This is a genomic window from Marinobacter sp. C2H3 (genome assembly GCF_037080155.1).
Lineage (GTDB): Bacteria > Pseudomonadota > Gammaproteobacteria > Pseudomonadales > Oleiphilaceae > Marinobacter.
In genome coordinates, this window is record NZ_JBBBNZ010000002.1 from 861,010 (window position 1) to 915,698 (window position 54,689).

57 protein-coding genes and 3 tRNA genes (1 of these 60 running past the window's edge) are annotated in these 54,689 nt (G+C 64.0%); 26 read left to right on the forward strand and 34 right to left on the reverse strand.

Annotated features, from left to right (window positions below; all coding sequences use genetic code 11):
• From V3388_RS08940 to V3388_RS08980, 9 genes are all read left to right on the forward strand, one after another.
• On the forward strand, positions 1–198 hold the 3' end of the coding sequence (locus V3388_RS08940) for a tetratricopeptide repeat protein (protein ID WP_336367180.1). 1,551 nt of this gene lie to the left of the window's left edge; the window shows 198 of its 1,749 coding nt (coding positions 1,552–1,749); its start codon lies beyond the left edge, outside the window; the stop codon is at positions 196–198.
• Complete coding sequence (gene lolB / locus V3388_RS08945) at positions 195–848, forward strand: lipoprotein insertase outer membrane protein LolB (RefSeq protein WP_336367181.1); 654 nt, start codon at positions 195–197, stop codon at positions 846–848. The genes V3388_RS08940 and lolB overlap by 4 nt, the downstream gene beginning before the upstream one ends.
• A complete protein-coding gene (ispE, locus tag V3388_RS08950; RefSeq protein ID WP_336367182.1) occupies positions 845–1,705 on the forward strand; it encodes a 4-(cytidine 5'-diphospho)-2-C-methyl-D-erythritol kinase in 861 nt (286 codons plus the stop codon). Before lolB ends, ispE begins: the two co-directional genes overlap by 4 nt.
• 19 nt (positions 1,706–1,724) lie before the next feature.
• Positions 1,725–1,799: transfer RNA gene (locus V3388_RS08955), tRNA-Gln, on the forward strand.
• A gap of 52 nt (positions 1,800–1,851) precedes the next feature.
• On the forward strand, positions 1,852–2,808 hold the full coding sequence (locus tag V3388_RS08960; RefSeq protein WP_336367183.1) for a ribose-phosphate diphosphokinase: 957 nt from the start codon (positions 1,852–1,854) through the stop codon (positions 2,806–2,808).
• Between the two features lie 148 nt (positions 2,809–2,956).
• Positions 2,957–3,586 carry a 50S ribosomal protein L25/general stress protein Ctc gene (locus V3388_RS08965; protein ID WP_336367184.1) on the forward strand — a complete coding sequence of 210 codons (630 nt, stop codon included), beginning with the start codon at positions 2,957–2,959 and terminating at the stop codon, positions 3,584–3,586.
• A 21-nt stretch (positions 3,587–3,607) separates the two neighbouring features.
• A complete protein-coding gene (gene pth / locus V3388_RS08970; protein WP_336367185.1) occupies positions 3,608–4,198 on the forward strand; it encodes an aminoacyl-tRNA hydrolase in 591 nt (196 codons plus the stop codon).
• 142 nt (positions 4,199–4,340) lie between these two features.
• Positions 4,341–5,432, forward strand: coding sequence for a redox-regulated ATPase YchF (gene ychF, locus V3388_RS08975; RefSeq protein WP_336367186.1), 1,092 nt, complete (start codon positions 4,341–4,343; stop codon positions 5,430–5,432).
• Positions 5,433–5,524: 92 nt separating this feature from the next.
• A tRNA-Met gene (locus V3388_RS08980) sits at positions 5,525–5,601 on the forward strand.
• 62 nt (positions 5,602–5,663) lie between these two features.
• Here V3388_RS08980 and V3388_RS08985 read toward each other — a convergent pair.
• From V3388_RS08985 to V3388_RS08995, 3 genes are all read right to left on the reverse strand, one after another.
• Positions 5,664–5,978, reverse strand: coding sequence for a CsbD family protein (locus V3388_RS08985; RefSeq protein WP_336367187.1), 315 nt, complete (start codon positions 5,976–5,978; stop codon positions 5,664–5,666).
• Between the two features lie 96 nt (positions 5,979–6,074).
• Complete coding sequence (locus V3388_RS08990) at positions 6,075–6,413, reverse strand: BON domain-containing protein (RefSeq protein ID WP_336367188.1); 339 nt, start codon at positions 6,411–6,413, stop codon at positions 6,075–6,077.
• A gap of 41 nt (positions 6,414–6,454) precedes the next feature.
• Positions 6,455–6,709, reverse strand: coding sequence for a GlsB/YeaQ/YmgE family stress response membrane protein (locus tag V3388_RS08995; protein ID WP_336367189.1), 255 nt, complete (start codon positions 6,707–6,709; stop codon positions 6,455–6,457).
• A gap of 247 nt (positions 6,710–6,956) precedes the next feature.
• Between V3388_RS08995 and V3388_RS09000 the strand changes: the two genes are divergently transcribed.
• From V3388_RS09000 to lipA, 3 genes are all read left to right on the forward strand, one after another.
• Positions 6,957–8,168, forward strand: coding sequence for a serine hydrolase domain-containing protein (locus tag V3388_RS09000; protein ID WP_336367190.1), 1,212 nt, complete (start codon positions 6,957–6,959; stop codon positions 8,166–8,168).
• 51 nt (positions 8,169–8,219) lie between these two features.
• Positions 8,220–9,497 (forward strand): O-acetylhomoserine aminocarboxypropyltransferase/cysteine synthase family protein, encoded by a 1,278-nt coding sequence (locus tag V3388_RS09005; protein ID WP_336367191.1) that lies wholly within the window; start codon positions 8,220–8,222, stop codon positions 9,495–9,497.
• 164 nt (positions 9,498–9,661) lie between these two features.
• Complete coding sequence (lipA, locus tag V3388_RS09010; protein WP_336367192.1) at positions 9,662–10,711, forward strand: lipoyl synthase; 1,050 nt, start codon at positions 9,662–9,664, stop codon at positions 10,709–10,711.
• 24 nt (positions 10,712–10,735) lie between these two features.
• On the opposite strand, the gene V3388_RS09015 is transcribed toward lipA, so the two are convergent.
• Positions 10,736–11,224 carry a Spy/CpxP family protein refolding chaperone gene (locus V3388_RS09015; protein WP_336367193.1) on the reverse strand — a complete coding sequence of 163 codons (489 nt, stop codon included), beginning with the start codon at positions 11,222–11,224 and terminating at the stop codon, positions 10,736–10,738.
• 243 nt (positions 11,225–11,467) lie between these two features.
• Here V3388_RS09015 and ylqF point away from each other — a divergent pair, with 243 nt between their 5' ends.
• Positions 11,468–12,367, forward strand: a complete 900-nt coding sequence (gene ylqF, locus V3388_RS09020) for a ribosome biogenesis GTPase YlqF (protein ID WP_336367194.1) — start codon at positions 11,468–11,470, stop codon at positions 12,365–12,367.
• An 18-nt stretch (positions 12,368–12,385) separates the two neighbouring features.
• Here the strand turns inward: ylqF and V3388_RS09025 are convergent, their stop codons facing one another.
• A complete protein-coding gene (locus tag V3388_RS09025; protein WP_336367195.1) occupies positions 12,386–12,844 on the reverse strand; it encodes an Mpo1 family 2-hydroxy fatty acid dioxygenase in 459 nt (152 codons plus the stop codon).
• A 188-nt stretch (positions 12,845–13,032) separates the two neighbouring features.
• Here V3388_RS09025 and fabB point away from each other — a divergent pair, with 188 nt between their 5' ends.
• Both fabB and V3388_RS09035 read left to right on the forward strand, forming a co-directional pair.
• On the forward strand, positions 13,033–14,241 hold the full coding sequence (gene fabB, locus V3388_RS09030) for a beta-ketoacyl-ACP synthase I (RefSeq protein WP_336367196.1): 1,209 nt from the start codon (positions 13,033–13,035) through the stop codon (positions 14,239–14,241).
• 120 nt (positions 14,242–14,361) lie between these two features.
• The gene (locus tag V3388_RS09035) at positions 14,362–15,138 is read left to right on the forward strand and encodes a helix-turn-helix domain-containing protein (RefSeq protein WP_336367197.1); all 777 of its coding nucleotides are present in this window, start codon (positions 14,362–14,364) and stop codon (positions 15,136–15,138) included.
• Positions 15,139–15,150: 12 nt separating this feature from the next.
• Here V3388_RS09035 and V3388_RS09040 read toward each other — a convergent pair whose 3' ends face one another.
• Positions 15,151–16,056: a sugar nucleotide-binding protein gene (locus V3388_RS09040; protein ID WP_336367198.1), complete on the reverse strand. Its 906-nt coding sequence runs from the start codon at positions 16,054–16,056 to the stop codon at positions 15,151–15,153.
• 152 nt (positions 16,057–16,208) lie between these two features.
• Between V3388_RS09040 and V3388_RS09045 the strand changes: the two genes are divergently transcribed.
• A complete protein-coding gene (locus tag V3388_RS09045) occupies positions 16,209–16,568 on the forward strand; it encodes a hypothetical protein (protein WP_336367199.1) in 360 nt (119 codons plus the stop codon).
• Between the two features lie 4 nt (positions 16,569–16,572).
• On the opposite strand, the gene alr is transcribed toward V3388_RS09045, so the two are convergent.
• The 8 genes from alr to rnr form a co-directional block, all read right to left on the reverse strand.
• Positions 16,573–17,655, reverse strand: a complete 1,083-nt coding sequence (alr, locus tag V3388_RS09050) for an alanine racemase (RefSeq protein WP_336367200.1) — start codon at positions 17,653–17,655, stop codon at positions 16,573–16,575.
• Positions 17,655–19,061, reverse strand: a complete 1,407-nt coding sequence (gene dnaB / locus V3388_RS09055; protein ID WP_336367201.1) for a replicative DNA helicase — start codon at positions 19,059–19,061, stop codon at positions 17,655–17,657. The genes alr and dnaB overlap by 1 nt, the downstream gene beginning before the upstream one ends.
• A gap of 164 nt (positions 19,062–19,225) precedes the next feature.
• Positions 19,226–19,672 (reverse strand): 50S ribosomal protein L9, encoded by a 447-nt coding sequence (rplI, locus tag V3388_RS09060; protein WP_336367202.1) that lies wholly within the window; start codon positions 19,670–19,672, stop codon positions 19,226–19,228.
• 20 nt (positions 19,673–19,692) lie between these two features.
• On the reverse strand, positions 19,693–20,559 hold the full coding sequence (locus V3388_RS09065) for a hypothetical protein (RefSeq protein WP_336367203.1): 867 nt from the start codon (positions 20,557–20,559) through the stop codon (positions 19,693–19,695).
• Positions 20,560–20,583: 24 nt separating this feature from the next.
• Positions 20,584–20,814, reverse strand: a complete 231-nt coding sequence (rpsR, locus tag V3388_RS09070; RefSeq protein ID WP_008937282.1) for a 30S ribosomal protein S18 — start codon at positions 20,812–20,814, stop codon at positions 20,584–20,586.
• A 25-nt stretch (positions 20,815–20,839) separates the two neighbouring features.
• Positions 20,840–21,253 (reverse strand): 30S ribosomal protein S6, encoded by a 414-nt coding sequence (rpsF, locus tag V3388_RS09075; protein ID WP_336367204.1) that lies wholly within the window; start codon positions 21,251–21,253, stop codon positions 20,840–20,842.
• A gap of 213 nt (positions 21,254–21,466) precedes the next feature.
• Positions 21,467–22,201 (reverse strand): 23S rRNA (guanosine(2251)-2'-O)-methyltransferase RlmB, encoded by a 735-nt coding sequence (gene rlmB, locus V3388_RS09080; RefSeq protein WP_336367205.1) that lies wholly within the window; start codon positions 22,199–22,201, stop codon positions 21,467–21,469.
• Positions 22,202–22,216: 15 nt separating this feature from the next.
• Positions 22,217–24,835, reverse strand: coding sequence for a ribonuclease R (gene rnr, locus V3388_RS09085; protein ID WP_336367206.1), 2,619 nt, complete (start codon positions 24,833–24,835; stop codon positions 22,217–22,219).
• 283 nt (positions 24,836–25,118) lie between these two features.
• Between rnr and V3388_RS09090 the strand changes: the two genes are divergently transcribed.
• Positions 25,119–25,205, forward strand: a tRNA-Leu gene (locus V3388_RS09090).
• Between the two features lie 150 nt (positions 25,206–25,355).
• Here the strand turns inward: V3388_RS09090 and V3388_RS09095 are convergent.
• From V3388_RS09095 to mpl, 4 genes are all read right to left on the reverse strand, one after another.
• Positions 25,356–27,269 (reverse strand): hypothetical protein, encoded by a 1,914-nt coding sequence (locus V3388_RS09095; protein WP_336367207.1) that lies wholly within the window; start codon positions 27,267–27,269, stop codon positions 25,356–25,358.
• A 144-nt stretch (positions 27,270–27,413) separates the two neighbouring features.
• Positions 27,414–28,553: an acyl-CoA dehydrogenase family protein gene (locus V3388_RS09100; RefSeq protein ID WP_336367208.1), complete on the reverse strand. Its 1,140-nt coding sequence runs from the start codon at positions 28,551–28,553 to the stop codon at positions 27,414–27,416.
• Between the two features lie 107 nt (positions 28,554–28,660).
• Entirely contained in the window at positions 28,661–29,299 is a 639-nt protein-coding gene (locus V3388_RS09105) for a flavin prenyltransferase UbiX (RefSeq protein WP_336367209.1), read from the reverse strand.
• Positions 29,296–30,699, reverse strand: coding sequence for a UDP-N-acetylmuramate:L-alanyl-gamma-D-glutamyl-meso-diaminopimelate ligase (mpl, locus tag V3388_RS09110; protein ID WP_336367210.1), 1,404 nt, complete (start codon positions 30,697–30,699; stop codon positions 29,296–29,298). The genes V3388_RS09105 and mpl overlap by 4 nt, the downstream gene beginning before the upstream one ends.
• Positions 30,700–30,854: 155 nt before the next feature.
• Between mpl and V3388_RS09115 the strand changes: the two genes are divergently transcribed.
• Positions 30,855–32,117, forward strand: a complete 1,263-nt coding sequence (locus V3388_RS09115; protein ID WP_336367308.1) for a 6-phosphofructokinase — start codon at positions 30,855–30,857, stop codon at positions 32,115–32,117.
• A 74-nt stretch (positions 32,118–32,191) separates the two neighbouring features.
• Here V3388_RS09115 and V3388_RS09120 read toward each other — a convergent pair whose 3' ends face one another.
• On the reverse strand, positions 32,192–32,446 hold the full coding sequence (locus V3388_RS09120; protein WP_336367211.1) for a GrxA family glutaredoxin: 255 nt from the start codon (positions 32,444–32,446) through the stop codon (positions 32,192–32,194).
• A gap of 129 nt (positions 32,447–32,575) precedes the next feature.
• Here V3388_RS09120 and V3388_RS09125 point away from each other — a divergent pair, with 129 nt between their 5' ends.
• Positions 32,576–33,010: a YqaA family protein gene (locus V3388_RS09125; RefSeq protein WP_336367212.1), complete on the forward strand. Its 435-nt coding sequence runs from the start codon at positions 32,576–32,578 to the stop codon at positions 33,008–33,010.
• On the opposite strand, the gene V3388_RS09130 is transcribed toward V3388_RS09125, so the two are convergent.
• Positions 32,959–34,395 (reverse strand): ABC1 kinase family protein, encoded by a 1,437-nt coding sequence (locus V3388_RS09130; RefSeq protein ID WP_336367213.1) that lies wholly within the window; start codon positions 34,393–34,395, stop codon positions 32,959–32,961. The two genes, V3388_RS09125 and V3388_RS09130, sit on opposite strands and share 52 nt — an antisense overlap.
• 183 nt (positions 34,396–34,578) lie before the next feature.
• Here V3388_RS09130 and V3388_RS09135 point away from each other — a divergent pair, with 183 nt between their 5' ends.
• Positions 34,579–35,658: a GGDEF domain-containing protein gene (locus tag V3388_RS09135; protein ID WP_336367214.1), complete on the forward strand. Its 1,080-nt coding sequence runs from the start codon at positions 34,579–34,581 to the stop codon at positions 35,656–35,658.
• 7 nt (positions 35,659–35,665) lie between these two features.
• On the opposite strand, the gene lipB is transcribed toward V3388_RS09135, so the two are convergent.
• The 10 genes from lipB to V3388_RS09185 form a co-directional block, all read right to left on the reverse strand.
• Complete coding sequence (gene lipB / locus V3388_RS09140) at positions 35,666–36,307, reverse strand: lipoyl(octanoyl) transferase LipB (protein ID WP_336367215.1); 642 nt, start codon at positions 36,305–36,307, stop codon at positions 35,666–35,668.
• A 4-nt stretch (positions 36,308–36,311) separates the two neighbouring features.
• The gene (locus V3388_RS09145) at positions 36,312–36,581 is read right to left on the reverse strand and encodes an HP0495 family protein (RefSeq protein ID WP_336367216.1); all 270 of its coding nucleotides are present in this window, start codon (positions 36,579–36,581) and stop codon (positions 36,312–36,314) included.
• 32 nt (positions 36,582–36,613) lie between these two features.
• Positions 36,614–37,798, reverse strand: coding sequence for a D-alanyl-D-alanine carboxypeptidase family protein (locus tag V3388_RS09150; protein WP_336367217.1), 1,185 nt, complete (start codon positions 37,796–37,798; stop codon positions 36,614–36,616).
• Positions 37,799–37,839: 41 nt separating this feature from the next.
• The gene (locus tag V3388_RS09155) at positions 37,840–38,706 is read right to left on the reverse strand and encodes a septal ring lytic transglycosylase RlpA family protein (RefSeq protein WP_336367309.1); all 867 of its coding nucleotides are present in this window, start codon (positions 38,704–38,706) and stop codon (positions 37,840–37,842) included.
• Between the two features lie 128 nt (positions 38,707–38,834).
• Entirely contained in the window at positions 38,835–39,977 is a 1,143-nt protein-coding gene (rodA, locus tag V3388_RS09160) for a rod shape-determining protein RodA (protein ID WP_336367218.1), read from the reverse strand.
• Positions 39,977–41,875 (reverse strand): penicillin-binding protein 2, encoded by a 1,899-nt coding sequence (gene mrdA, locus V3388_RS09165; protein ID WP_336367219.1) that lies wholly within the window; start codon positions 41,873–41,875, stop codon positions 39,977–39,979. Before mrdA ends, rodA begins: the two co-directional genes overlap by 1 nt.
• Positions 41,876–41,884: 9 nt before the next feature.
• The gene (gene rlmH, locus V3388_RS09170) at positions 41,885–42,355 is read right to left on the reverse strand and encodes a 23S rRNA (pseudouridine(1915)-N(3))-methyltransferase RlmH (RefSeq protein WP_336367220.1); all 471 of its coding nucleotides are present in this window, start codon (positions 42,353–42,355) and stop codon (positions 41,885–41,887) included.
• Between the two features lie 3 nt (positions 42,356–42,358).
• Entirely contained in the window at positions 42,359–42,709 is a 351-nt protein-coding gene (gene rsfS / locus V3388_RS09175; RefSeq protein ID WP_336367221.1) for a ribosome silencing factor, read from the reverse strand.
• A 70-nt stretch (positions 42,710–42,779) separates the two neighbouring features.
• Entirely contained in the window at positions 42,780–43,430 is a 651-nt protein-coding gene (gene nadD, locus V3388_RS09180) for a nicotinate-nucleotide adenylyltransferase (protein ID WP_336367222.1), read from the reverse strand.
• A gap of 5 nt (positions 43,431–43,435) precedes the next feature.
• Positions 43,436–44,692, reverse strand: coding sequence for a glutamate-5-semialdehyde dehydrogenase (locus V3388_RS09185; RefSeq protein ID WP_336367223.1), 1,257 nt, complete (start codon positions 44,690–44,692; stop codon positions 43,436–43,438).
• 144 nt (positions 44,693–44,836) lie between these two features.
• Here V3388_RS09185 and V3388_RS09190 point away from each other — a divergent pair, with 144 nt between their 5' ends.
• Genes V3388_RS09190 through V3388_RS09200 form a run of 3 tightly spaced genes read left to right on the forward strand, consistent with a single transcriptional unit; the run spans position 44,837 to position 48,329 of the window.
• Complete coding sequence (locus tag V3388_RS09190; protein ID WP_336367224.1) at positions 44,837–45,856, forward strand: GGDEF domain-containing protein; 1,020 nt, start codon at positions 44,837–44,839, stop codon at positions 45,854–45,856.
• Positions 45,853–46,851 (forward strand): GGDEF domain-containing protein, encoded by a 999-nt coding sequence (locus V3388_RS09195; protein ID WP_336367225.1) that lies wholly within the window; start codon positions 45,853–45,855, stop codon positions 46,849–46,851. Before V3388_RS09190 ends, V3388_RS09195 begins: the two co-directional genes overlap by 4 nt.
• Complete coding sequence (locus V3388_RS09200) at positions 46,848–48,329, forward strand: bifunctional DedA family/phosphatase PAP2 family protein (RefSeq protein ID WP_336367226.1); 1,482 nt, start codon at positions 46,848–46,850, stop codon at positions 48,327–48,329. Before V3388_RS09195 ends, V3388_RS09200 begins: the two co-directional genes overlap by 4 nt.
• On the opposite strand, the gene V3388_RS09205 is transcribed toward V3388_RS09200, so the two are convergent.
• Together V3388_RS09205 and V3388_RS09210 are read right to left on the reverse strand one after the other, a co-directional pair.
• On the reverse strand, positions 48,286–48,864 hold the full coding sequence (locus V3388_RS09205; protein WP_336367227.1) for an LON peptidase substrate-binding domain-containing protein: 579 nt from the start codon (positions 48,862–48,864) through the stop codon (positions 48,286–48,288). The two genes, V3388_RS09200 and V3388_RS09205, sit on opposite strands and share 44 nt — an antisense overlap.
• Positions 48,865–48,872: 8 nt before the next feature.
• The gene (locus V3388_RS09210) at positions 48,873–50,120 is read right to left on the reverse strand and encodes an HDOD domain-containing protein (protein WP_336367228.1); all 1,248 of its coding nucleotides are present in this window, start codon (positions 50,118–50,120) and stop codon (positions 48,873–48,875) included.
• Between the two features lie 159 nt (positions 50,121–50,279).
• On the opposite strand from V3388_RS09210, the gene ilvD reads away from it, so the two are divergent.
• Positions 50,280–52,115, forward strand: coding sequence for a dihydroxy-acid dehydratase (gene ilvD, locus V3388_RS09215; RefSeq protein WP_336367229.1), 1,836 nt, complete (start codon positions 50,280–50,282; stop codon positions 52,113–52,115).
• Between the two features lie 92 nt (positions 52,116–52,207).
• Here the strand turns inward: ilvD and V3388_RS09220 are convergent, their stop codons facing one another.
• Positions 52,208–52,651 (reverse strand): peptidoglycan-binding domain-containing protein, encoded by a 444-nt coding sequence (locus V3388_RS09220; RefSeq protein ID WP_336367230.1) that lies wholly within the window; start codon positions 52,649–52,651, stop codon positions 52,208–52,210.
• A 63-nt stretch (positions 52,652–52,714) separates the two neighbouring features.
• Complete coding sequence (locus V3388_RS09225) at positions 52,715–53,836, reverse strand: AI-2E family transporter (protein ID WP_336367231.1); 1,122 nt, start codon at positions 53,834–53,836, stop codon at positions 52,715–52,717.
• A 132-nt stretch (positions 53,837–53,968) separates the two neighbouring features.
• Between V3388_RS09225 and V3388_RS09230 the strand changes: the two genes are divergently transcribed.
• Positions 53,969–54,328 (forward strand): hypothetical protein, encoded by a 360-nt coding sequence (locus tag V3388_RS09230; RefSeq protein WP_336367232.1) that lies wholly within the window; start codon positions 53,969–53,971, stop codon positions 54,326–54,328.
• An 89-nt stretch (positions 54,329–54,417) separates the two neighbouring features.
• On the forward strand, positions 54,418–54,666 hold the full coding sequence (locus tag V3388_RS09235; RefSeq protein WP_336367233.1) for a hypothetical protein: 249 nt from the start codon (positions 54,418–54,420) through the stop codon (positions 54,664–54,666).
• Positions 54,667–54,689 lie beyond the last annotated feature (23 nt).

The following is a 54,689-nucleotide window of genomic DNA, read 5'->3' on the forward strand; positions in this document are numbered from 1 at the left end:
GCAGCGCTGCCCTACCTAAAGAGCGCCTGGAAAGCCTATCCGGACCCGGAAGTGGCCGCTCACTATGGGGAAGTCCTCTGGATGGCCGGCGATGAAGAACAGGCGCGAATCGTCTGGAAACAGGGCCTGAAAACCGACCCGAACCATCCGGTGCTGCGGGAAACCCTGGAGCGCCTGACCGGCAGCACCAGACCATGACGCTCCCCGCCCTGTCCTGGTGCCGGCGAGCCATCCTCCTTGCCCTGGTCGGGCTGGTCTCTGCCTGCACCACCATTCAACTGGAGCCGCTGCCCGAGGGCATGACCGACCAGCCGCCCGCCGGCTGGAAAGCCACGCGACAGCAGCTCGCCGCGTTTGACCGGTGGGACCTGAGCGGCAAGCTGGCCGTTCGCCAGCCCTCAGACAGCGGCACCGCACTGATCAACCACTGGCGCCAGGATGGCAGCCGGTACGAACTGGCGCTGTCCTCCGCCTTTCTCGGCATGGGCAGCACTCGCCTCCAAGGCAGCCCCGGCTCGCTGGAGCTGACCCTGGCCAACGGCGACCAGTACCGATCCACCAACCCGGAACAACTGGTCGCCGACGCCACCGGCTGGCAGCTACCTCTGGAAAGCCTGTCCTGGTGGATTCGCGGCCTGCCCGCCCCCGGTGGCGGCGCGCGGCTGCTGTTTGATCAGTCCGGGCAACTCGCCATGATCCAACAGGCCGGCTGGGACATTCGCTACGACCGTTGGCAGCGCTTCATGGACCGCCTTCCCGCCCTGCCCCAGCGCATCACAGCGGTCAGCGGTGACCGCCGGGTCCGGCTGGCAATCAGCCAGTGGCAGCCGCTGGGGCCGGCGGAATGACGACGCTGACGCTGCCGTCCCCGGCCAAGCTCAACCTGTTCCTGCATATTGTCGGCCGCCGTCCCGACGGCTACCACGAGCTCCAGACCCTGTTCCAGTTTCTCGATTACGGCGACGACCTCACCTTTACCCTGACGCCGGAACAACCGGGCGTGCGCCTCGCTGAATCCCTGCCGGATGTGCCGGACGACGACAACCTGATCCTTCGGGCCGCCCGGCTGCTGGCCGCCCAGGCGAAGCACCCTCTGCTCGGGGTAACCATCGCCGTCACCAAACGCCTGCCCATGGGCGGCGGGCTCGGCGGCGGCAGCTCCAACGCCGCCACGGTGCTGGTGGGGCTGAACCATCTCTGGGCACTGGGGCTGTCCGAAGACCGGCTGGCCGAACTCGGGCTGAGCCTCGGTGCGGACGTCCCCGTGTTCGTGCGGGGCCGCGCGGCCTTCGCCGAGGGCGTCGGCGAGCGGCTGACACCGGCCAACCCACCGGAAGACTGGTTCGTGGTTTTGAAGCCGCCTTGCAACATCAACACGGGCAAGATTTTTTCCGAGCAAGGGTTGACAAGAGACACCCCGAAAATCAAAATACGCCCCGCTTTTGAGGGAGACGCCTCGAGGTACCGAAACGACTGTGAGGATGTAGTTCGCGGACTGTATCCAGAGGTTAACCAAAGCCTGGAGTGGCTTTCACAATTCGGACCTGCAAGATTAACCGGAACCGGGGCTTGCATTTTTGGACGTTTCCCGACAGAATCCGCAGCCCGGATTATCTGGGAAAGCAAACCCTCCGGCATCACGGGGTTCGTAGCTCAAGGGGTGAATCAGTCACCTCTGCACACAAAGCTGACAGAGCCGAAATGATGCCAAAAAAGCACGATACTGGGGTGTCGCCAAGTGGTAAGGCAACGGGTTTTGATCCCGTCATGCGCAGGTTCGAATCCTGCCACCCCAGCCACCTTTCTCCCGCTTCTTCTGAATCCAACGCCGATACTGAGAAGGATGCTGTCGTGTCCAAACTGATGATTTTCGCCGGCAACGCCAATCCCGCGCTGGCGCAGGCCATTGCCAGAAAACTGCACATTCCCATGGGGCAGGCTACCGTAGGCCGCTTCAGCGATGGCGAAACCACCGTCGAGATCAACGAGAATGTCCGGGGCCACGATGTCTTCATCATTCAGCCCACCTGCAACCCGACCAACGATAACCTGATGGAACTGATCCTGATGGCCGACGCCCTCCGCCGGGCCTCCGCCACCCGAATCACGGCCGTTATCCCCTACTACGGATACGCCCGCCAGGATCGCCGGGTGCGCTCCACCCGGGTTGCCATCAGCGCGAAAGTGGTTGCCGACATGATCTCCAGCATCGGCGTGGACCGGGTGCTGACCGTTGACCTGCACGCCGACCAGATTCAGGGCTTCTTCGACATTCCCGTGGACAACATCTACGCCACCCCGGTGATGCTCGAGGACATTGAGAAGCAGCGTTTCGACAACTTTATTGTGGTGTCTCCGGACGTCGGCGGCGTGGTTCGCGCCCGGGCCGTGGCCAAGCGCCTGGACGACGCCGACCTGGCGATCATCGACAAACGCCGCCCCAAGGCCAACGTGTCCCAGGTGATGCACATCATCGGTGACGTGCGGGACAAGACCTGCATCCTGGTGGACGACATCGTTGATACCGCCGGCACCCTGTGCAAGGCCGCCAACGCTCTGAAAGAACACGGTGCCTCCCGGGTCATCGCCTACATCACGCACCCCGTGCTGTCCGGCCCGGCCATCGACAACATCAATGCCTCCGAGCTCGACGAGCTGGTGGTGTGCGACACCATCCCCATTGATGACAAAACGCGCGAATGTGCTAAAATCCGCCCCCTCAGCATGGCCGGCCTGCTTGCCGAATCCATCCGGCGGGTCAGCAACGAGGAATCCATCAGCGCCATGTTCGGAGCTGACGAGGTCTGATTCCAGGCTGTGCAACAAAGCATTCGAATCGGGAGTCCATACGGGCTCCCGATTCTTTTCGTCAGCCGGCATCACGCCGGCTTTTTAGAAACCTCATCCGTTCTGCGCCTGGTCGCGGGCCGCTCGGATGACGATTGAGGTAAATGTCATGTCTCAGGACTTTGTAATTGAAGCATTTCCTCGCGATGACCAGGGGAAAGGTGCGAGCCGCCGCCTGCGTCGCGAAGAGCGTAAGATTCCGGCGATCATCTACGGTGGCGAAAAAGAAGCCACCCCGATCTCGATCTGGCACAACGAGCTGAAAAAGGCCCTCGAGAACGAAGCCTTCTTCTCTCACATCCTGACCATCGAACTCGGCGGTAAGAAAGAGAGCGTGATTCTGAAAGACCTTCAGCGTCACCCGTACAAGCCTCTTCTGACCCACGCCGATTTCCTGCGGGTCGACAAGGATCACGAGATTCACGTAAACGTGCCGCTGCACTTCATCAATGAAGATTCTGCGCCGGCCGTGAAGCTCCAGGGCGGCCTCGTCTCCCACCAGATCAACGAAGTGGAAGTGATCTGTCTGCCGAAGGATCTGCCGGAGTACATCGAGGTTGATCTGACCGACGTGGCCATGGACCAGGTTGTTCACCTGAGCGATCTCAAGCTGCCGAAGGGCGTTCGCATTGCAGCCCTGCTGCAAGGTGAAGACCATGACCAGCCGGTTCTGGCGATCCACAAGCCGAAAGGCGCCAAGTCTGACGAAGACGAAGGCGAGGAAGGCGGCGAGGAGTAATCCCGCCAGGGGCAACGGCGTATGGCACAGGACATTCTTATGGTGGTCGGCCTGGGGAACCCCGGCGCAGACTACGATCAGACCCGCCATAACGCCGGCGCCCTGTTTGTCGAGGCGCTGGCCCGCGATGCGGGCCAGTCGCTGAGACCGGACAAGAAGTACCACGGGCTTTACGCCCGCATCCATTGGCAGGGCCTGGACCTGCATCTGCTCAACCCTACCACCTTCATGAATCGCAGCGGCCTGGCCGTGAAAGCGCTGGCGGACTTTTTCCGCATCGCACCCGACCAGATCCTGGTAGCCCACGACGAACTCGACCTGCCCCCCGGCACCGCAAAACTCAAGCGCGGCGGCGGCCACGGTGGCCACAACGGTCTGCGTGACATTATCGCCCACCTGGGCACCAACGACTTCCAGCGCCTGCGGCTGGGCATCGGCCACCCGGGTGACAGCCGCAAGGTCACGGGCTATGTCCTGGGCCGTCTCGGCAAGCGGGAAACCGAGGATCTCGACGCCGTCATCGGTGAAATCCTGCGGGTGCTGCCCGATGCCGCCACCGGCAAACTGGCCGCCGCCATGAATCGGCTGCACAGCTTCAAGCCGGCCCCCTGAGCGCGTCTAAAAGCCCGCCCAGGAACTGCCAGAAGAATCACGCGCCCTGCCCCATCCTCCGGTGCCGGTCGCCGTCACTCGCTTACCCCACCATAGCCCGGTATAATCCGCGCAAAATTTTCCGTTCCAGCAGAGGCACTCCATGGGATTTAACTGCGGCATCGTCGGCCTTCCCAACGTCGGCAAATCCACCCTGTTCAACGCCCTGACCAAGTCGGGCATTGGCGCCGAGAACTTCCCGTTCTGCACCATTGAGCCGAACGCTGGAGTGGTGGCCATGCCGGACCCGCGGCTGAACAAGCTTGCCGAGATCGTCAAACCCGAGCGTACCATCCCCACCACCATGGAATTTGTGGACATCGCCGGTCTGGTGGCAGGCGCCTCCAAAGGCGAAGGCCTGGGCAACCAGTTCCTGGCCAACATCCGCCAGACCGACGCCATCGCCCACGTGGTGCGCTGCTTCGACGACAGCAACGTGATCCACGTGGCCAACAAGGTCGACCCGGCGTCGGACATCGAGGTGATCAACACCGAGCTGGCCCTGGCGGATCTGGACACCGTGGAGAAGGCCATCAAGCGGGTGCAGCGCGTGGCCAAGAGCGGCGACAAGGACGCCAAGGCCCAGCTGGAGATGTTCGAGAAGCTGCTGCCCGTGCTGAACGAAGGCAAGCCCGTGCGCAGCATGGGCCTGGACAAGGACCAGATGGTCCTCGTGCGCGAGCTTTGCCTGCTCACCGTCAAGCCCACCATGTACATCGCCAACGTGGCCGAGGACGGCTTCGAGAACAACCCGCACCTGGACACGGTCCGCGCCATTGCCGAGGCGGAAAACGCCGTGGTGGTGCCTATCTGCAACAAGATGGAAGCGGAAATCTCCGAACTGGAAGACGACGAAAAGGCCATGTTCCTGGATGAGATGGGCATGGAAGAACCGGGCCTGGACCGGGTGATCCGCGCCGGCTACAAGCTGCTGGGCCTGCAGACCTACTTCACCGCCGGCCCGAAGGAAGTGCGCGCCTGGACCGTGCGCATTGGCGCCACCGCGCCCCAGGCCGCCGGCGTGATCCACACCGATTTTGAGCGGGGCTTCATCCGCGCCGAGATCGTCGGCTACGACGATTTCGTGCAGTACAAGGGCGAAGCCGGCGCCAAAGATGCCGGCAAATGGCGGCTGGAAGGCAAGGACTACATTGTCCAGGACGGCGACGTGATTCACTTCCGCTTCAACGTGTAATTTCCGGGGGAAATTTGGGGTCCGGGCCTTGACAGCCCGAACCCAAATACCGAAAATACGCGCCTCGTTTGGGGCGACGCCCGAAGCGAAATGGCAAGGTAGCTCAGCTGGTTAGAGCACAGCACTCATAATGCTGGGGTCGGCGGTTCGATTCCGCCCCTTGCTACCAGATTAGACACAACAAAGCCGCTCAATGAGCGGCTTTGTTGTTTTTCAGGCCGGCGGTTGGCATCAGGAACGATGCTTGTCCATAAACGCCTTGACCTGCTTCTTCGCTTCATCCCGGGTAATGGCGTACCGCTGCTGGATCAGCCCAGCCAGCTTCTCTTCACGCCCTTCTGACGCCAGGATTTCATCCTCGGTCAGCTTTCCCCAAGCGACCTTGACCGCGCCAACCCTCTCCTTCCACTTGCCTTTCAGTTCATCAACACTGGGTGTGTGCATCTTGCTATCTCCCTGCGCAGTGCTCATCAGGTCATCGTCGCCCTTGGCCGCCTGAGGCGGGAGGGGCTCGGGCTTGCCCGCTGTCGTCGTTACGTTTTTCATGGTGACCTCTTCGTGTGTTCGGTTGGTGGCGTGATCGCCAGTTACCGCTCCATCACACTACTCCCCGCACAGTGACCCGTCCGTTCGATGCCGCACCTATGGCTTCTTCAACTGGAGGTCGTTCCTCACTGCTTTGACATCGGAAACCCCCTCAGCCACCACAGAGGCCCGGTTGATGGCGGCCTGAGAGTCGACAAACCCACTCAGTTGAACGACGGCGTTGTAGGTTTTCACGTTGATCTGAAACACCTTCAGCATCGGATCGCTGAAAATGGCCTGCTTCACCTTGGTGGTGATCACGCTGTCATCAATATACTCACCCGCGCTTTGGCGGGTTTCCGTGGATGCGCAGGCCGCCGTCAACATCAGCACAAGTCCAAGCATCCATCCGGCCGTCATGGAAATGCCGCCGGCTGTTCTATTTTTGCTTCTCATTTCACTCTCCCTATGATCGGTTGGGGCGTCGTGACGCCCCCTCAATGGGGGGCCCGTGTGACGGCGTGGTAGATCAACAGCAGAATAACGGCACCAACAGTGGCCACCAGCAGACTGTAAAGGCTAAATGCGCCTACTCCCGACATCCCGAACACGCTGAATAGCCAGCCACCCAGGACCGCGCCAACAATGCCGATCACAATATCAACCACAATCCCCTTTCCAGACCCGCTGACCAGTTTGCTGGCGATAAATCCAGCAATCAGACCTAATAAAATCCAGGCTAGTATGGACATATCGACCTCCGTTCATGCTCAAGGCCGGCGTCAAATCCGCGTCGACCGCTCCATTGGAAAACAGACCACATTCCCTGACGTTTTATCCTTACGCAAGCGCCGACCCCTCGTCGGTGCGCTGGCGAACATACCGTGACGACATCGAACCGAAGGCGGCGCCCGGTTAGACCTCCTGTACCGCTCACAGTATGCTTGGAAAAAATGTCGGCGCGCCCGACCTGATGTATCCACTGCCGGAAGTATCGCCATGCCTGACAGACCTACCTCGCGCTTTTCCCTGAAGCGGCTCGACCGTATTACCCAGCACCTGGACCGCAACTACATCCAGCCCGGCAAACTGCCCGGCGCCGTCACTCTTATTGCCCACCGGGGCGAGGTGGTCTGGTGCCAGGCCCAGGGCCTTCGGGACGTGGAGCGTGGCGCGCCGATGACCCGGGACACGGTGTTCCGGATCTACTCCATGACCAAACCGATCACCTCCATTGCGCTTATGCAGCTGTACGAGCAGGGCAAGTTCCTGCTCGACGATCCCGTGCACAAGTACATTCCCGCGTGGCGCGATCTGCGGGTCTACCAGGGCGGGTGTTATCCGGATTTCGAGACGGTGCCGGCCACCACCACCATGACCATTCGGGACCTGCTCACCCACACCTCCGGCCTCACCTACGGCTTTACCGAGCGCACCGAGCTGGACGCCGCTTACCGGGAATTGAAGCTGGACGGCAGCGCCACCCTGACCCTGGACAAGCTGGTGGCGCACCTCGCCGAGCTACCCCTGGAGTTCTCCCCGGGCACCGCCTGGAACTACTCGGTGTCCACCGACGTGGTCGGCTACCTGGTGCAATTGCTCTCTGGCAAGCCATTGGACGAGTACTTCCAGGACCACATCTTCGGGCCATTGGGCATGCAGGAGACCGGCTTCTACGTGCGCCCGGAACTGCAGCCGCGCCTGTCCGCCTGCTACGCCTACCGGCCCGGCGATGCCATGGTGCTGCAGGACGACCCGGAACGCTCCCGCTACCTCAAGAAGCCTTCGTTCCTCTCTGGCGGCGGCGGGCTGGCCTCCACCGTGGATGACTACCTGCGGTTTGCCCGAGCCCTGAGCCAGGGCGGTGAGCTGGACGGTGCCCGTATTATTGGCCGCAAGACCCTGGAATTCATGCGCCGCAACCACCTCCCCGGCAATCAGGACCTGCCTTCCCTGACCATTGGCGGCTTCAGCGAGACGCCCTACGCCGGCAGCGGCTTTGGCCTGGGCTTCTCGGTCAAGACCGACGTGCCCAAGTCCCACATCATCGGCTCCGAGGGGGAATACGGTTGGGGCGGCCTGGCCAGCACCAACTTCTGGGTGGACCCGGTGGAAGACGTGGTGGGGATCTTCATGACCCAGCTGATACCGTCGTCGTCCTATCCGCTGCGCCAGGAACTTCGTGCGCTGGTCTACGGCGCGCTCGACTGACCCGTGCCATACTCGGCACCACACTAACCTCAAACACTCAAGGACGGACCCATGAAAGCCGAAACCCTTGCGCTGCACGCCGGATTCAAGAGCGACCCCACCACCCGGGCCGCCACCACGCCGATCTACCAGACGACGTCCTACACCTTCGACGACACCCAGCACGGCGCGGACCTGTTTGATCTGAAGGTCCAGGGCAACATCTACACCCGCATCATGAACCCGACCAACGCGGTGCTCGAAGAACGCATGACCGCCCTCGAAGGCGGCGTGGGCGCCCTGGCAGTGGCATCCGGGATGGCCGCCATTACCTACGCCCTGCAGACCATCTGCCGGGTGGGCAACAACATCGTCAGCACCAGCCAGCTCTACGGCGGCACGTACAACCTCTTTGCCCACTCCCTGCCGAACCAGGGCATCGACTGCCGCATGGTGCCCCACGACGATTTCGACGCCGTCGAGAAGGCCATCGACGACCAGACCCGAGCCCTGTTCTGCGAATCCATCGGCAACCCGGCCGGCAACGTGGTGGACCTGCAGCGCTGGGCCGAGATTGCCCACAAACACGGCGTTCCGCTGATTGTTGATAACACCGTCGCCACGCCGTTCCTGTGCCGCCCGTTCGAGCACGGGGCGGACATCGTCATCCACTCGCTGACCAAGTACATCGGCGGCCACGGCACTACGGTGGCCGGCGTTGTGGTGGATTCCGGCAAGTTTGATTGGAAGGCCAGCGCCGACAAGTTCCCGATGCTCAATGAGCCGGACCCGTCGTACCACGGCGTGGTCTACACCGACGCCCTCGGACCCGCCGCGTTCATCGGCCGGTGCCGGGTGGTGCCCCTGCGCAACACCGGCGCCGCCCTGGCACCGTTCAACGCCTTCCTGATCATGCAGGGTCTGGAAACCCTCGCCCTGCGGATGGAGCGACACTGCCAGAATGCCGAAGCCGTGGCTCAATTCCTCCACGAGCACCCGGCGGTCGAGTGGGTCAACTACGCCGCCCTGCCCTCCAGCCCCTACAAAGCCACCTGCGACAAGATCTGCGGTGGAAAGGCCTCGGGCATTCTCAGCTTCGGCATCAAAGGCGGCCGCGAGGCCGGGGCCCGGTTTATTGACGCCCTGAACCTGATCCTGCGACTGGTGAACATCGGCGATGCCAAGTCGCTGGCGTGCCACCCGGCGACCACCACCCACCGCCAGCTCAGCGAGGCAGAGCTCAAGTCTGCCGGCGTCAGCTCAAACCTCCTGCGGCTGTCGATCGGCATTGAACACGTCGACGACATCCTGGCGGACATTACCCAGGCCCTGGACGCATCCCAGCGCTGATCCAGCCCCCGGACAGCAGGGGCGGGACCGGCACCGGCACCCGCCGGATACGACAAAGGTCTCGTCCCTGCGCCCCCGTGATTGCCCGTACCCGCCTTGTAACTGCCCCGGCCCGGGATTACCCTTTAAGGTTCTCCATTCTGCTATCTGAGAGTCCCCGGTCGATGAGTGACAGCGCCAAGCCCCGCGTTACCAGTGGTTCCAAATTCCGCAGCGAGCATGGAATTACCGCCATCAAGGACGGCCAGAAGCGACGGGCCGGCCAAGCCCCGGACACCGCGCGCCCCGAGCCCAAGCCCAAATGGCTGAGAGCCCGCATGCCCGGCGGCGAGCGTTACGAAGCGGTCCGCCGGAACGTGACCGAACACCGTCTGAGCACCGTCTGTCAGGAGTCCCACTGCCCGAACATTGGCGAATGCTGGACCAATGGCACCGCCACCATCATGGTGATGGGCTCGGTGTGCACCCGGGCCTGCAAGTTCTGCGCGGTGGACACCGGCAACCCGAAAGGGTGGCTGGACCCGGAAGAACCGGAGAACACCGCCAAGTCGGTGGAACTGATGGGCCTGCGCTACATCGTGCTCACCTCCGTGGACCGGGACGACCTGGACGACGGCGGCGCCGCCCACTACGCCGCCTGCGTGGCCGCCATCAAGCAGCGCACCCCGGAGGTGGCGGTGGAAGCCCTGACCCCGGATTTTGACGCGGTCATGGCGGACGTGGAAAAAGTGGTGGACTCCGGGCTGGACGTGTTCGCCCAGAACGTGGAGACGGTGCGGCGGCTGACCCACCGGGTTCGGGACCCCCGCGCCGGTTACGAGAAGACCCTGAACGTGCTGGCCCACGCCAAGCAACACCGGCCGGACGTGCTGACCAAGACCAGTCTCATGCTGGGGTTGGGCGAAACCGAGGAAGAAATCCTGGAGACCATGGATGACCTGCGCGCCATCGGCGTGGACATCCTCACCCTGGGCCAGTACCTGCGGCCGACCCCGAACCATCTGCCGGTGGAGCGCTACGTCACGCCGGAGGAATTCAACCGGTATCGGGACATCGGTTTGGAAAAAGGCTTTATGGAAGTGCCGTCCGGCCCGATGGTGCGTTCCAGCTACCGGGCGGACAAAGTGTTCGACAAGAACAATCTGGGACTGGCCGTGCCGGCAGTGCCCAAGCCCGACCCGTCCATGCAGATTCCGGTGAAGGCGATCGACTGACCGCCTTCCGCCGGTGGAGCGCGCTTACTCGGCGCTCTTGCCCTGCTTCTGCTGTTGTTGCATCTGCTGCATCTGTTGCTGCTGCATCATCTGGCGCTGCTGCTGCATTTGTGCCTGCATCTGCTTCATGCGCTTGTCCAGCTCGTCCCGCTGCTCCTGGGTGAACACGCCGTCCACCTGGGCCTGCATGATGGTGGACAGGGCCGCGATCTCGCCGGTCAGGTCGCCCAGCTTTTCGGCGTCCTTGCGGATCTTGGCTTCGTCATAATCCGCCTTGATTTCGGACTCCATGTCTTTCTGAAGCTCAGACGCCTGCTGGCGCAGGTCGCCGATCTTGCCCTGCATTTCCTTCAGGATGTCACGGATCTGGGTCTGCTGATCGTCCGACAGGTTCACCATTTTGGCCAGTTGATCCACCTGGTCCGGTTGACCGCCGTTGGCGGCCTGGGCCAGAACGGGAGCGGACAGTGACAGCGCCAGAACAGCGGCACCGAGGGCTTTTTTCAAATTCATACGGGTCTCCATGATCGGTCCGGGGATCGGATGTCACCCGGTGGGTCTTTAGTACGTGTTAACGGCTCGGGCTATACCGTAAAGCATTGCCGGGGACCTTTTCACCCCGGTCTACCCGGTTTTTGTACACACGTCCCATTCAGCACCCCGCAAGCCCCCGCCATGGGCGCGTTCGGTGCAATGTGAAAGTTTGTCCATTCCCCGGCATAATGGCCCCCGATTCCCACTCACGGAGCAGCCACCATGGCGATCAACTGGTTTCCCGGGCACATGCACAAGGCCCGAAAGGAGATCAAGAAGGTAATGCCGCAGATGGACCTGATCATCGAGGTCGTCGATGCCCGCATTCCGTTCAGCAGCGAGAACCCCCTGGTGCCGAACCTGCGTGGCGACACGCCGCTGATCAAGGTGCTGAACAAGCGTGACCTGGCCGACCCGGACATCACCGCCCGCTGGCAAGCCTGGCTGGAGCAGGAACGGGGTGTGCGCGCCGTCACCCTCACACACAACCAGCGCGCCGAGGCGCTCGATATCCTGCGCCTGGCCCAGGACATGACGCCCGGGCACGACCGTCAGAAAAGTGCGCTCCGGGTAATGATCCTCGGCATTCCAAACGTGGGCAAGTCCACCCTGATCAACACCCTGGCCGGCCGCCCGGTGGCCAAGACCGGCAACGAGCCGGCGGTCACCCGGGCCCAGCAGGCGATCAAGCTGCCGGACAACATTCTGCTGTACGACACGCCAGGTTTCCTGTGGCCCAAGCTGTCCCCGGAAGCCTGCGGTTACCGGCTGGCGATCACGGGCGCCATCCGCAGTGCGGTGCTGGATTTTGAGGACGTGGCGCTGTTTGAGGCGGATTACCTGCTGCTGGCCTACCCCGAGCAGGTCATGGCCCGTTACGGCCTCGAGGAGCGGCCCCGGGACGGTCTGGCGCTGATGGACGCCATCGCCGTGCGACGTCGGTTCCTGGGCCGGGGTGGCGTACCGGATTTGCACAAGGTGTCGGAAGTGCTGCTCAACGAGTTCCGCGCCGGCACCCTCGGCCGGCTCTCGCTGGAAACCCCGGAGATGGTGGAGCAGGAAGCCCGCGAGGCGGCGGCGGAAGCCGCCCGCAAGGCCGAGGAAAAAGCCGGAAGGAACTGATGCCGGCCGGGCCCGGGCTCAGCGCCGGTGCTGGGCGTGGGGAACCGGCAAGCCGAGTTTAGCCGCAAACTCGATGCTGACGAAGATCGGGCCAATCAGCAGGAACACCAGATCCTCCACGAACGAGGGTTTCTTGCCCTCAACCTTGTGCCCGTAGACCTGAAAGACCCAGGCCACCACAAACACCGCCAAGCTGGTCCAGCCGAGCGGCCACCCGGCCGCCAGCACCGCCTGGATGGCCAGGGCGGACACCGCAAACCAGCCCGCCATCAGCAGCAGAACCGCCAGTATCGTGGCGCCGTTGACCCATTCGGCAACGGCCCCGCCGAGGCCCAGCCAGTGGCCCACCGGCACCAGCCAGAGCAGCCCCAGCGTCGACATCAGAATCGCGGGCACGCACACAATGTGCACCCACTGGTTCAGCGGATTGCGGTGGCTTTCGCCATAGTCTCGAAGAAACTGGTCCAGGCTGCGCATGGCGCCTCCTCCCTGTGACGATGATTGTTGTTCGGTTAACCGTTATTTCACCACGGCCGGTCCTGGAACGGAACTCCCCCGGCGCCCCTTACCAAGGTCACATACCGTCTGGCCCATAAAGCGCCTACACTGCCGCCCATGAATTGAACAGAACGGACGGGCCAACCGGCCCGGCATTGGAGGTCATTATGAGACGCGTGGTCGTCACCGGCATGGGCATTGTGTCCTGCCTCGGCAATTCCCTGGACGAGGTCGCCGACAGCCTCAAACACGGCAAATCCGGCATCCGCTTTAATGAGAGCTATAAAGAACACGGGTTTCGCAGCCAGGTGTCCGGCTCGCCCCAAGTGGACACCGACGTCATCGACCGGAAAATCCGCCGTTTCATGGGCCCGGCGGCCATGTACGCCTACCTGTCCATGGAGCAGGCCATCGCCCAGGCAGGCCTGACCGAGGCGGACATCTCCAACGACCGCACCGGCCTGATCGCCGGCTCCGGTGGCGCTTCCTGCTCAAGCCAGGTGGAAGCGACCGACACCATGCGCGCCAAGGGCGTCAAGCGGATCGGGCCCTACATGGTGCCCCGCATCATGACCAGCACCGTCTCCGCCTGCCTGGCCACCGCCTACAAGATCCGGGGCGTTAACTATTCCATGTCGTCCGCATGTGCCACCAGCGCCCACTGCATTGGCCACGCCATGGAGCAGATCCAGTCCGGCAAGCAGGACATCGTGTTTGCCGGTGGCGGTGAAGAGGAAGACTGGAGCCTGACCATGATGTTCGATGCCATGGGCGCGCTCTCCACCAAGTACAACGACGCGCCCGAGGCTGCCTCACGGCCGTTCGACAGCGGCCGGGACGGCTTTGTGATTGCCGGCGGCGGCGGCATGGTGGTGCTGGAAGAACTCGAGCACGCCCGCAAGCGCGGCGCCACCATTCTGGCTGAGCTGACCGGCTACGGCGCCACCTCGGACGGCTACGACATGGTCGCCCCCTCCGGGGAAGGCGCCAAGCGGTGCATGGAGCAGGCCATGGCCACCATCCGCGGCAAGGTGCAATACATCAACGCCCACGGCACCAGCACACCCGTGGGCGACGTGGCGGAAATGGGCGCCGTGCGCAACACCTTCGGTGATAACGTGCCCGCGATTTCCTCCACCAAGTCCCTGTCCGGCCACTCATTGGGCGCCGCCGGCGTGCACGAGGCCATCTACTCCCTGCTAATGCTGCAACACGGCTTCATGGCCGGCACCGCCAATCTCACCCAGCGGGACGAGGCGCTCGAGGGGCTGCCGATCGTGGGGCCGAAGGCGGAGCACAAGACGCTGGACTGCGTGATGTCCAACAGCTTTGGCTTTGGCGGCACCAACGCCTCGTTGGTGTTCGAGACGATCTAAGGCCGTCAGGGACAGGCGTTGAAAAAGCGGGGATGGCACGGAAAGTGCGCATTGGCAATGCGGTATCAGAGCCAGTAAAGTATGGTTTTGATATGAATCAATTTGGACGGTTCATCCACCATGGCGCAGCCCATCCCCCTTCGTCACGCCCAGGACCTGCTCAAGGCGTCCTGCCACCAATGCAGCCTTAGCAATCTATGTTTACCACTTGCCGTTGGCGAGGGTGATCTGGCGCGCCTGGAAGACATCGTGTACCAGGGCCGGGTCTACAATCGCGGCGACCACATTTTCGAGCAGAGCGACCGGGCCCGGTCCTGCTTTGCGGTAAAAAGCGGCGCGGTGCGCACGTCGATTGTGAACGAAAACGGGGATGAGCAGGTCACCGGCTTCTTTCTGCCCGGTGAGCTGGTGGGTCTGGAGAGCCTCAGCGGCGGGGATTACGCCTGCACCGCGCGGGCCCTGGAACGGACCAGCCTGTGCGAATTCCCGGTGGACAAGCTTGAACAACTGTCCGGTGCCCTGCCGGACCTGCAGCACCACATGTTCCACCTAATGGGGCAAGAGATACAGACCGGTCACCAGATGGCCATGCTGCTGAGCCGCAACACGGCCGAGCAGCGCATTGCCGCCCTGCTGCTGTCTCTCTCCAGCCGGTTCCAGCGCCGGCGCCTGTCTCCGACTCGCCTGACCCTGCCCATGCCCCGCAGCGACATCGCCAGCTTTCTTGGCCTGGCGGTGGAAACCGTCAGCCGGGTGTTCACCCGCTTCCAGAAACAGGGGCTGATTCACGCCCAGGGGCGGCAGGTGGAGCTGCTGGATCTGCCTGCCCTGCAGGCGGTATACCGGGACAACGGCGAGGACGCGCCCCGCTGCCAGCAGCATCACAGCCAGGGCTGAACGTCGCACAAATCAGGGGCGGGCCGGCTCGGCCGTGCGCCCCTGTGAATCTTCCCGTCCCTGCCGCCCCTCTTCCAGATCCCGCACCATGACCAGTTCGTCCAGCAGGCCGTTGCGCCAGGGTAGCTGTTTGACGCCGAAGGTGTTGCGGATCTTGGTGCAATTCATGGTGGTGTTAGCCGGTTCAAGCGCCCCCCATTCCGGCATGGCATCAACCACCTGAAGCCATTCCGGAACCCCCGGCAAGCCGGCAATGGCCAGGCCGAGCTCGTACAGCGTAATTTCCTCTGCGCCGGCGTACTGATAGGTGCCCCAGACTTCCGCGCCGCAATCCAGCTGCAGGATCATCGCCGTCATCACCCGCGCCAGGTCCTGCACGGTTACGGGCTGCCCCCGGCAACGCCCCGGCATCATCAACGCCCCATCCGGACGAACACCGGCGCGCACCTTGCGAATAAAGCGAGCCAGGCTCCAGCCAGTGCGAAGCAGAATATGACGGGGCAACAGCGACCGGATGGCCTGCTCACATTCCCACTGCCAGTTACCCAGCTCGTTCACCGGCTGCCCGGGATTGGAGGAGAGGTAGCTGCTTTGCTTGCGGCCATCGAACACATAGCAGGACGAGAGCTGGAACAGCGCCATGCCCCGCTCACGGGCATGTTCGGCCATGGCCACCGGTAGCGAGAACGCCGCTTTGTGAGTGCCGTCCGGATTGCGCTCGGCGGACTCCGGGTCCACCCGCCACAGGGCATCCACGATCAAATCGGTGTCCTCCGGCACCCAGTGCTCCAGGCCGCCCAGATCGGCGCTGGACGGGTCACTGACCAGCAGCGGCGTCACCCTCAGATGGGTCTGGCGCAGCCGCTCCAGCAACACTTTGCCCAGGGGGCCGTAATCATGGACAACAAGCACGTGCACGGTATTTCAATGCCTCCGGGTGTTCACTTCGATGACGTGTGGTGGGTTCCGCTCAGGCCAATGGCGTCGCGTTCAACCCCACTAGAATACGGCTATTCCCAAGGCATCATTTAACCAGCCTTGATCGCGAGCATACAACAACAGGACACCTCATGCTGAAACAACACAGCCACATTGTCGCCCCGATTCCCGACGAACTTCGCACCCGCGCACTCTACACCGTGGGCGAGCTCCGGACCCGGGGCAAGGCGGACAAAGACACCATCGATACCCTGTACGATCTGATCGTTGAGCTCACCGAGCAGGGCCTGGACTTCTTCTTTCTCGAACCCCTGCGGCGCCTGAAGGCGGGCAGCATGATGATGGGCATGGCCAAAATGGGCATTGGCAGCATGCTCAAGGGCAGCAAGATGGTGATTCACAAGGTGCTCAAGAAACTGGACGACCGCAGCCTGTCGGCGATCCTGGACTTCATTGAGGAAATCATTCACGAGCCGGAAGCCGCCCGCTGACGGCTTAATTCCCCGAATACAACCTCGGCACCCGGGCGGTGACGCCGGTCATCAGCTCGTAACTGATGGTACCGGCGTGGCCGGCGACCTCGTCTATCGGTACGGTGTCGCCCCACAGTTCGACGGCGTCGCCGGTCCGAGCGTCCGGCGCAGCGCTCAGGTCCACCGCCAGCATGTCCATGCTCACCCGACCGATCAGCGAAATGCGCTGGCCTCCCACCGCCGCCGGCGTGCCGGTGCCTGCGTGTCGCGGGTAGCCGTCGCCGTAGCCCACCGCCACCATCCCCATCCGGGTCTCAACCGTCGCCGTCCAGACTGCGCCGTATCCCACCGAATCGCCAGGCTTCAGCCAGCGTGTGGCCATCAGGGGCGCTTCCAGGCGCATCACCGGGCGCAGCCCCAGTTCCGGACCGGTCTTGCCGAGCACAGGAGAACCGCCATACAGCATGATGCCGGGCCGGCTCCAGTCAAACAGCGGCTGGCCCGGGCGAAAATGGGCCGCGGAGTTGCCGACGCTGCGCATCAACTCGGGCCAGGGCATGGTGGCGGAGACAAAGGCGGCGGTCTGGGCATCGGTCATCGGGCTGTCCGGGTCGTCCGCGCAGGCGAAGTGAGTGACAAAGCCCTGCAGCGCCGGCCGGCTGCTGGCCACCCCAAGGCCGGACACCACCGCCAGCAGATCTCCGGGGCCAAACCCGAGCCGGTTCATGCCCGAATTCACCTTCAGCCAGAACGCCGGCGGCGTGCCGGCGCCCGCCAGCCACTCAAGCTGCTCGGCACTGTGCAGCACCGGTTCAAACGCCCGCTCCCGGCACTCCGCCAGATCGCCGGGCTGGTGAACCCCCTGAAGCAGAACCACCGGTTGCGCCAGCCCCGCCGCCCGGATTGCCCGGGCTTCTTCAAGGCAGGCCACGGCATATTTCGGGGCCAGATTTGCCAGGGCGCCCGCTACCGCTGCAATGCCGTGGCCATAACCGTCAGCCTTGACCACGGCCATGGCCCGGGCCGTGCCGGCCTTCTCACAGGCCAGCGTGTAGTTGTGCCTCAGCGCGTCGAGATCAACGCGGGCAACCGTAGGCCGCGGCATCAGTAATCGTCACCGTAATTGCCGTAGTCGCCGTGGGCGAGATCTTCAAACTTGGTGAAGTGGCCAAAGAACGCCAGCCGTACCGTACCGATGGGGCCGTTCCGCTGCTTGCCAATGATGATTTCGGCGATGCCCTTGTCCTGAGTGTCCTCGTTGTAGACCTCATCCCGGTACACGAACATGATGACGTCCGCGTCCTGCTCGATAGCCCCGGATTCCCGAAGGTCCGAATTCACCGGGCGTTTGTTGGGGCGCTGCTCCAGGCTCCGGTTGAGCTGGGACAGGGCAACCACAGGGCAGTTGAGCTCCTTGGCAATACCCTTGAGCGAGCGGGAGATTTCCGAGATTTCCGCGGTCCGGCCCTCGGTGTTGCCCGGCACCCGCATCAGCTGCAGGTAGTCCACCATGATCAGGCCCAGCTTGCCGTCGTTCTCCCGGGCCACCCGACGGGCGCGGGAACGCAGCTCCGTAGGGCTGAGCGCCGGGGTGTCATCAATGTACAGAGGCTTGTCCTTGAGCAGGCTGACCGCCGAGGTGAGACGGGGCCAGTCGTCCTCCTCCAGCTTGCCGCTACGCACCCGGGTCTGGTCGATCCGTCCCAGGGAGGACAGCATCCGCATGGCCAGGGCGTCCGCCGGCATCTCCATACTGAACACCAGGGCCGGGGCGCCGGTGCTGATCAGGGCGTTTTCCACGATGTTCATGGCGAAGGTGGTTTTACCCATGGACGGGCGGCCCGCCACGATGATCAGATCCGCCGGCTGCATGCCGGAGGTTTTCTCGTCCAGGTCCCGGAAGCCGGTGGTCAGGCCGGTGGTCTGCTCGCCGCTCTCAAACAGCTCCTCAATGCGGCTCAGCGCCTTGGTGAGGATCGGGTTGATGGGCTTGGGGCCGGAGCCTTCCTTGTTGCGCGACTCGGCAATCTGGAACACCTGGCGCTCCGCCTCGTCCAACACCTCGTTGCTGGTGCGCCCGAGGGGGTTAAACGCCGAATCAGCGATGCGGCCGGACACGTCGACCAGCTGGCGCAGCACCGACCGCTCCCGGACAATCTCGGCGTAGGCGCGGATATTGGCCGCGCCGGGCGTCTTCTCCGCCAGCTCCGCCAGATAGGACAAGCCGCCGGCGTCTTCAATGTCGCCGGCACGCTCGAGAAACTCGGCCAGGGTGACCACGTCCAGCGGCTCGTTCTCCGCCGCCAGGCGCTCCACCGCCCCGAAAATCAGCCGGTGATCCTGCCGGTAAAAATCCACCGCGGAGATGATCTCGGAGACCTCGTCGAAGCGCCGGTTGTCGAGCATCAGGCCGCCCAACACCGCCTGCTCCGCTTCCAGGGAATGGGGCGGTACCTTGACCCGGCTGGTTTCAAGATCGGTGGTGGCAGGCTTCAGGTTCGGTTTGGCCATGGCAGACGCGGGTACTCGCTACAGTCAGGGAGAAAAATCGGAAACGCGGTGGTCGCCCGGAAAAGGACAGAATACCAGAAACAAACGGGCCCGAAACCGTCTCCGGTCCGGGCCCGTTCGGGGCGGCGGGCCGGAGAACTCCGGCTCGCCTGTTGGCAGCCGACTTACTCGGCCACCACCGCCAGCTTGATGGTGACGGTCACATCGGTGTGCAGCTGCAGCTCGATCTCGTACTCGCCGGTGGAGCGGATCGGCCCCTCCGGCAGACGAACTTCGCTCTTCTCGACGTCGGTACCGCCAGCGGTAACCGCGTCAGCGATGTCCCGAACGCCAATGGAACCGAACAGCTTGCCTTCCTCACCGGCCTTGGAGCTGATGGTGAAAGACGCGCCTTCGAGCGCCTCGGCACGGGCCTGGGCCGCAGACAGCTTCTCAGCCGCTGCTTTTTCCAGCTCCGCACGGCGGGCTTCAAACGCCTTCAGGTTGGCGTCGGTTGCCGGCACGGCTTTGCCGTAGGGCAGCAGGAAATTCCGGCCGTAACCGGCCTTGACCTTGACCTTGTCGCCCAGGGCGCCCAGGTTTGCAACTTTCTCGAGCAGAATAACTTCCATCTCGTTAACCTCTTCGTGCTTTATTCAGCCGGTCCGGCCGGGCGAATCCGCCCCCGGATATCCAGCCAGCTATCCACAAAAGCCAAAACCACCAACAGAATCATCAGGGTTGGTCCCAGCAGCACCAGGGCCAGGTAAAACAGCACCAGCCAGTTAGCGCTCAGCCCCTTGCGCGCGACGGCGCCGTGCACCAGCGCCATACCCGCCATGAACAGCGGCGTACCCGCCGTCCAGGCCAGCAACATGGTGTTCAGCCCGAGCACCGGGCCGGCCACCATGGTCAGGCCGCACAACACCGCTATCACCGGCGACAACCGAAGGCTGCGAAACTCCTGGCGGAATCCGCCCGGGTTATACAGCCCTGCCTGCCAGGACCGGGCCAGCATCGCCATCGCGATGGCGGTGGCCAGGTAGGTCCCGGCCATGCTGGCGTTCATGGTGTGGCGGATCATGGTCTCGAGGTTATCCCCGAGCGCCTTGGCCACCTCGGCGTTGTACTGCTGGTAAAAGCTGACGCCCGCCTGAACCAGATCGTTCAGCAGACCCGGGTACAACACCGGCAGGAGCAGTCCGGTCACCAGCGCCAGGAAGCTGCCGCCAAGTAGCGCTCGCTCCCAGGAGTGCGACGTCCGCAGGATCGCGGCAATCGCAAAGGTGTGGACCAGTACCGCCAGGGCCGTCGGATCCGGGCCGAACCAGCTCCAGCCCAGGGCCGGCAGCAGCGCCCACAGGCCGATGTTCAGGCCCTGTTGGACACCGAGGCGGAGCGTGACCAGAGCCACCACCGCCGCGCCTACCCAGAACAGCAGAGGCACTGCGGTCGTTACCGCCGCTACCCCGCCAGCCTGCAGGGGACCGCGCATTACGAACTGTGCCAGTGCACGCATGGTCCCAACCCCGTTAATTCGTTCTTAGTGGTCGTGGCTGTCCGTATACGGCAGCAGTGCCAGGTAGCGGGCACGCTTGATCGCGGTAGCCAGCTGACGCTGATAACGTGCTTTGGTGCCGGTGATACGGCTGGGCACGATCTTGCCGGTTTCAGTGATGTAACCTTTCAGGGTGTCCAGATCCTTGTAATCGATCTCTTTAACACCTTCTGCCGTGAAGCGGCAGAACTTACGACGTCTGAAAAAACGAGCCATTGGCTAACTCCTCAACTCCGGTGAATTACTCTTCTTCGTCCTGGGACTGCGCCTTGGCGGAGTCGGACTCGGCAGAACGGCGCGGACGGTCATCACCGCCGGAACGACGATCTTCACGGGACTCGGCGGCTTTTACCGGAGACATCTCGGTAACGGCCTCGTCGCGGCGCAGGATCAGATCGCGGATGATGGCATCGTTGAACCGGAAGTTGTGGGTCAGCTCGTCCATCACGGCCTGGGAACATTCAGCGTTCATCAGGACGTAGTGAGCCTTGTGAATCTTGTTGATCGGGTATGCCAGGTGGCGACGGCCCCAATCTTCCAGGCGATGTACCTTGCCGCCATCTTCAGTGATGAGGCCGGTATAACGCTCGATCATCGCGGGCACCTGCTCGCTCTGATCCGGGTGTACCATGAACACGATTTCGTAGTGACGCATGAGTTCTCCCTACGGTTTAAACAGCTTCCTTCCCGCTCCGACCAAGGCCGGGCACGCAGGCGTGCGTGGGCGTGAAAGCAAGGAGGTGGCAGCATCCGCTGCCGGCTTCTTGGTGTTGCTTGGCCCGATCTACGGGCAAAACAAAACCACCCCTTAAAAAAGGGGTGACGTATTCTAGGCGTCCACGGGAACCAACGCAAGCGGCGCCGAAAGCTACTGGCGCTGACGCACCGCCTCGAACAGGCAGACGCCGGTGGCGACGGACACATTCAGACTGTCCACATGGCCGTGCATGGGAATGTTCACCAGTTGATCACAGTGCTCCCGGGTCAGGCGGCGCATGCCTTTTCCTTCGGCCCCCATGACGAGGGCAACCGGCCCGGTGAAATCCGCCTGGTACACGGACGCATCGGCTTCCCCAGCGGTGCCGATCAGCCACACGCCCTGCTCTTTCAGCGACCGAAGGCACCTCGCCAGGTTGGTCACCCGCACAAACGGCACCGTTTCAGCCGCGCCGCAGGCCACTTTTCGGACCACCGGCGTCAGGCTGGCGGACTTGTCCTTGGGCACCACGACCGCCTGAACACCGGCAGCATCGGCGGTGCGCAGACAGGCGCCCAGATTGTGGGGGTCGGTGACGCCATCGAGCACCAGCAGCAGCGGCGGCGCGTCGGACGACGCAACCATGGACAGCAGCTCGTCCTCGCTCCATTCCCGGCTCTCGACCACCGCCGCCACCACACCCTGGTGTACGCCGGCAACCCGCTCATCCAGCTCGCGCCGGTGCACCACCTGCCACCGAACGCCCAGGGCGTCCAGGGCTTCGGTGATGCTTTTGACACGTTTATCCTGCCGCCCGGTCTGGATCCAGACTTCCTGCAGCCGTTCCGGCTGCCGCTTGAGCACGGCCTCAACGGCGTGCCAGCCAAACACAAACTCGTCAGACACTGAGATCAATCCTGGTTATTTGTCGGACTTGCCGCTTTTCTTGCCTTTGCCAAAGCCCCACCCCTTCTTGACCTTCTTGTCCTTTTTCACCGCGAGCTTGGCCGCCTGGGCCACCAGCTCATCGCGGGCAGAGGGCGTCTCGTCGTCGTCAAAGGCGCCGGGGCCAGTGCTGGCCGGTGCCGAGGAGGCCTTACGCTTTCTCGGGCGCTTGGGCTCGGCGGCACTTTCCTTAGTGCTGGCCTTATTGCCGGCCTGGCCATCAGGGCCGGCGCGCTGGGAGCGGCTTTCTCCGGACCGGCCAGAGGCCGCTTTCCCGCGATCGCCTCTGCTCCGGTCCCCTTTGCCGCGCGCATCCTTACCGGAGCGCGGCAAGGCGTCCCGGTCGGCGGGGCGACGGGCCGCCTCGCTGATCAGTTCCAGGTCAATCTTCCGGTCTTCCATGCCCACGCGCACCACCCGGACACGCACCTCATCGCCCAGGCGGAAGCTCATCGCCGTGCGCTCGCCGATCAACCGGTGCTTGGCGGCGTCATGGTGGAAATAATCCCCGCTCAGCGTGGAGACGTGCACCAGTCCTTCGATGTAAACATCCGCCAGCTCCACGAAGAAACCAAACGGCACGACCGCCGCGATGACGCCGTCGTACTCCTCGCCCACGTGATCGCTGAGAAACTCACACTTGAGCCAGGCCATCACGTCCCGGGTGGCATCATCGGCCCGGCGCTCCGCCATGGAGGTGTGCTCACCAAGCTGCGTCATGCGCGCGAAGTCGTAGGGGAACACCGCCAGCTCCGCATCCGCCTCGGGCGCCGGGATCACGGCTTTGGTCGGCGCCTCGCTGTGGATCACCGACTTGATGGCCCGATGGTTGATCAGGTCCGGGTAGCGACGGATCGGCGACGTAAAGTGGGCATAGCCGTCATACCCGAGACCAAAGTGACCTCCCTCCTCCGGGCTGTAAACGGCCTGGCTCAGGGATCTCAGCATGACCGTCTGGATCACGTTGGCGTCGGTCCGGTCCTGAATCTCTGACAGAAGGGACTGGTAATCCGCCGAGCTGGGGTTGTCGCCGCCGCCCAGGTTCAGGCCCAGTTCCCCGAGGAACAGGCGCAGGGCGCCCAGCCGCTCTTCGGACGGACCGTCGTGAACGCGGTACAGGCCCGGCAGCTTGTGCTTTTTGAGGAAACGCGCGGTGGCCACGTTGGCGCACAGCATGCACTCTTCAATGATCTTGTGGGCGTCGTTGCGCTGCACCGGCACGATTTCTTCAATCTTCCGGTCGGCGTTGAAAATCACCCGCGTCTCGGTGGTTTCGAAGTCAATGGCGCCGCGCTCGGTCCGGGCCCGGCGAAGCAGCTGATACAGCCCGTACAGGTTGTGCAGTTGGGGCAGCACGGCCGCGTACTGTTCGCACAGCTTGTAGCCCTGTTCGGTATCCGGGTGCTCCAGCATGGTGCTCACCTTGTTGTAGGTGAGCCGGGCGTGGCTGAACATGACCGCCTGGTAGAACTGATAGCCGCTGATCTTGCCGGTGCTGCTGATGGTCATGTCGGCCACCACGCACAGGCGATCCACGCCGGGGTTCAGGGAACACAGACCGTTCGAGAGCTTCTCCGGCAGCATCGGCACCACGTGGTCCGGAAAATACACCGACGTGCTGCGGTTGACGGCCTCATCGTCCAGCGGCGTGCCGGGCCGGACGTAGTGGGACACGTCCGCAATCGCCACCACCAGGCGGTAGCCGCCCCGGGGGCGGGGCTCGCAGTAAACCGCATCGTCAAAGTCCCGGGCGGTCTCATCATCAATGGTCACCAGGGGCAGCTCACGGATATCGACCCGGTTGGCCTTGTCGGCCTCCGCCACTTCTTCCGGAATCGCGGCGGCCTGCTCGCCCACCGCCGGCGGCCAGCTGTGGGGAATGTCGTAGGAACGGATGGCGACGTCAATTTCCATGCCGGGCGCCATGTGTTCGCCCAGCACCTCGACCACCTTGCCCAGGGGCTGGGTGCGCATGGTGGGCTGGCGCACGATGTCCACCACCACATACTGGCCGTGGCGGGCTTTGCCCTGGTTTTCCGACGGCACCAGCACCTCATGATTGAGTCGGGCATTCTCCGGCACCACAAAGGTAATACCGCTTTCCTGGAAGAACCGCCCCACAATCTGGTGGGTGTTGTGCTCAAGCACCTCGACAATCTTGCCTTCCTTACGGCCACGCTCGTCCACCCGATCCACCCGGGCGGCCACGCGATCCCCGTGGAACACCAGCCGCATCTGCCGGGCGGTCAGGAACAGGTCGGCGCTGCCGTCATCCGGCATCAGGAAGCCAAAGCCATCTTTATGCCCCGATACCCGCCCGGTGACCAGCTCCGCTTCCTCGATGGGCAGGAACGCCTGGCGACGGTTACAGATCAGTTGGCCATCCCGGCACATGGCGATCAGCCGGCGGCGCAGGGCTTCGATGCCCTCTTCCGAGTGCTGACCCAACTCCTGGCAGAGGGTTTCGTGGGTCGCTGGCGCTCCCCGCTCCTTCAGATGCTCAAGGATGAACTCCCGGCTCTGGATCGGGTTATCGTAGTTTTTCGCCTCGCGCTCCGCGTGAGGGTCGTCTTGAAAGGTTTTCTTGGAAGCCATTCGGATCCTTGTGTACACACCGCATGCCTGCGGGTTCATGATTGATGTCGCGAGTATAACGTCCGGGCCGCGAAGGTTCCTAACCCGTGCCAAAAATATAGGCACAAATACGGCACACACTTTTTTGCAAAAAACGTTTGACAGAAAAAAACGGAATGATTAAAGTGCACGCCATCGGTTGAGGGACACACCGCGACCGGCAGCAGAAAGCCCGAATTCATCAACGAATTCAACGAAGTAAAGTCGGCTACCGACCAACTTCCTAAAGCACTGCGAGTCATCTGCCGAGGTGGCGAAATTGGTAGACGCGCTAGCTTCAGGTGCTAGTGGGGGCAACCCCGTGGAGGTTCAAGTCCTCTCCTCGGCACCATTTCCCGTCCTGGGAAGTGGCAGAATCCCGAAAGACACCGTTACACGAACCGATTCGATTACCGCGCCCAGCCGGGTCTTGCGGTGTATTGCCGTTGGCCTTTTTCGGCCCCCAACCCGCAGGCTACGGGCCGGGCAACGAATCACCGGCTCAGTTGAGCCGGTCCACCAGGTAATCCGACAGCGCCCGATACGCATACCGTACTTCCGCAAACGCTGAGAACGGCGGTTCGCCATAGCCGTAGCCACAATCACGGGGGCCGGTGTAGTCGTGCAGATAGGCAGACAGAATCTGGTTCGGGTGGTCCGGGTTCAACAATCTGGGGTAGAAGAACAGCCACTCGAAGCCGCTGTCGGCAGCCACGTTTGGCAAGCCCGACAGCGCCGGGTCCAGGAAGCCGTAGCGCAGCAGGCGAGAGACGTTGGCGCTGCCGGCGTCGCCGGTCAGTTCGCGGGTGTCGTATTCCGCCGCCAGGCCGGTAAAGTTTGAGGGCTGGTCATACCCGGTGAAGGTATAGGGAAATTGGGCCGTGGCAACCTGGTCCGTGCTGTCGGGGTCCGGTGCCGTGCCGCAGGACACCGCCCCACCGTTAAAGGTCAGCGCCTCCAGAGGGTTACCATCCCGGGACAGGGCGTACCCGGCGAACGGCGGTACGTCGACGGCGTCGGCGTCTGGCACCAGGATAGTGGTCGACCCCGCCTCGCCCCGGACCTGTCTATTCAGCTCTGCCAGCGCCCCACCCGACAGTGTCCAGGTATAGAGTACCGGCGCCTGGGTGAAGATTTCGGCACTGCCCTCCGGCAACAAATCCGTCAGGCCACTGTTGATACCCTCGCTGCTGTGACAGCCACTGACGGTTTCAAAAGCCGCCTGTTGTTGGGTCCAGTCAAACGTCAGACGTTCATCCAGCTTGCCATCCCCATACACCTGCTTGCTCTGTGGCGACAGAGACACCGACGGCAGCCATTGAGGCGTCAGTTTGGACGGATAGCCGCCGACGCGAATCAGCCGCGCCAGCTCCGGCAGCGCCGGCGCCATGCAGCCGTCCGAGGCCACGGAGGTCAGGCGGCCATCTTCGGAGTACTCGAAGTGCAGCCGGGCCGAGACCGTCAGGGCGCTGCGGTTGGCCGGCAGGTTGCCGGATTCGGAAGCGGCGTAGACGATCTGCTCGGTCAGGACCGAGGGATCGCTCAATTCCAGCGGCACCGAGGGCAGGTTCAGGCTGTCGACGTCCACGTTGGCGTAATCGCCGGCGGCGGCATCATCCACCACCTGAATGACCGCCGGGGCGTTTTTCATGAGGGAGAGGCCCAGCAGGAACACCGCGGGCTTGCCCAGGTACCGCAGCGTGCCGTCCGCGCCGCTGCCTGAGAGCAGCGTGTTGTATTCGTCGGGAATCTGGCTCGCCGCGAACCGGGCCAGCGCGCGGGCATAGGCCTGGGCCTGCGCGTCGTTTGCCAGCACGTAATCCCGCAGCAGGTTCAGGCCGTCCAGGCTGTCACCCCCCTCCGTGGCCAGGGCCTGGAAGCTGTCAACGCCGGCCAGCCGGCGGTAGCGCTCGACCATGCTCAGGGGCGTGACCTGGGTGACCCCCGGGGACGCCGACAGCAGGAACGCCCGGCTCACCGGCACGTCGCCCGACCGGGTCTGTGACACCGTCTGGCCCGGCAGCGCCAGGGCGTACAACGGGTAATCCTCGGGCCTCAGGTCCGGCCCCACCTCGGGCGGCAGGTCCAGTTCCGAGACGTCCAGGGAGAACCGCCCGCCGTCGCCGGTCAGGGCGGTGGGCTCGCCGGACGCCAGGGTGGCCACATTGCCGTTGTCCAGCGTCAGTTCCAGAGGACCGGGGGTTACCTGGCCGTCGCCGTCCAGGTCCAGCCACACACGGGCCCCCTTGAGGTAATCATCGATCACCCGGCCGGTGTAGGGTTGGGTTGCACTGTAATCAACGCCATCGAAGTCGTGCCCGTCCACGGGGGACGGTGTGGATTCCTCGCCACACCCGGCCAGGGCGGTGGCGAGCAGCATCAGCGAAGTCAGGCGGGCAAGGTGTCGTCCAGTCATGTCGGTAACCGTGATCCATGGTGGTGATCCGGTACTTTAGGCAAACTGACGACGCGGTACCTTGATAGGCTTGGCAAATTGTAAAGTCTCGTAACCGGGCAGTCTGACAAGACCGCCCGGCCTGAGCGGGGATTCAGGGGCGAATCAGAACGATCGGGCCACGATCTCCTTCATGATCTCGTTGGTGCCGGCGTAGATCCGCTGGACGCGGGAATCGGCCCAGGCGCGGGCAATGGGGTACTCCCACATATAGCCGTAACCGCCGTGCAGCTGGACGCACTCGTCCATCACCTTGCACTGCAGGTCGGTGGTCCACTGCTTGAGCATGGCGGCGGTGGGCACATCCAGCTTTTTCTCCAGATGCAGCTCCAGGCAGCGGTCACAGAATACCCGGGCGGCGGTGATGTCCGCTTTCATTTCCGCCAGCTTGAAGCGGGTGTTCTGGAACGCCAGCACCGGCTTGCCAAAGGCCTTGCGTTCTTTCACATAGTCCAGCGTCCACTGCCAGGCAGCCTCCGCCGCGGCCACCGCCGCCAGAGCCACCTGCAAACGCTCGGCGGGCAGCTCCTGCATCAGCTGGAAGAAGCCCTGCCCTTCCCGGCCACCCAGGAGATTGCCGGCCGGAATCTTCACGTCCTGGAAGAACAGCTCCGAGGTATCCTGGGCCTTCATGCCTACCTTGTTCAGGTTCTGGCCTTTCTCGAACCCGTCCCAGGCGGTTTCCACCAACATCAGGCTGATACCCTTGGCGCCCTCGGCGGGGTCGGTTTTGCAGACGACAATCACCAGGTCAGCCAACTGGCCGTTGGTGATGAAGGTCTTGGAGCCGTTCAGCAGGTAGTGATCGCCTTTGGGCAACGCGGTGGTTTTCACGCCCTGCAGGTCCGAGCCGGCGCCCGGTTCGGTCATGGCGATGGCGCCGATCATCTCACCGGAGGCCAGTTTCGGCAGGTAGGTTTGCTTCTGTGCCTCAGAACCGTAGTTGAGGATGTAGGGCGCCACGATGTCCGAGTGCAGACCCCAGCCAATCCCGGACAGGCCAGCCCGGGAGATTTCCTCGATGATGACGGCGCTGTAGCGGAAATCCGCGCCAACACCGCCGTATTCCTCCGGCAGCATCGGGCACAGAAAGCCCAGCTCCCCGGCCTTGCGCCAAAGCTCGCGGCTGACCTGCCCGTCTTTTTCCCACTGGGCGTGATAGGGGGCGGCTTCCTGCTCAAGGAACTTGCGGACCGAATCCCGGAAGCCTTCCAGGTCGGCGTCAAACAGGGTACGTGGAATCATGGTGAACCTCGGTGCGTCGTCAGGGAGAAGGTTCATCCAGTCTCGACGCAGGGCCACGCCGGCTCAATGGTGAAAACCATCAAACCGGCTGGCCAAAACCATCGGGGTCAGTCCCGGCGGGGGCGGTCCTCGCCCCAGCGGGGCATCAAGTCCTGAGGCACATCGAGGTGGTCAAGCAGACGGGCTACCACGAAATCGACCAGGTCTTCGATGGATTGCGGGCGATGGTAGAAACCGGGGCTGGCGGGCAGGATCACCGCGCCCATGCGGGTCAAGCGCAGCATGTTATCGAGATGCACTTCCGAGTACGGCGCTTCCCGGGGCACCAGGATCAGCGTCCGGCGCTCCTTGAGGGCCACGTCCCCGGCCCGTTCGATCAGGTTGTTGCTGGCGCCGGTGGCCAGGGCGGAGAGCGTACCGGTGCTGCACGGGCAGATCACCAGCGGCGCCTTCTCGCCGGAGCCGGAGGCCGGCGGCGAGAACCAGTCCTCCCGGCCAAACACCCGGATCTGGCCGGGCTTGGCAGACGCGAATTCCGTCAGCCGCTCCTGCATGGCCGGCGGCGTGCCCGGCAGGCGCAGGTCGGTTTCGGTGGCAATCACCACCTGGGCCGCCTTGCTGATCATGACGTTCACCCGGCAGCCAGCGGCCACCAGGCACTGCAGCAGGCGCAGCCCGTACTGGGCCCCGGAGGCGCCGGTAAAGGCCAGGTTAATGGTGCGGTCAGGCATCGCGGGCTCGGTCATGTCCGGGTTTCCTCCTGCAGGGCGGCCACCAGTTTTCCGTGGATGCCGCCAAAGCCGCCGTTGCTCATGATCACGATGTGGCAAGGCCGGGGCAGACCCTTCAGGGCCCGGGCGATGAGCGTTTCGACGGAGGTGCCCACGGTATGTCGCTCCCGGTCCGGCGCGTCGGCGCCGGCCTGCCAGTCAGACACCAGGGTTTCCAGCCAATCCATGTCGTTCAGATTCGCCCACAGAACCCGGTCCGCCGCGCCCGCGCTGTCCAGCAGCCGCTCCCGGTGCACGCCCTGTTTCATGGTGTTCGAACGGGGCTCGATCAGCGCCAGGATCGTCTCGTCGCCCACCTGATGACGGAGCCCGGCCAGGGTGGTGGCGATGGCGGTGGGGTGGTGGGCAAAGTCGTCGTAGACGGTCACGCCGTTGATCTCAGCAATCCGCTCCATCCGGCGGCGCACGCCGGAGAACCGGCACAGGGCCGCCACCGCGTGGTCCGGGGTGACGCCCACGTGCCGGGCCGCGGCAATGGCCGCCAGGGCGTTGCGCACGTTGTGCTCCCCGGTCAGGGGCCATGTCACCGTGGCCACCGGCTGTTCGTGGTGAATCACCATGAACCGGCTGCCGTCGTCGGACAGCAGTTCCGCCCGCCAGTCCGCCGTCCGCGAAATCTCACTGCCAATCGCCGTGTCCTGAACCGGCGTCCAGCAGCCCATGGCCAGAGCGTTGTCCAGGTGACCGTCCAGCGCCGGGCGAACGATCAACCCGCGGGACGGCACGGTGCGCACCAGGTGGTGGAACTGCCGCTCAATGGCCTCGACGCTGTCGAAAATGTCGGCGTGGTCGTACTCCAGGTTGTTGAGGATCACCGTGTGGGGGCGGTAGTGAACGAACTTCGAGCGCTTGTCAAAGAAGGCGCTGTCGTACTCGTCCGCCTCGATCACGAAAAAGTCACTGCCGCCGAGGCGCGCGGACACCGGAAAATCCAGGGGCACACCGCCCACCAGGTAACCCGGGGCCAGGCCGGCCTGCTCCAGTATCCACAGGAGCATGGAGGTGGTGGTGGTCTTGCCGTGGGTGCCGGCCACCGCCAGCACCCAGCGATGGCGGAGCACCTCCCGGGCCAGCCATTCCGGACCGGACATGTAATCGATGTTGCGGTTCAGTACCGCTTCCACCTCGGGATTCCCCCGGGACATGGCGTTGCCGATCAGCACCAGGTCCGGCCTCGGCGTCAGATGGTCCTCGTGATACCCCTCCATCAACCGGATGCCTTCCCGTTCAAGCTGGGTGCTCATGGGCGGATAGACGCCCTGGTCGGACCCGGTGACCGTGTGGCCCAGTTCCCGGGCCAGCACCGCGAGGCTGCCCATGAAGGTGCCGCAGATTCCGAGGATATGAATGTGCATGCGGTAATCGACCTCTCCTGAAAAGTCCGACAAGCGTCCCCCATACGCCGAGAGGCGTCAAGGGTGGCCCCGCGGCAATGCCGCTCATGAAAATCCAGGGCGTTTGGCGTATCATCGGCGCCATCGTTGAACCCACCAGGAGGCTTCAGCCCGAGATGGCCATCAAGAACGCGTTTTACGCCCAGTCCGGCGGCGTCACCGCCGTCATTAACGCCAGCGCCTGCGGCGTGATCCAGACCGCCCGCAAGCACCCGGACCGGATCGGCACCGTCTATGCCGGCCGCAACGGCATCATTGGCGCCCTGAAAGAAGAGCTGATCGACACCAGCCTCGAGAGCGATGACGCCATCCAGGCCCTCCTGCACACACCCGGCGGCGCGTTTGGCTCCTGCCGGCACAAGCTCAAGAACCTGTCTGAAAACCGCCGGGAATACGAGCGGCTGATCGAGGTCTTCCAGGCCCACGACATCGGCTACTTCTTCTACAACGGCGGCGGCGACTCCCAGGATACGGCCTACAAGGTCTCCCAGATTGCCGACAAGATGGGCTACCCGATCACCTGCATCGGCGTGCCCAAGACGGTCGACAACGACCTGCCCTTCACCGACTGCTGCCCGGGCTTCGGCTCCGTGGCCAAATACGTGGCCACCTCCACCCTGGAAGCCAGCCTGGACATCCGTTCCATGTGCGAGAGCTCCACCAAGGTGTTCATCATGGAAGTCATGGGGCGGCACGCCGGCTGGATTGCGGCGGCCGGTGGCCTTGCTGGCCAGGGTGAAGGCGAGCCGCCGCACATCATCCTGTTCCCGGAAATTCCGTTCGATCGGGAGCAGTTCCTGGCGCGTGTGGACCAGAGCGTGAAGGATTACGGTTATTGCGTGGTGGTGGCGTCCGAGGGCGCCCAGTACGAAGACGGCCGCTTCCTCGCGGACGCCGGGGCCAAGGATGCCTTCGGCCACACCCAGCTGGGCGGCGTGGCGCCGGCGCTGGCCAACATGGTGCGCCAGGCCCTGGGCTACAAATATCACTGGGCGGTCGCCGACTACCTGCAGCGCAGCGCCCGGCACATTGCCTCCGCGACGGACGTGGAACAGGCCTACGCGGTCGGCAAGGCGGCGGTGGAGATGGCCATCAGCGGCAAGCAGGCGGTTATGCCGATCATCGTGCGTGAGCAGTCCAAACCGTACCGCTGGCACATTGGTGAAGCGCCGCTCAGTGAAGTGGCCAACCAGGAAAAGAAAATGCCGATCCACTACATCCGCGACGACGGTTTCGGGATCACCCAGGATTGCCGGGACTACCTGGCCCCGTTGATCGAAGGCGAAAGCTTCCCGCCGTTCGACCATGGCCTGCCAAGGGTCGCGAAGCTGAAAAACCAACTGGTCGAAAAAAAGCTGCGGACCGAATTCAAGCTGTAACCGGCTCGCCCTGCCCCACGACCACAGCCCCGGCCACTCTGGTGACCGGGGCTGTGCGTTTCAGGAAGACGAGATTACCGGGCCAGCTCTGAGGCGTGGGACCGGACGTAAGCGGAGAACTCGTCATACCCGCCAATGTACCGCTGGCCGATCAGGATCTGGGGCACCGTCCGCACCGGGTGCCCGATTCGCGCGGCAATGTCTTCCTTGGACAGGCCTTCCGCGATCATGTCCACCCAGACGTACTCCAGGTTCATGGACTCACACAGGCGCCTGGCCATCACACAGAACCCACAGCTGGAACGCCCGTAAATCGTCACCTGATCCATACATCCTCCGCTGGGTGGCCGGCTGCCACCGTGACATGAACTGAGTGGACAAGCATACTGCGGCACGTGCACGGCTGGAAATAAACCCTGTGAATCACTGCCATAGCAGCGATCGATGCGGAGGCGCGAGTGAGCTACCTGACGCTGTTCCTGACGGCCTTTGTTGCCGCCACCATCCTCCCCGCTTACTCGGAGGTGCTTCTGGGCGCGCTGGTGACCAAGGGCTACTCGCTGTTCTGGCTGTGGTTCTGGGCCACGGCGGGCAACACGCTGGGATCGGTGGTGAACGGGGTTCTCGGGCGGCAGGTGGACCGGTTCAAGCACAAGCGCTGGTTTCCCGTCACCGAGGCCCAACTTGACCGGGCCCGGACGCGCTTTAACCGCTATGGCCAGTGGTCACTGTTGCTGGGCTGGCTGCCCATTGGCGGCGACGCGCTGACCCTGGTCGGGGGCATCATGCGGGTGCCGTGGCTCAATTTCGTGGTGCTCGTTGCGATTGGCAAAGGCCTGCGTTACGCCTTTGTGCTCTGGGTGGTGCTGGAGGTGTCCGGCGCGTCCGGATAAAGGTAGCGGCGCAGCAGCGGCTCGCCGTTGAACTCGGAATGCAACACCGCGATAAACGTGTACACGCCGATCAGCTTGCGGTTGAGAAACACGAATTCCTTGGGGGGTACCCGGAAATACCGGCTGATGGCGGATCGTGCGGCGGTGCGTGCGACCCGGGACGGCAAGTCGCTCTGTTTCCAGCGGTACTCACCCTCGGCGTTCACCGCATGCTCTGGCCACTCGCTCTGCTCCCTGGCCAGTGGTTCCAGCACCGACATGCACACCCGCCCAAAAGTCTGGCGAACCTCCGCCGGCCAGTCCATGCTCATGAAGTGCAGCCTCACGCCGCCGTCGATCACCGCGTCCAGGTCGTTTTCGTAGGAACCCCGGATCATCTCGATTACCGGGTCTAGGAACTCGGCGGAATAGCTCTGCACCGCGCCAAAGTCCAGCAGTACGATGCGATCATACCCTGGGTCTTCACCCTCCTCGCCGGCAATGCGAATGCGGTAGTTGCCGAAATTCGGGTCGGTCTGGATTTCCCCCCACACGAACAATTCCCGGAAAAACAGCTCCAGCGCAGCTTTGCCCAGGGCACTGCGACGCGCCAACGACAAGTGGCGGACCTCCTGGGAGCCGACCGAGTGACCTTCCTCGAAGGTCGAGGCAATGACATGGTCCGAGGAGTATTCCGGCAGCACCCGGGGCACGATAAAGCGGGGATCATCCGCCAGCAGCGTTCGGAATTTTTCGGTGGTGCGAGCCTCCAGGCGGTAGTCCACCTCCCGGTGCATCATGTCCCGGACTTCTTCGAGCCAGTCATCAAACTCCGGCCCGAAGTTCACCAGCCGCGCCACTTTGAGCAGCTGGGCCACCGCGTTCAGATCGCTGTCCACCGCGTCCGCCACGCCCGGGTACTGCACTTTCAGCACGAGCTCCGTGCCGTCTGACCGGCGCACCGCCCGATGCACCTGGCCAAGGGATGCGGCGCCGATGGGCTCAGGGTCTATGTCCAGTTCCGCCAGCCGCTGCGACCCCAGTTCGGCCACCAGCACCCGCTCAATGGACGGCCATTCCAGGGAGGTGGTCTGGTCCTCCAGGGTGTGCAGCGCTTCGGTGACTTCCTCCGGCAGAAAGTGCTCGCCGTACAGGGCCATCATCTGGCCGATCTTGACGACACTGCCTTTGAGCCGACCCAGTTCGTCCACCAGGAATCGGGCCTGGCTGGACAGCATGGCCCGGTGACGCTGCTCCCGGGTCTCTTTGCTGCTGAACCAGTTGGTGGCCATGTGCGAGGCCATGCGGGTACCGGCGGTGAGGCCGGCCCGGGTCAGACTCAGGCGTCGTTCAAAGCTGCCGGTTTTGATGCGGGAGACCTTGGATCCTGAGCGTTTGGAAGACATGTGCACCCTGTTGTGGCGGAAAATAACGAGGAAACGCCCGGTTGATTATACCGGTTCGGGCGACGGGCGCGGTCACCGGGACGACCGCCATCTTCAGGCCGTCGGGCCAATGCCGTATTCTAATGACCGTACTACAACGTCACTCTCACGGGCGTTTACACCTGACAACAACAAGACACTATCATGAACAAGACGGGTTTACGCACCCCGGACGAGGAGCTCTCGCAGTTTCGGGTTCGCGGGGAGATTCCGGTACCAGCACTGATCAATGGCCTGAGCCTGGCGGCGGTGCCGCTACTGGCGTTTTTCGCCTGGCGGGCCATGAATCAGGGCGCCGCACCGACCTCCGCACTGCTGGTGGCGTTTGCCGCCGGCCTGGGTCTGAACACGCTGCTCTACCTCGGGGTCCGGCGCCAGACCCTTCACCGCCGGGTGTTCATTGCCCTGATTATCGGGCTGTTCTGCTACCTGTCCATTCGGGCGGTGGAGGACGGTTCCGCGATCATCTGGCTGTTCGCCTATCCGCCCATCATTTTTTACATCAGCCAGTCCCGGGTGGGCGTATTCGCCTGCGCCGGCGGATTTGCCGGCGTTGTCGTGCTGTTCAGCCCCCTCGGGGACTGGGCATTCAACACGCCCTACAGCACCGGCTTCCGGCTCTCAATGATTGCCGCCCTGGCCTTCGAGATGGTGTCCTGTTACGTGCTCGACCAGAGTCGACGACGCAGCAAGCTGGGGCTTTTGAAGCTGGCGGGGGAGTTCGAGCACGCGGCGAAGCACGACGCCCTGACCGGGCTTGCCAACCGGCGTGAGGCCATGGCTCGCACCGATGCCGAGTATCAGCGTTATCGCCGGCACCATCGGCCATTTTCCGTGCTGTTGCTGGACATCGACCTGTTCAAGCGCATCAACGACGAGTTCGGCCATCAAACCGGGGATCGGGTCATCCGGGGCGTTGCGGAGGTGCTCAACCAGCAGTGCCGGGCGGTAGACACGGCCGCACGCTGGGGCGGGGAGGAATTTCTGGTGTTGCTGCCGGAAACCGGGGAGCCGGAGGCGGCAGCCATGGCGGAACGCATTCGCACGGCGCTGACGGCACAGGTAGCCGCCGACGAAAACCCACGGCTCAGGGTCACCGCCAGCATTGGCGTTGGTGCTATTGGGGCGGATGAAAGTGTCGACCGTTTACTGCAACGGACCGACGAGGCGCTTTATCGGGCCAAGGGCGCCGGCCGCGATACGGTGCGCCGGGCGACCGGCTGATTCCGACTCAGTCCCAGCCATCCCGGAACTGGACATCGCCCTCGCCCAGCCGCTCGACAAGATGGGCCACCAACCGCGGCTGGATGTCGGCCACCGTCACACCCGGCACAGCATCGCGAACCTGGCACATCGCCATGCCCTGATAGCCACAGGGGTTAATGCGGGAAAACGGCTCCAGATCCATCGCCACATTCAGGGCCAGCCCGTGGAAGGAGCAGCTTCGTCGGACCCGGAGACCCAAAGAAGCGATCTTGGCGCCGTTCACGTAGACGCCGGGAGCGTCCGGCTTGGGCGCCGCCTCGATCCCATGCTCTGCGAGCGTGGCCACCAGGGACTGTTCGATCACGTCGACCAGGGTGCGTACGCCCAGCTTGCGCCTCGGTAGGTGGATCATGAGGTAGACCACCAACTGGCCCGGGCCGTGGTAGGTCACCTGCCCACCCCGATCCACCTGAATCACCGGGATGTCACCGGGGAACAGGATGTGCTCAGCCTTGCCCGCCTGGCCCTGGGTAAACACCGGCGGGTGCTCCAGGCACCAGAGTTCGTCGGCGGTGCCGTCGTCCCGGGTCGCCGTGAACTGCTTCATGGCCTCCCAGGTCTGTTCATAGGGCTGCACGCCCAGAGATCGGACAATCAGCTCGGGCATTCGCTCACAGCACCATGTGAACGCGGCCGCTGGCCTTGAGCTCTTCGAACAGCGCCTTCAACTGGTCCTCCCCGGTGGCCACGATTTTCAGCTGCACCGAGGAAAAGCGACCCCGGCTGCTGTCGGTGACCGAGATGTCCGCCTCGGTAATACCCGGGGCGTGCTGCTCGACCACCTCCACCACGAAGTCGGTGAAATCCGGCGCGGCGTGGCCAATCACCTTGATCACGTAGTCGCAGGGAAACTCGATTTTCGGCGCTTTTACATCGCTCATGGCCATGGCCTCCGGTACCGCAGGATTCTGAATTACTGGAACAGCTGAACAAAGAAGAGTTTGATGGCGTCCCAGATCCGCTTGAAGAAGCCGCCTTCCGGCACGTCCGTCAGCGCCCGCACCGGCTGTTGCACCAACTGCTCGCCATTCAACACCACGCTGACGGTGCCCAGCTCGTCTCCCGCCTTGATGGGGGCTTTGATCACGGAATCAAGATCCACGGTGGATTTGAGCCCGTCACGGGCGCCACGGGGAATGGTGACGTAGACATCCTTGGTCAGGCCGACCGATACCGCGTTCGCCTCACCGCCCCAGACGGTCGGCCGTACCAGCTCTTCGCCGGCCCGGAACAGGCGGTCGCTTTCGTAATAGCGGAAGCCGTAGTTCAGCATCTTCTGGACTTCCTGAGCACGCGCATCCGAGCTGCTGGTGCCCATCACCACACTGATAAAGCGGGTGTTGTCCCGCTTGGCGGACGCCACCAGGCAGTAACCGGCGGCTTCGGTATGGCCGGTCTTCAGCCCATCAACGCTGTCATCCCGCCACAGCAGGCTGTTCCGGTTCGGCTGGCGGATGTTGTTGTAGGTGAAGTGCTTCTCCGCGTATAGCGGGTAGTTGCCCGGATAGTCGTTGATGATGGCCTTGGCCAGCAGGGCCAGATCAAACGCGGTCGAATAGTGGTTGTCGTGGGGCAGACCGGTGGCGTTCTCGAAGTGGGTGTCCTTCATGCCCAGAATCTGCGCTTGCTGGTTCATCATGTCGACGAACGCGCCTTCACTGCCGGCGATGTACTCGGCCAGCGCGACCGCCGCGTCGTTACCGGACTGGATGATCAGACCCTTGAGCAGGGTTTCCACCGGCACCTGGGTGCCCTCCTGCAGAAAGGTCCGGGAGCCCTGGGTTTTCCAGGCCTTGACGCTGATCGGCACCATATCAGACATCTTCAGGCGGCCCTGGTCCATTTCCCGCTCGACCAGATAGGCGGTCATCATTTTGGTGAGACTGGCCGGCGGCAGGCGCTCGTGGCTGTTGCCATCCATCAGCACCCGGCCGCTTTTCGGGTCGAGCAGCACGTAGGAGCTTCCAGCAATCTGCGGCGGTGACGGAATCAGGGCCTGGGGCGCCTGTTGAGCCTGTTGCGCCATTGCCTGGCCGGCCATCAGGGCCAGCAGCACGAACACGACGGGGGAGAAACGCAAAAGTTTTTGGAAAGCCATGGGTCCGTTCATTCGTCAGTGGTGAGTTTGGTGTTATCGCATCAACGCACGTCGGTCAGCAGGATGCTCTGGGCATAACCCCGTGCTTCGAGCGATGCCTGCGTGGCCCGGGCGTCCGCCTCCGAAGAGAACGGCCCGACCTGCACCCGGTGAAAGCGGCCCGCGCCCGTGTCTACGGAGCGGACCCGCAGGGGCTGGCTGACCAGGCCCTGAAGTTTACTCAGCAACGCCTCCGCTGGCGCACGGCTGGAGAAAGACGCCAACTGCACAAACAGCGCTTCCTGCCCGCTACCGGCCGCCACCGGTTTAGCCGGTTCCTGGCGATCCGCCAGGGCGGTGTCCGACTGGCCCGGTGTAAACGGCTTGCCCGCCAGAAACATCTGCCCGTCCGGTCGTACGGTAATCGCGGCCACTTCGACCCTGGCCGTCCCTCTGGACTGATACCCGAGCTTCTTGGCGGCGGCGTAGGACAAGTCTATCAACCGGTCGCTGTGGAACGGGCCGCGATCGTTCACCCGGACAATCACCGAGCGGCCGTTGTCCAGGTTGGTCACCCGGGCAAAGGCGGGCAGGCGCAGGGTCTTGTGGGCCGCCGACATCTTGTACATGTCGAAGACCTCGCCGTTGGAGGTCTGGTGGCCGTGGAACTTTTCTCCGTACCAACTGGCTGTACCCCGGGCGACGTAGCCATCATTGCTCTTGAGCACCCGGTAGGTCTCGCCCCAGACGGTATACGGCGACTTGTTTCCCGCCGTCTTCGGCCGCTCGTATCGAGGGCGGGCATCCTCCAGGCCGGAAACGTCCATGTCAACGGACGGTGCCCGATCCTGGGTGATCGTGTACCGCGATGACGACGACCGGTCCGGTGCCGAGGCGCAACCGGCCAGCGTGGTGACCACAAAAGCCATCAGCCAGGGCAGCCAGCGTTGGTTCAATGGCGTCACCGATTGTGTCCTCGTCGTCTGTCGTTCCTGGGGCATTCCCCATTCTACCGGTTTCCCCGTGGCCATCACCATTAACGCCCTGACATGCTGAATCATGCGGAAATCATGCGCCGGTGGGTATGGATGGACATCAAGACCCCGAACGCCGCCATCAGCGTGACGCTGGAGGTACCGCCGTAACTCACCAGTGGCAGCGGCACGCCCACCACCGGAAGCAAGCCGCTGACCATGCCGATATTCACAAACACGTAGATGAAGAACGTCAGGGTCAGGGCGCCGGCCACAAGCCGGCTGAAGGAATCCTGGGCGGTGGCTGCGATGTACAGGCACCGCAGGATGATCAGGAAGTACACGGTCAGCAGCAGCGCCATCCCAATAAAACCAAACTCCTCCGCCAGCACCGCAACGATAAAGTCCGTGTGGCTTTCGGGCAGAAACTCCAGGTGGGACTGAGTGCCCATCAGCCAGCCCTTGCCCTCAAGCCCACCGGAACCGATGGCGGTTTTCGACTGAATGATGTTCCAACCGGCGCCGAGGGGGTCGCTCTGGGGGTCCAGCAGGGTCAGCACCCGCTGCTTCTGATAATCCCTCATGACAAAAAACCACAGCACCGGGGCGGACACCGACGCCATGCCAATGATGGTGGCGATCAGCTTCCAGCTCATGCCGGCAAAAAACACCACGAACATACCCGCCAGGCCCACCAGCAAGGAGGTCCCCAGGTCCGGCTGCTCGATGATCAGCCCCATCGGCAGAAGGACGATGGCCAGGCCGGCGGCAACCTGTGGCAACCTCGGCGGCAGATAGTGGCGGGACAGATACCACGCGGCGGTCATCGGCACCACCAGTTTCATGATCTCCGAGGGCTGGAACCGGGGCAGGCCCGGCAGAGCCAGCCAACGCTGCGCGCCCTTGGCACCAATACCCACGACCAGTACCGCAATAAGCGCCAGTACCCCCACCAGATAGAGCCAGGGTGACCAGCGCCGGAAGACCGAGGGGTCGAGCTGGGCAAACACCAGCATAACCACCAGGGCTATGCCCATGCGGATGCCCTGGGCCTTCACCATGTCCAGGCTCTGGTCGGCGCCGCTGTAGAGCACGAACAGGCCCCCGGTGATGAGAATCGCCAGCAACAGCAGCAGAATCGGGTCCAGGTGCAAGGCGGACCAAACGCTGGGCCGGCGCTCCAGCGGTCCGCGATCGAGCCCGTCGGTCGTCGATTTCAGTCCCATCAGTGGGTCTCCTCGGCGCTGGCCGGCTCAGGATTGTGGCTGGCGGGCGCGTCTTTGGAATATTTCAGCAACCAGGCGTCAAACATGGCCCGGACCACCGGCGCCGCCGTGCCGCTGCCGCTGCCGCCGTTCTCAACAATCGCGGCCACCACGATCTTCGGGTCCTTGACCGGGGCAAAACCAATAAACAGGGCGTGATCCCGAAGCCGCTCACGGATCTCGTCGGCGTTGTACTCTTCGTTTTCCTCAAGGCTGTACACCTGGGCCGTACCGCTTTTGCCCGCCATGCGATAGGACGCCCCCTGGGCGGCCCGATGGCCGGTGCCGTGCACGCTTTCCATCACCGCCGCCATGCTCTCCACCACGTACTCCCAGTCCTCCGGGCGCTTTAGTTTGAGCGGTTCATGGGTGGTTGGGGGAAGTACCTCGTCGGTGGTGTCGTCTCCGGTCACCTGCATGAGAAGGCGAGGCTCTACCCATTTGCCCCGGTTGGCAATCAGCGCCGTCGCCGTCGCCAGTTGCAGGGGCGTAGCCAGCATGAAGCCCTGCCCGATGCCAAGGTTCACCGAATCCCCCGGGTACCAGGGCTGGTTGCGGTTTGCCTGCTTCCACTCCCGGGACGGCAGCAGTCCGCTGAGGGCACCGTAGACATCCAGGGTCGCGTTCTCACCAAAGCCGAACCGCGACAGGTAGCTGGACATCGTGTCCACCCCCATATCCACGGCGGCGGTGTAGAAATAGGTGTCGCAGGACTCGGCAATCGCCTTGCGCAGGTCAACCCAGCCGTGGCCCCAACGCTTCCAGTCCCGATAACGGCGGCCGCCGTCGTTGAGCTGGAAATACCCCGGATCCCAGATGCGTGTGTTTCGGGTCACCGCGCCGCTGTCCAGGGCCGCCACGGCCAGCATGGGTTTCAGGGTAGAGCCCGGCGGGTACTGCCCCCGCAGCGCGCGATTGAACAGGGGCTTGTCGAGGCTTTCCCGCAGCTCCCGGTAATCGTCCACGCTGATGCCGGTGACGAACTTGTTGGTGTCAAAACCGGGTACGCTGGCCAGGGCAAGAATGCCGCCGGTCTTCGGCTCAATCGCCACGATGGCACCGCGACGGCCGTCCAGCAGCTCGTAGGCCTTTTTCTGCATGCGCAGGTCCAGGGTCAGCCGCAGGTCGTCTCCGGGCACCGGGTTCTGGCGCTCCAGCACCCGCAGAATGCGGCCCCGGGCGTTGGTTTCCACATGCTGGTAACCAACCTTGCCGTGCAGGCTTTCCTCGTAGAACTTTTCGATGCCGGACTTGCCGATGTAGTTCGTGCCGGAATAGTTGACGGGATCAATGGACTGCAACTCTTCCCGGTTGATCCGTCCGACGTAGCCAAGCACGTGGGACGTCAGCACGCTGTGGGGATAGTAGCGCACCAGCTCGGCACGTACTTCAACCCCCGGCAGGTCCTGGCGGCGAACCGCCAGCTGGGCGATCTCCTTTTCGGTAAGATCGTAACGCAGCGGGATTTCCTGATAGGGCCGGCGGGGCTCGTGCAGCCGGCGGTCGAAGCGCTGGAGGTCGTCTTCCGACACGTCGATGATGCTCTGGAGCCTGGACAGGGTGTCGTCCATGCCGTCGACCCGTTCGGGCACGATGGTCACGCTGAATACCGGCCGGTTTTCCGCCAGCAACTCACCGTTGCGATCGTAGATCAGGCCACGGGGTGGCGCCACCGACTGAACCTGAACCCGGTTCTTGTCCGACAGCGTGGTGTACGTCTCGTGCTCGACGATCTGAAGCTGGTACATGCGGCCAAGAAGGCCACCCAGGGCAAGGATCACCAACACCAGCATGACCAGCGCCCTGCGCTGGAATAAGCGGCGCTCGGCAGCGGTATCCTTGAATTCACCCCACGGCATTCTGGAATCCTAGGCGCGATGGTATGGATGGTTGCGGGTGATGGACCAGGCCCGGTAGAGCTGCTCCGCGATCAGGATGCGGACCAACGGATGCGGCAGCGTCAGCGGCGACAGGGACCACTGCTGGTCGGCCCGCTGACGACACTCACCGGCCAGGCCATCGGGACCGCCCACCAGGAAACTGACGTCCTGCCCATCCTGTTGCCAGCGCTCAAGCTGGGCCGCCAGTGCCTCGGTGGACCAGGGCCGGCCTCCGACTTCCAGCGCCACGACCCGATCCCGGGGACCCAGCGCGGCGAGGATGCCCTGGCTCTCTTTCTGCATCAACCGGGGGATGTCCGGATTCTTGCCCCGGTGGGGCATGGCGATTTCCACCAGCTCCAGGGGCAACTCGGGGGGCATTCGGCGGGCATAATCCTGGTACCCGGCGCTGACCCAGTCGGGCATTTTCTGCCCTACGCAGATCAGACGAAGCCGCATGGATTATTCTTGACCCGCGACACCCAGATCCGGCGCGTCCCGCCAGAGGCGCTCCAGATCGTAGAACTCGCGGGTCGCCGGCATCATCACATGAACCACCACGTCGCCCAGATCCACCAGGATCCAGTCGCTGACCGCGCCGCCCTCGACGCTGCCGGTGCGGACGCCCTGGTCCCGGGCTTCGCTCAGCACCGAGTCTGCCAGGGATTTCACGTGCCGGTTGGAGGTTCCCGAGGCCAGCACCATGTAGTCGGTGACGCTGGTGCGGTCACGGACGTCAATCACGCTGATGTCTTTGGCTTTTACGTCTTCCAGTGCTGTTACCACCAGGTTTTTGAGCTCTTCCGCCTGCATAATCACCCTGTTACCCGGGCCTCGGCCGCCCGGGCCACCCGAAAATTGACAATAGGACGGCAGTGTACCACTAAAAGTTCCCGTCGGTGCAGGCGCCGTAAAGGCCCTGGCGGCGAATCGCCTGCCACACCGGGTCCGGCATCAGGTATCGGGGAGAACGGCCATCGGCGATGCGCTCGCGGATGCCGGTGGCGGAAATGTCCAGCAACGGCGGCGCCAGCTCCAGGCATAGGCCGGCAGGCGAGCGGTGCAAGGCGTCGGCGACCGACACACGCCGCTCCGCCAGCAGGCGCGCCGGGGCGCCTTCGGGGTCCAATGCCGGACCGGGGCGCTGCACCACCACCACGTGGGCCAACTCGGGAATGGCCTGCCAGTCCCGCCACCGATCAAACCCGGCGAACGCGTCCGTGCCGACCACCATGGCCAGGGGCACATCCGGCCCCAGCTCGCTCCTGAGCTGTCGCAGGGTGTCCGCGGTAAACGAGGCACCGCCCCGGCGCAGTTCCCGGTCGTCTATCGCCAGATGCGCTTCCCCCTGCACCGCCAGCGCCAGCAGTTCCAGCCGCTGGCTCGCGCTGGCGCCGGTGGCGCCCCGATGCGGCGGCACATGGCAGGGCACCAGATGCACCTGATCCACCGCCAGGCGGTCACACAGCTCAATGGCCAGCCGCAGGTGGCCGTGGTGGACCGGGTCGAAGGTGCCGCCATACAGAACGTGCATGGCCATCAGGACCGGATGTGGCCGTCGCCGAAGACCACGTATTTCTGAGACGTCAGCCCCTCCAGGCCCACCGGGCCACGGGCGTGGATCTTGTCCGTGGAAATGCCGATCTCGGCGCCAAGGCCATACTCGAAGCCGTCGGCAAACCGGGTCGAGGCGTTCACCATGACCGAGCTGGAATCCACTTCCGTCAGAAAGCGCCGGGCGCGGGTGAAGTTCTCGGTCACGATGCTGTCGGTGTGCTGGGAGCTGAAGTGGTTGATGTGTTCAATGGCCTGATCGAGACCATCCACCACCCGAACCGCCAGAATCGGCGCCAGGTACTCGGCGTGCCAGTCGGCTTCCTCGGCCGCTGTTGCGGCGGGCACCAGTGCCAGGGTGTCCGGACAACCCCGGAGCTCAACGCCTTTTCCGGCAAACGCTTCGGCCAGGGCCGGCAACAGGTCGGCCGCCACCGCGCGATCCACCAGCAGCGTTTCCATGGTGTTGCAGGTGCCGTAGCGATGGGTTTTGGCGTTGATGGCAATGCGCATGGCCTTGTCCGGATCGGCCTGGCCATCGATGTAGACGTGGCAGACACCGTCCAGATGCTTGATCACCGGCACCCGGGCGTCCCGACTGATACGCTCGATCAGGCCCTTGCCGCCCCGGGGAACGATCACATCGACGTACTGCGGCATGGTGATCAGCTCACCCACCGCCGCGCGGTCTGTGGTGCGCACCACCTGTACGGCGGTTTCCGGCAGCCCGGCGCTGGCGAGGCCATCGGCCAGGCAACGGGCAATGGCCTGATTGGAGTGAATCGATTCAGACCCCCCCCGAAGAATGGTCGCATTGCCGGATTTCAGGCAGAGGCTCGCCGCTTCCACCGTCACGTTCGGGCGGGATTCGTAAATGATGCCAATCACCCCGAGCGGCACCCGCATCTTGCCCACCTGGATGCCCGACGGGCGGTAGGTCATCCCGGTGATTTCACCGATCGGATCGGGCAACGCGGCCACCTGGCGAAGGCCTTCGATCATCGCGTCAATGCGCTGGGGCGTAAGCTCGAGGCGATCCAGCATGGCCGCGTCCAACCCGTTTTCACGGCCACGCTCCAGGTCCTTGGCGTTGGCGACCGCCAGCTCGTTGCGCGCGGCATCCAGCGCGTCGGCCGTGGCCAGGAGCGCCTGATTACGGGTCGCCGTGGTGGACCGTGCTACGGCCCGGGAGGCGGACCGGGCCTCGCGCCCGAGTTCCGCCATATACTGTGTGATATCCATCCGCCTACCTTCTCGCGTGAAACCTGTGACGTCGTCGGGGCCTAACTTTACCTTTCCCGTTTCCAGTCCGCACCTCAAACCTCTATTATACCGCTGCACGACTCTTCTCATTCAATGGACGCCCGGGCAGAGGAAGGACGCACCATGGCCCAACAGGCCGAGACATTTCTGCTTAGCCGGCTGTCGAGAGCCAGCCTCGCCGCCCTGATCCTGCTGGCCATTGCCGGTGGCATTATGGGCGCGCCGCTGCTGGCGCTGGTTGCCGGCCTCGGCGCCGGCGTCGTTGCCTGTGACCGCAGCGTGCATCGACGCCAGGGTGGACCCTGGGCGAGCCTGCAGCAACTGCTCATGGTCACCTTTGCCGCTCTGCTGCTGGGCACCTTCCTGATCGGCCCCTGGTCCATGACCCACTGGCTCTACCTGACGCCGCTGGCGCTGTTTGCCCTGTTCCGCCCCCCCGTGGCCATTCCCCTGACCCTGTTGATGACGGCGCTGATGCTCGCCGGCAACGCCTGGATGGAGGGTCACGCCGAGCGCCACCAGTTTGGCAGCGCGTTCCTGCTGACGCTGCTGCTGTCCGGCGTGCTGATGTTTCTCCGGGAGTACAAGAGCCGCCAACTGGCTCCCCTGCGCCGCACCGACGAACTCACCCAGGCCGCCAGCCGGGAGTACCTGTCCGCAGACCTGCACAAGGAAATCCAGCGCAGCGAACGGGAAGGCACCGACCTGTCGCTGATCATGGTCGGCCTGGATACGCACCTGGGCGACCAGGAACCGGTGGAAGACATCCGTTCCATCCTGCCCCGGGTCGGGCGCTATCTGCATTCGCAGATCCGGGATTTTGACGCCTACTACCGGGTCGCGGACCTGCAGTTCCTGATCATCCTGCCTGGCATCGCTACCCGGGACGCCGCCGTGCGTGCCGATATCATACGGTCCGGCCTACGCCAGTTGCTGGAATCCCACGGGCTTACCCTGACCGTCAGCACCGGCGTTGCCGGCCTGAATATTGGCGACGATGCGGACAGCCTGCAGCACAGCGCCGCCCACGCCCTGCGGCGGGCCCAGCAGCAGGGCGGCAACCGCAGCCAGACCTACAGCGCCTGGTCCCGGGGCCCGGAGCGGCCGGCGCCTGACGCGTCGCCTGGAGGGCCCACGCCATGACCGAAACCCGTCTCCGCACGCTGACCCACAGTGCGGGCTACCTGCTGGCCCTGCTGTTTATCGCTGCCCTGGCGGCGCAGAACCTGCGCTACGGCTTCTACGATCTGTTCTATCTGGCCACTGCCATGGCGGGCCTGAGCTTTGCCGGCCTGATTTACACGTTTATCTGCCGACGCCACCAGCTGTCAGCGCCCGGGCATTTCGTGGTACTGGCGGCCATGAATACCGGCCTGCTGGTGGCGTTGCTGACCATGCGCGGCCCGGGCATCAGCCACTGGGCGATGCCGCTGCTGGTGCTGAACCTTTTGATCCTGCCCTGGCGCCGGGGGCTGGTGCTGTCGCTGGTGTTGGTGCTGGCAATGGCAGCGGTGCTGTTCACCCGGCAGCCGGCGGTGGACGCGCTGATCATCACCTCCGGCCAGCTCGGCCTGCTGCTGATCGCCGCCCTGTACACCTGGCACTACGATCACATGGCCCAGTCCGCTGAGGACCTGGCGATCACGGATCCGCTCACCGGCGCCCACAACGTCCGCTTTCTGGATGACACGCTGCAAAAGGAAATCAGCCGGGCGATAGCCACCGGCCACCCCCTGTCGGTGATTCACCTTTCTCTTGATTATGCCGAACAGGCCGCAGACCTCCACGGCCGTGGCACGCTTCAGGGCCTCTGCCGGCACATCACCGAACATCTGTTCGGCGTCATTCGCGCCGGCGATACCCTCTATGCCCTGGGTGAAGGGGAGTTTTTTCTGGTGCTGCCGTTCACGCCAGAGGAAGGCGTGCGGGTGATTGCCGAGCGAATTCGCCGGACCGTCGCTGAGCAAAGCTGGCCCGTGGTGGGCACCGCCACCGTCACCCTCGGCTGCACCACTCGGGGCACGGGCGACACCCGGACCGATTCGCTCAGGGCCCGGGCGCAGGCCGCCATGGACACCGCCCGCCGCCGGGGCGGAGACGCCATCGGTTTCCAGCCGGGCGCCGCCGTCGACGCATGAGCGCCTGGATCGCCTCCCTCACGGACTGGCTGTCGGTGCATCCCCAGTGGCTGGTGGCTGCGCTTTTCCTGGCCGCCGCGCTGGAGTCCCTGGCCTTGGTTGGGCTGGTCATCCCCGGTGTGGCCGTCCTGTTTGCCCTGTCGGTGCTGGCCGGAAAAACGGGGCTGACGGTTCCGGCACTGCTACTGTGGACCACAGCCGGGGCGGTGATCGGGGACGGCATCAGCTTCTGGTTGGGCCGTCACCTGCAGGGCCGCCTTGACGTTGTCTGGCCGTTCTCCCGTTACCCCGCCCTGATGGCCCGGGGTGAGCGCTTTTTCCGCCAACACGGGGGCAAAAGCGTGGCGCTGGGCCGGTTTGTCGGCCCCATCCGCCCGGTCATTCCCATCATCGCCGGGGCCCTGGCGATGTCATGGCAGCGGTTTCTCGCCGTCAATATCACCTCCGCCCTGCTGTGGGCTCCGGTGTACACCCTGCCCGGCTTTCTGGTGGGCGATGCCCTGCAGCAGAAGCTGGCCCTGCCGCCTCATTTTTACGCGGCCCTGGGCGTGAGCCTGTTGATTCTGGCCGGCGTCTATCTGGTGTTGATCCAGTTCCAGCTCGGGCTTGGCCGGGGAGGACGGCTGTATGCGTGGATGGAGGGGGCCGTGGGCCGGTACGACGCCAGTCACCGCTTCTGGCGCCTCTACGAAAGCCGGCGCCCGGACGCGGCCGGGGAGTTCCCGCTGGGCTCGGTGGTACTGGCGGCCACCGGCATCGCCCTGTTCCTGCTGTGGGCGCACCTGACCGCCTCGGGTGCCCTGGCGGGCTGGGACCAACGCATCGCCGCGGCCTTCGCCGACCTGAGGCACCCCCTGCTGGATACCCCGGCTCTGGCACTGACGCTGCTGGGCGACCCCGCCATGTTGGTGGCAGCGGCCATTCTCGCCACACTGACGATGGCCTTCCGCGGCTATTACGCGGCGGCCCTGCACCTGCTGCTGGCGGCCCTGGGGACGGTGCTGCTGGTGTGGGGGCTGAAGGCCGGCTTTGCCCTGCCAAGGCCAGAGCTGGTGCAACACCCGCCAGGCTCGGGGGCGTTTCCCAGTGGCCACGCCACCGGCATCACCGTGCTAACCATGCTGGGGGCCAGCTTTGTCGCAGCGGAACAGCCGGTGCGGCGACGGTGGCGGGTATATGCGGTAGCGTCGGTCCCCCTGCTGCTGGTCGCGGTCAGCCGGCTGTACCTAGGGGTACACTGGTTTACGGACGTGGTGGGCGGCGTGCTGATCGGGCTGGCCGTAACCGGGCTGATCCGGGCCAGCTACAGCCGCTATGATCGCCTGCCGCTGTCCCCGGATCTGATTACCCGGGGCGCGCTGGCCCTCTGGCTGGTGTTGATCGCGGGTTATGTCTGGGCAAACTGGACAGCCGCCGAAGCCGGGTACGCGCCGGTCACCCCGATTCCAACGCTTCCAGCAGCTCCTGCAGGCGGCTGAGGCGCTCCACCGGGTCCCGCAGCTCCACCAGCCGCTGCTTTTCCTGTTTGTCCAGAGGCAGCAGCTCGGTCAGCCGCCAGCCCACCTGGCGGGCGTCCGCGTAGTCCACGGTCATGTCCAGGTCCTGAATCACCGGGTGACGGCACAGCGCCACCAGCACCGAGGTCAGCTCGGCGTATGTCTCAGGCACCGGGGCATAGGCCTCCTCGCTCAACACCTCTACCTCGCCCATGTTCAGCCCGTCCGGCTGGCGCCAGGACCGGGTGATGGCAACCTTCGATTCACCTTCAACCGTTATGCCCAGCAAGCCGTTGCCCAGCTGCTGAAAATCGGTGATCCGCACGTACGTGCCCACCGGGTGGAAACGGGCCACCGCGCCGGTTTCGGCGCCGTCCCGAAGCAGCACGACCACAAACCCGATGCCATCTTTCATGCAGCGGGTAAGCATGTCGAGATACCGGGGCTCAAACAACTGGAGCGGAATGCGCCCACCCGGCAGGACAATGGAATTGAGCGGAAACAGGGGTACCGTCATGGCAGACATCATCGCAGGGCCAGCAGTTGTTTGACGTCATCGAGCCGTGCCTGGGCCTCGCTCAGCCATTGCAGGCGTTCGGCACCGTCCAGCTCGGGCGCGCCGAGTCGCCGGTAGGCGGGCACCTCATCAAGGGCCGGGACCGGCGTTGACTGACCGGACTGCTGGTGCAGGCGGGCCAGGATGACGACATCCACCAGCTGCGGCGCCGCGCCCGGGCTGGCGTAACGCCAATCACCGCCATGACGGACCGACGCCAGGACCGTGGCCGGAAACGACCAACTCTCAAGGATGGCCGCGCCCACGTCAGCCCTGAGCTCCCGAATCACCGCCGCGAGGGCCTCCGGCTCGGTCACCAGCCGGGCATGCTGCTCGGCCTTCACCAGAACCGGAACGCCCCCGATGTCGTGAAGCAGGCCCGCCAGCAGCGCCTCTTCCGGATCAATCCCTTTGATCCGTTCTGCCAGTACCCGGCACAGGGCCGCGAGTTCCCGGGCGTCCTGCCAGAGCCTGTCCATCGCTTGCTGAAGGGCCGGCTGTCGGGTTTTGAACACTTCCCGGAGTGCGAATACCGTCACCAGCTGGCGGGTCGTGTTCAGCCCGAGCCGAACGACCGCTTCCCGCACGTTCCGGACGTCTCCAAAGCCCCGGTACAGCGGGCTGTTGCAGGCCCTCACCAGTTTTGCCGCCATCGCCGGGTCCGCTGAGACCACGGCCGCGACCTGCTCTGCGGTGGTGTTCTCCCGGTCAACCACCCGCCGCACTTTCATGGCAACGTCGGGAACACTGGGCAGGCGCACCTGATTGGCCCGCAGCTCGACCAGCAGCTCGGTCATCACCCGCTCGGCATCGCCGGCGCCGGGGGCAAGCGCGGATTCTTCCGGCTCGGCGGATTCCTGCGGCGCAGTCCGAAGCAACTGGTTCAGTATCTCCTGCTCGATCACCAGAAACTCGCTGGGGCGAACCGCAATCACGTCGTACATTCGCGGCTGTAGCCGGGCGACGGCGGTCAGCGCCTTGTCGGTTTCTGCCTCGATCAGGGACCGTCGGCCGTCCTGGGCGCGAAGTTCCACGGCGCCGCTGACCAGAAAATAATCCAGCCCGTCCCGGACACCCCGTTCCGCCACCCGCTGGCCCGGGCCGTGGCTCCGACGCTGGGCGCGACTGGCGAGCACCACAAGCTGATCATCGGTCAGGCGATTAAGCGGCTGGAAGGCTTTCAGGCGCCGCAACGACAACGGGTCAGGTGCCCCCATGAACATACTCCCGCGAAAAGATCCGTGAAACGGTTCGTGTCTGTGTGTTAAGTATTGTCACCCGGCGCGGCGAAAACAACCATGCGCCCAAGGTTGAATCTGTTATCCTCTGAATCCGCACAGACCACTCGGTACATAAAGAAGAGAGATCCTGAGACCATGCCACAGTATCGTTCCCGGACGTCTACCGCCGGCCGTAACATGGCCGGTGCCCGTGCCCTCTGGCGCGCCACGGGCATGAAAAATGACGATTTCGGCAAACCCATCATCGCCGTTGCCAACTCCTTCACCCAGTTCGTCCCCGGGCACGTGCACCTGAAGGACCTGGGGCAGTTGGTCTGCCGCGAGATTGAAGCGGCCGGCGGCGTTGCCAAGGAATTCAACACGATCGCCGTCGACGACGGCATCGCGATGGGCCACGATGGCATGCTCTACTCCCTGCCGTCCCGGGAAATCATTGCCGACTCCGTCGAGTACATGGTGAATGCCCACTGTGCCGACGCCCTGGTGTGCATTTCCAACTGTGACAAGATCACCCCGGGCATGCTGATGGCCGCCCTGCGCCTGAACATCCCCACGGTGTTTGTCTCCGGCGGTCCCATGGAAGCCGGCAAGACCAAGTTGTCCGAACACAAGCTGGACCTGGTGGACGCCATGGTCATCGCCGCCGACCCCAATGCCACCGACGAGCAGGTGGAAGAATACGAACGCAGCGCCTGCCCCACCTGCGGCTCCTGCTCCGGCATGTTCACCGCCAATTCCATGAACTGTCTGACCGAGGCCATCGGCCTGGCCCTGCCCGGCAACGGCTCCATGCTGGCCACCCACGCCGACCGTGAGCGCCTGTTCCTGCACGCCGGCCGTCAAATTGTGGAGAATGCGAAACGCTTTTACGAACAGAACGACGCCAGCGTACTACCCCGTAGCATCGCCTCGTTCAGCTCGTTCCAGAACGCCATGACCCTGGACATCGCCATGGGCGGCTCCACCAACACCATCCTGCACCTGCTGGCCGCGGCCCAGGAAGCGGGTGTGGACTTCACCCTGGCGGACATCGACAAGCTGTCCCGGCACGTGCCCCAGCTCTCCAAAGTGGCCCCGAACTCGCCCAAGTACCACATGGAAGACGTGCACCGGGCCGGTGGCATCATGGGCATCCTCGGCGAGCTGGACCGGGGCGGGTTGCTCAATACCGATCTGCCGACCGTCCACAGCAAGACCCTGAAAGAGGCGCTCGACACCTGGGACATCATGCGCTCGCCGAGCGCCGAGGTGGTTGAGTTCTACAAGGCCGGCCCCGCCGGCATTCCGACCCAGACCGCATTCAGCCAGGCCACCCGCTGGCCGAGCCTGGACGGCGACCGGGAAAACGGGTGTATCCGCTCCGTGGAAAGCGCCTACTCCAGCGAGGGTGGGCTGGCGGTCCTCTATGGCAACATTGCGCTGGATGGCTGCGTGGTGAAAACCGCCGGTGTTGAAGAAAGCCTGTACGTGTTCGAAGGCAAGGCCCGGGTGTTCGAAAGCCAGGATTCGGCCGTTGCCGGCATTCTCGGAGACGAGGTCAAGCCCGGCGACGTGGTGATCATCCGCTACGAAGGGCCGAAAGGTGGCCCGGGCATGCAGGAAATGCTCTACCCGACCAGCTACCTGAAATCCAAGGGCCTGGGCAAAGAGTGCGCCCTGCTGACCGACGGCCGCTTCTCCGGCGGCACCTCCGGCCTGTCGATCGGGCATGCCTCTCCAGAGGCGGCCGCCGGTGGCGCCATTGGCCTGATCGAGAACGGTGACACCATCCTGATTGACATTCCCAACCGGTCCATCAATGTTCAGGTGGACAACGTGGAACTGGAGCGGCGCCGCAGCGCCCGGGATGCCAAGGGCTGGAAGCCGGAGATCGTGCGCGACCGAAAAGTGTCTGCCGCCCTCAAGGCCTATGCCCTGCTGGCCACCAGCGCCGACAAAGGCGCTGTCCGGGATCTGTCCAAGCTCGACTGAGCCCTGAGATGGCGGTCACCCGCCCCCCTGCGGCCCACAAAAAAGCCCGCCAGCGGTAAGCTGGCGGGCTTTTTTGATACCCGCGCGGGTGGTTACCAGAGGGACCAGCCGCCGTCGTCATCTTCCTCAATGGCACCGTCGTCTTTCGCCGGTTTCGGCTCGGGTGCCTTGGCGGCCTGGGCCTTCGCCGCCGGCTCAGCTTTGGTGCTCGGCTTTGCCGCGCTGGCTTTCGGCGCTGCCTGGGTGGCGGCCGCCACTGTGACCAGGCCCAGAGCCTTCTTGGTGTCCTCGTTGAGCACACCGGACGCCTCCAGGCCGTGATCTTTCTGGAACTGGACCAGCGCCTTGCGGGTGGCATCGCCCATGTCAGGGCTGACGTTCGGCACGTCATAACCGGCCCCGTAAAGGGCGTTTTTCAGGGCGACGACGTCGTTGGCCTGAGCCATCGGCGCCAGCGCCAGCAGCAGGGCCGCGCCCGCGGCACGGGCAACGCGGCGATGGGCAGAGCGCATCGGTTGGGGGGTTGTCAGGTTCATGGGCTTACGGCTCTCCTGTGAGTCAAACGGCGCCTCTTCGGGCGATTCAGTCACATCAGACTATCACGGGCCGGGCGGGCTTTTCTTGCCCAGGTTCTCATCCTGGCCCGCGACGACGGGCTTGGACGCCGGCTCACGGTGCGCCTCTTCACCAAATTCCCGGATGAAAATCCCCCAGAAAGCCATGAACAGCGCGGCCACCAGCGGGCCCATCACGAATCCGTTCACGCCGAACATGGCGATACCGCCCAGCGTGGACAGAAGCACGATGTAATCCGGCAGTTTGGTATCCCGACCCACAAATACCGGGCGAAGCAGGTTGTCCGAAAGCCCGATGACCACCAGCCCGAACGCGGTGAGAATGCCGGCGGACACCGTATCACCCACCGCCGCCAGGTAGATGGCCACCGGAGCCCACACCAGCGCGGCACCAACCGCCGGCAGCAGGGACACGATCGCCATGACCACGCCCCACAGCAACGCGCCCTGGATGCCGAGGATCCAGAAAATGAGCCCACCGAGAGCACCCTGGATGATGGCGATAAGCAGGTTGCCTTTGACCGTGGCCCTTGTCACCTCCGCGAACTTGGCAAACAGCAGGCGCTCCCGTTCGTCCCCGAGGGGGAGTGCGCGAATCATCAACTCCACCAGTTCGGCGCCGTCCCTGAGCAGGAAGAAGGCCAGATAGGCCATCAGCGCCAGGCCCATGAAGAACTGGAAGGTGTTCTGACCGATACCCAGCGCCTGCTTGGCGAGAAACTGGCTGCCACCGACAAAGGCGTTGACGGCGCGGTCCCGCAGCTGGTCGAAACTGAGGTCAAACTGGGCCAGGAACGACTGGATGGCCGGAAACGATTCATTGACTTGATCGAGGTATTCCCCAGGCCGGATCTCGCCGCTCTGGATCTGCTGGTACAAAGACACTCCCTGGGCCACCAGAGACGTGGTCAGCACCAACACCGGAATCACCACGATCACCAGGCTCACCAGCAAGGTGATCAGCGCCGTCACATTCCGGCGCGGCCCCAGCCAGCGGGTCAGCCGGGCGTGCAGGGGCTGGAAGATCAGCGCCAGGGCCACCGCCCAGAAGATGGGGCCAAAAAAGGGTTTCATGAGCAGCACAAACGCCAGGGAAACCCCGAGCAGCAGTGCCAGAAAAGTCCGTGTCTCAAGTTTTGCGTACATACCTGTAGGTTTCCCCAAACCGCTGCCGAAAATTCGCCCCGGGGCGACGTCGCTCAGCCTACCACGACGCGTGGCGACTGGCGCCAGCTTCGGGTTATAGTGATGGGTTCGAAGGTCTTGATCAAACAGGTTATGGATTCACCGTCGGAACAATTCAGCCCTGAGACCGCGCTGGACGCGGCCAGGGCCCTGCAAGCGGTACTGGCCGCCCGCACCCATCGCCGCAAGGTGCTGGGGCAGGAGGTGCTGGTGCCCGGCCAGCTGGGAGAGGCCCTTCGGCTGCCACTGATCATCAACCGGTTGATCAGCAAGCAACAGCGTCATCGGGACGCGGGCCTGGACGCCTTCCAGGAACTCTGGCCAACGCTCTCGGCGCACACCCGCAATCGGGTGCTGGAGGCCATCGGCTGGTACGATCCAAAGTCCCTGGACTGGGAAGACAAGCGCTCCAACCGCCGGCCGGTCGTCGATTCCGACAAACCCTCCGTATAAGCCTCCGTACATACCCGGATCCACCTCACGGCGTGACTCGGAACTGTCATACACTGGCCGTATCGTGTGGGTTACAAAGGAGAAGACTCATGAGCGAACCAAACCATTACCACGCCCTTCTGGCCGAAGGCAGCGCTGTCCCCACCCTGCTTTGCGGCCGGTGCCATTCCATTCTTTCCCGCAGCCGGATTTCCCGGAACCGCAACGCCCAGCCCGGTGGCCAGTGCCAGACGATTGGCCTGTGCTCCGCCGACGACTGCGGTGCCGTTAACTGCTGTGACGACGCCCTCGCCCGCATCGACAACCCGGAACGCCGGCTGTTCGATCTGGCCTGCTGATTCAAAGCGGCAACGCTCTGTTA

What these genes read in the sequence shown, in the direction of transcription:
- V3388_RS09120 (WP_336367211.1), bottom strand. Translation starts at nt 32,446, where the DNA reads ATGGATCAGGTGACGATTTACGGGCGTTCCAGCTGTGGGTTCTGTGTG.
- V3388_RS09045 (WP_336367199.1), top strand. Translation starts at nt 16,209, where the DNA reads ATGCTGAAACAACACAGCCACATTGTCGCCCCGATTCCCGACGAACTT.
- rlmH (WP_336367220.1), bottom strand. Translation starts at nt 42,355, where the DNA reads ATGCGGCTTCGTCTGATCTGCGTAGGGCAGAAAATGCCCGACTGGGTC.
- V3388_RS08995 (WP_336367189.1), bottom strand. Translation starts at nt 6,709, where the DNA reads ATGTCCATACTAGCCTGGATTTTATTAGGTCTGATTGCTGGATTTATC.
- V3388_RS09025 (WP_336367195.1), bottom strand. Translation starts at nt 12,844, where the DNA reads ATGCGCAGCCTGGACCAGTTTCTTCGAGACTATGGCGAAAGCCACCGC.
- V3388_RS09200 (WP_336367226.1), top strand. Translation starts at nt 46,848, where the DNA reads ATGAGCGCCTGGATCGCCTCCCTCACGGACTGGCTGTCGGTGCATCCC.
- lipB (WP_336367215.1), bottom strand. Translation starts at nt 36,307, where the DNA reads ATGCCCGAGCTGATTGTCCGATCTCTGGGCGTGCAGCCCTATGAACAG.
- rnr (WP_336367206.1), bottom strand. Translation starts at nt 24,835, where the DNA reads ATGGCTTCCAAGAAAACCTTTCAAGACGACCCTCACGCGGAGCGCGAG.
- mrdA (WP_336367219.1), bottom strand. Translation starts at nt 41,875, where the DNA reads ATGCCGTGGGGTGAATTCAAGGATACCGCTGCCGAGCGCCGCTTATTC.
- V3388_RS09005 (WP_336367191.1), top strand. Translation starts at nt 8,220, where the DNA reads ATGAAAGCCGAAACCCTTGCGCTGCACGCCGGATTCAAGAGCGACCCC.
- V3388_RS09185 (WP_336367223.1), bottom strand. Translation starts at nt 44,692, where the DNA reads ATGGATATCACACAGTATATGGCGGAACTCGGGCGCGAGGCCCGGTCC.
- V3388_RS09155 (WP_336367309.1), bottom strand. Translation starts at nt 38,706, where the DNA reads ATGGCTTTTGTGGTCACCACGCTGGCCGGTTGCGCCTCGGCACCGGAC.
- pth (WP_336367185.1), top strand. Translation starts at nt 3,608, where the DNA reads ATGGCACAGGACATTCTTATGGTGGTCGGCCTGGGGAACCCCGGCGCA.
- rsfS (WP_336367221.1), bottom strand. Translation starts at nt 42,709, where the DNA reads ATGCAGGCGGAAGAGCTCAAAAACCTGGTGGTAACAGCACTGGAAGAC.
- V3388_RS09035 (WP_336367197.1), top strand. Translation starts at nt 14,362, where the DNA reads ATGGCGCAGCCCATCCCCCTTCGTCACGCCCAGGACCTGCTCAAGGCG.
- V3388_RS09135 (WP_336367214.1), top strand. Translation starts at nt 34,579, where the DNA reads ATGAACAAGACGGGTTTACGCACCCCGGACGAGGAGCTCTCGCAGTTT.
- V3388_RS09195 (WP_336367225.1), top strand. Translation starts at nt 45,853, where the DNA reads ATGACCGAAACCCGTCTCCGCACGCTGACCCACAGTGCGGGCTACCTG.
- mpl (WP_336367210.1), bottom strand. Translation starts at nt 30,699, where the DNA reads ATGCACATTCATATCCTCGGAATCTGCGGCACCTTCATGGGCAGCCTC.
- V3388_RS09015 (WP_336367193.1), bottom strand. Translation starts at nt 11,224, where the DNA reads ATGAATTTGAAAAAAGCCCTCGGTGCCGCTGTTCTGGCGCTGTCACTG.
- rplI (WP_336367202.1), bottom strand. Translation starts at nt 19,672, where the DNA reads ATGGAAGTTATTCTGCTCGAGAAAGTTGCAAACCTGGGCGCCCTGGGC.
- V3388_RS09230 (WP_336367232.1), top strand. Translation starts at nt 53,969, where the DNA reads ATGGATTCACCGTCGGAACAATTCAGCCCTGAGACCGCGCTGGACGCG.
- V3388_RS09205 (WP_336367227.1), bottom strand. Translation starts at nt 48,864, where the DNA reads ATGACGGTACCCCTGTTTCCGCTCAATTCCATTGTCCTGCCGGGTGGG.
- V3388_RS09220 (WP_336367230.1), bottom strand. Translation starts at nt 52,651, where the DNA reads ATGAACCTGACAACCCCCCAACCGATGCGCTCTGCCCATCGCCGCGTT.
- lolB (WP_336367181.1), top strand. Translation starts at nt 195, where the DNA reads ATGACGCTCCCCGCCCTGTCCTGGTGCCGGCGAGCCATCCTCCTTGCC.
- ilvD (WP_336367229.1), top strand. Translation starts at nt 50,280, where the DNA reads ATGCCACAGTATCGTTCCCGGACGTCTACCGCCGGCCGTAACATGGCC.
- alr (WP_336367200.1), bottom strand. Translation starts at nt 17,655, where the DNA reads ATGCCGCGGCCTACGGTTGCCCGCGTTGATCTCGACGCGCTGAGGCAC.
- V3388_RS09150 (WP_336367217.1), bottom strand. Translation starts at nt 37,798, where the DNA reads ATGGCTTTCCAAAAACTTTTGCGTTTCTCCCCCGTCGTGTTCGTGCTG.
- rodA (WP_336367218.1), bottom strand. Translation starts at nt 39,977, where the DNA reads ATGGGACTGAAATCGACGACCGACGGGCTCGATCGCGGACCGCTGGAG.
- V3388_RS09095 (WP_336367207.1), bottom strand. Translation starts at nt 27,269, where the DNA reads ATGACTGGACGACACCTTGCCCGCCTGACTTCGCTGATGCTGCTCGCC.
- V3388_RS09190 (WP_336367224.1), top strand. Translation starts at nt 44,837, where the DNA reads ATGGCCCAACAGGCCGAGACATTTCTGCTTAGCCGGCTGTCGAGAGCC.
- V3388_RS09065 (WP_336367203.1), bottom strand. Translation starts at nt 20,559, where the DNA reads ATGCGTGCACTGGCACAGTTCGTAATGCGCGGTCCCCTGCAGGCTGGC.
- V3388_RS09210 (WP_336367228.1), bottom strand. Translation starts at nt 50,120, where the DNA reads ATGGGGGCACCTGACCCGTTGTCGTTGCGGCGCCTGAAAGCCTTCCAG.
- V3388_RS08990 (WP_336367188.1), bottom strand. Translation starts at nt 6,413, where the DNA reads ATGAGAAGCAAAAATAGAACAGCCGGCGGCATTTCCATGACGGCCGGA.
- V3388_RS09145 (WP_336367216.1), bottom strand. Translation starts at nt 36,581, where the DNA reads ATGAGCGATGTAAAAGCGCCGAAAATCGAGTTTCCCTGCGACTACGTG.
- ychF (WP_336367186.1), top strand. Translation starts at nt 4,341, where the DNA reads ATGGGATTTAACTGCGGCATCGTCGGCCTTCCCAACGTCGGCAAATCC.
- V3388_RS09115 (WP_336367308.1), top strand. Translation starts at nt 30,855, where the DNA reads ATGGCCATCAAGAACGCGTTTTACGCCCAGTCCGGCGGCGTCACCGCC.
- V3388_RS08985 (WP_336367187.1), bottom strand. Translation starts at nt 5,978, where the DNA reads ATGAAAAACGTAACGACGACAGCGGGCAAGCCCGAGCCCCTCCCGCCT.
- V3388_RS09105 (WP_336367209.1), bottom strand. Translation starts at nt 29,299, where the DNA reads ATGACCGAGCCCGCGATGCCTGACCGCACCATTAACCTGGCCTTTACC.
- rpsF (WP_336367204.1), bottom strand. Translation starts at nt 21,253, where the DNA reads ATGCGTCACTACGAAATCGTGTTCATGGTACACCCGGATCAGAGCGAG.
- V3388_RS09000 (WP_336367190.1), top strand. Translation starts at nt 6,957, where the DNA reads ATGCCTGACAGACCTACCTCGCGCTTTTCCCTGAAGCGGCTCGACCGT.
- nadD (WP_336367222.1), bottom strand. Translation starts at nt 43,430, where the DNA reads ATGCACGTTCTGTATGGCGGCACCTTCGACCCGGTCCACCACGGCCAC.
- rpsR (WP_008937282.1), bottom strand. Translation starts at nt 20,814, where the DNA reads ATGGCTCGTTTTTTCAGACGTCGTAAGTTCTGCCGCTTCACGGCAGAA.
- dnaB (WP_336367201.1), bottom strand. Translation starts at nt 19,061, where the DNA reads ATGGCCAAACCGAACCTGAAGCCTGCCACCACCGATCTTGAAACCAGC.
- ylqF (WP_336367194.1), top strand. Translation starts at nt 11,468, where the DNA reads ATGGCGATCAACTGGTTTCCCGGGCACATGCACAAGGCCCGAAAGGAG.
- V3388_RS09235 (WP_336367233.1), top strand. Translation starts at nt 54,418, where the DNA reads ATGAGCGAACCAAACCATTACCACGCCCTTCTGGCCGAAGGCAGCGCT.
- lipA (WP_336367192.1), top strand. Translation starts at nt 9,662, where the DNA reads ATGAGTGACAGCGCCAAGCCCCGCGTTACCAGTGGTTCCAAATTCCGC.
- ispE (WP_336367182.1), top strand. Translation starts at nt 845, where the DNA reads ATGACGACGCTGACGCTGCCGTCCCCGGCCAAGCTCAACCTGTTCCTG.
- V3388_RS08965 (WP_336367184.1), top strand. Translation starts at nt 2,957, where the DNA reads ATGTCTCAGGACTTTGTAATTGAAGCATTTCCTCGCGATGACCAGGGG.
- fabB (WP_336367196.1), top strand. Translation starts at nt 13,033, where the DNA reads ATGAGACGCGTGGTCGTCACCGGCATGGGCATTGTGTCCTGCCTCGGC.
- V3388_RS09100 (WP_336367208.1), bottom strand. Translation starts at nt 28,553, where the DNA reads ATGATTCCACGTACCCTGTTTGACGCCGACCTGGAAGGCTTCCGGGAT.
- V3388_RS09225 (WP_336367231.1), bottom strand. Translation starts at nt 53,836, where the DNA reads ATGTACGCAAAACTTGAGACACGGACTTTTCTGGCACTGCTGCTCGGG.
- V3388_RS09130 (WP_336367213.1), bottom strand. Translation starts at nt 34,395, where the DNA reads ATGTCTTCCAAACGCTCAGGATCCAAGGTCTCCCGCATCAAAACCGGC.